The sequence below is a fragment of the Aliivibrio sp. A6 genome (assembly GCF_028765505.1).
GTDB classification, from domain to species: domain Bacteria; phylum Pseudomonadota; class Gammaproteobacteria; order Enterobacterales; family Vibrionaceae; genus Aliivibrio; species Aliivibrio finisterrensis_A.
The window spans coordinates 1-54,241 of record NZ_JARACR010000027.1; the positions used below are offsets into that span (position 1 = coordinate 1).

Consider the following 54,241-nt stretch of genomic DNA (forward strand, 5'->3'; position numbering starts at 1 on the left):
GCTGAAACGCCTGAACTTATGGAAATAATGGCTAATTTGCCGAACCAGATGAAATGAAAACCAAAAGGCAACAAAGAAGAAATTCACGCTTACTAAGCCGAAACTACGAAAGCCGCGATTCTTTTGATGAACCGTGCAAAAAATTTCGGACTCAGTACGCACAACATTTAATTATACCCATCACATTCGTAATCTCTACCGAATATATTCCACCACCACAATAACACTACATTCTACTTTAAAACCAACGACCTAACAGCTCAAATACCATAAAATTTAAAAACAATATACGATAATGGTTCATATATCCCACTTTTCAACCTTACCCCATGTAATTGATTAAAATAACAATTCCAACAAAATTCCATATATCTTACAAATATGCGAACCCACATTGCAGACCAAATTTCAGGAACTACAATTCAATCATCATCTATTCACCAATAAAGTTACAATCATGGACATCCCACTAGATCTTAAACCCGATTCACAACGATTTACCGATCAAATACGAATATTCATTCGTACACGATCAATGGCCTACAATACCGAAAAGCAATACATCTATTGGATAAGCTGTTTTATTCGACACAACAATTACGCATCAAAAGATGAAATTGATGCTTTTGATATTCCTGAATACCTTAATCATCTCGTTGTAAAACAAAATGTATCCCCCAATACACAAAAAACAGCATTAAATGCCCTGATATTTTTATGTCGTGAATTTTTGCAGCAATCAGTCGATAACTTGGATTTCAAGCGTTCCAAAAAAGCAACCAAACTACCTACCGTTTTCACTCATAGTGAAGCAATAGCTGTTATAAATGAACTCAAACATCCAACCAAGCTTATTGCACAACTTATGTATGGCAGTGGTTTACGAATTAATGAAGCTCTACGCTTAAGGGTTGATGACATTGACTTAATACATAAAACACTCACAGTACGAAGTGGAAAAGGCAATAAAGACAGAACAACTGTACTACCAGAAAGCATAATTAAAGAGCTTAAAACACAGTTAGCCTTTGTAAAACAGCAACACCAAATGGATGCGATTAATGGAGATGATGAAGTCTACCTTCCTTTTGCTATCGCCGAAAAGTACCCTCATCGAGCTAAAAGTTATGGTTGGCAATATGTATTTCCATCTAAACAAATCAGCAAAGATCCCCGTTCAGGTAAACGACGACGTCACCATATATTAGATAGAAGCGTACAAAAACAAGTGACAATAGCAATCAGAACAGTAGAAATAGACAAAAAAGCAAGTTGCCACACATTTAGACACAGCTTTGCTACAAGAATTTTAGAGCGTGGAGGAGACTTAAGAACAATACAAGAATTATTGGGTCATTCTGATATCAAAACGACCCAAATTTATACGCATGTCATTGGTTTACACTTTTCAGGAACAAAGAGTCCACTCGATTTTGAGTAAATAGTTCCTAAAAGCTACATTTCATATTGGCGATGCTTTAGTGAGTAAAAAATAGCTTTTACTGCTTTCGCCAAAAAAATAACTGCGATAATAACCAAAACTTTACTGATAATAAAGTCAGGGGCTAAATATGAAATAATGGCAAAAAAAGTACCTATCAGTGCCGATAACATCCACTCTTTTTGCATGTTTACATTACCAATCTAGCCATTTCAATGCCTGAACCTTTCACTGCATCGACTTTTTCAGTAATAGAACCATCGACAGAAAGGATATCCGCTTCAATTTGCTCAGAAAGCCAAACCGATTTTGCATCCATAGTAACAAGCTCATCCCAATGGCGATTGATTGCATTGGCTAAACGTACTGTTGCAGCTAAAGGTGAATAAATATTATCGATTTTTGGTTCATATTGCTCAGAAATAGCAAACACCAACTCGTCAGAAAAGGACCAACTCTCAGCCAACTTTGAACCAAGAATGGCACTATCCGTACCAATGGTTGAGCGTTGTGCTGACACTTTAGAACTGCCCGTTTCCATTTTTTCAAAAATAGTCGGAACTTGATCTGCCATCACCGTATAAATCATTAAGTCGCCGATGTTATGCAGCATACCTGCAGTAAAGGCAGCATTAGGGTTTACATCACAACTTTGAGCAATGGCCTTACTTAATATAGCGACTTCAAATGTCTCTTGCCAAAACTCTTCTAAATCTATCACTTCAACATAAGGAAATGCGCTGACTAATGACGATGCAATAATTAATGTTTTTAACGGCTCAAGACCTAAACGAACAACCGCTTGATCGACCGATGATACCCCTTTACCACGAGAAAAATGTGCAGAGTTCGCTAAACGAATAACACGAGCACTAACCACTTGTTCCATTGAAATTGTACGAGCTAATTCTTGAAGCTCTACTTCAGGGTCATTCACAAGTTCCATCATCTCACGGATCACTTTAGGGATCTTTGGTAGCTCATGAGCATGACTTAAAATTTCATTTTGTTCCATTTTCTTCTCCACAACAGCCGCTACTTTTTCTTTTTCATCACAGCAACCGTAAAGCGGCTGGTGCAAACTAAGCGTTCTCGTTGATCTTTAATTTCAATTAGCCAAACTTGAGTGGTTGCACCTAAATGCACCGGTTTTGCTTTAGCGTAAACAGTGCCTTCTCGGACTGCTCGAATATGATTGGCATTAATATCCAACCCTACACAATATTTTGTTTCGTCGACACACCAGTTAGCAGCAATAGATGCAACAGACTCAGCTAACGCAACAGAAGCTCCCCCATGTAGCATTCCTAACGGTTGATGCACCACGGAATTTACAGGCATTGATGCTGTAATTGAATCTGCATCGTAATGGCAATATTCGATATTTAATGCTTCCATTAATGTATTACGAGATGTGGCGTTTAATATAGCCAAATCCATCGGACGCTTCCAAATACTCATAACTTAGCCTCTAGTGCATGTGCTTATTGTGTCTTGTGCTATTTTACACTCAACAATCCAGATCAAAAACACATTTTCACTTGTTGTCAGCTTTTAGTAGCTGATAAACTTCACAAAATTTTCCTCTTCTATCTACATAGGCTTGATATGTTAAATAAAAGCATGATAACAAACTTGATGTCACTACTCTTGTTAGTTATTGGTTACTACATGCAACAAAATACATTGTACTATATTGGCTTATTTGCCTTCTCTGGTGCGCTTACTAACTGGCTTGCCATTCATATGTTGTTTGAGAAGGTTCCAGGATTATACGGCTCTGGTGTTATTCCTGCGCGATTCGAAGAATTTAAAGCCAGTATTAAACGTTTAATGATGGAGCAATTTTTCACTAAAACTAACGTAGATAAGTTTTTATCAAAAGAAATGGCATCGGCGACTAACATTAATCTAGAGCCTGTGATTGAAAAAATTGACTTATCGCCGGCGTTTGATTCTCTGGTCGAAGTCATTATGAACTCTCAATTTGGCGGCATGTTAGCAATGATGGGTGGCAGCGAAGCAATTCAACCGATGCGTGAACCTTTCATCGAAAAAATGAAGCTTTCAATTACAGAAATAAGTCAACAAGATCAATTTAAGCAGGCTTTAAAAGAAGAACTGGAAAGCCCAGCGATGATGGATGACATCCAAATTACGATTGAAGAGATCATTGATCAAAGATTAAATGAACTGACACCAAAATTAGTGAAAGAAATGGTGCAGGATATGATTAAGAAGCACCTAGGCTGGCTTGTGGTTTGGGGCGGCATCTTTGGTGGCGTCATTGGTTTACTCTCAACGCTTATCTAATCTTCCTTTCATCGAATACAAAAATGCCAGCACGAATGCTGGCATTTTATTAGGTATTGTATAAAAACAGAGTACTTCTGTTAATTAATGAAGCGGAGCTTGTGTTTCGTTAAACTTGCCAAAATGCGCTTCTAACGCTTCAGGAGTTAGTTCTCCTGCTTCCTCAAGACGCTTTAGCTCTGCAACAATCGCTTTTTGCTCTTCGATTGAAGGCAATGCCACTTCAGGTTTATCCGATTCTTGCTGAATCATATCTTGCAGTTCTTTTTCAAAATCACTCATGATTATTTTCTCAATTCATATAAAACAATTGACGTTATTCTACAAGAAATCGCATAAAAAGGTAAACCTAAGCGAGCGCTTATACTTTAAATGCACCAACTAATTGATCTAATCGTTGTGAAAGTGCATTTAATTGCTGACTTGAATCGGCAAGTTCTTGAGCTGTTGCCGTGGTTAACTCATTAATACCATTAATCTCTTCGATATTTTGATTAATCGTATACACCACGGTTGATTGCTCTTCTGTTGCAGTGGCAACTTGCGTATTCATATCTGAAATATCGGTAATACTTAACGCAATTCCTGCTAAAACATCCGTTGCAGTATCAGCTGATTGAACACCACGCGCTGTTACTGCATGGCTTGCTTCCATTGCTGTTACGGCATTTTGAGCTTCAGCTTGCAGCTGATCAATCATCTTTTGAATTTCATCGGTAGATTCTGAAGTGCGACTTGCTAGTTGACGGACTTCATCAGCAACCACGGCAAATCCACGTCCATGCTCACCAGCACGTGCGGCTTCAATGGCTGCATTCAATGCTAATAGATTGGTTTGATCTGAAATACCACGAATTACGTCTAGGATTGAACCAATGTCTTGTGTCGTTCCTGCAAGTTGTTCCACCACATGACTCACTTGAACCAAATCACCTTCAAGTTGCGTAATAGCATCACGAGATTCAATGACCGTTTGGCGGCCATCTTGGGTACTTGCTTCCGCTTTACTTGCTGACTGTGCAGCACTCGCGGCATTAGAAGCAATTTCGTTAATCGTGCTTCCCATTTGATTAATTGCTGTCACAACTTGCAAGGTTTGATCGCGCTGCATTTCGCTATTATCACGAGTTGACGTTGCTTTTAGTGCAACATTTTCAGCCGTTGTGTGTAATACATGCCCTGTTTCAACCACATCTGTCACTGTTGAATGGATCTTTTCTACAAAACTATTGAACCCTTTTGATAGCTCTGCTATTTCATCATTGCCTTTTACTTCGATACGATGAGTTAAATCGCCCTCACCTTCACCCAATTCACGGAAACGGTGTGCTAGCTCTTTAATCTTATTAGTAATTGAGCCTGCGCCCCAAATTGCCAACGTTACAAATACCGCAATGATGCCCACAATCCACATAAGAATGTCTTGAGTTGACGCATGAAGGCTTTCAAACACTTCATCAACGGGTACTTCTGCAACAATAAACCACTCCATTGATGGGATATAATGAGAGGCAATAAAGATCTCTTTTCCATTTTTTTTGATACGGCTTAAATTGAAGTTCTGCTTGGTAAGTAAAACTGAGGCTTCTTGAGAACCAACCACATCACTAATCGATTGTTTCCCCATAATGCTATTACTTTTATGGATCTTAATGTCACCATTACCATCCATTAAATAAACAAACCCGGTTTTTTCTATTGTGAACCCATTAAGCAGCGCTACCATGTCATCGAGTGATTTTGAAAAACCAGCCATAGAGACGCCATTCAATTGTTGAAAGTTAACAAAGAGTTTAACCTCACCATTCTGCTCTGTGAATACATTCAGCATTCGCTCTGGTCCACCTTGAGTGAAGCCAAAGAACCACCCATCTTGCTGTTGTGTAAGCTGGCGTAAAAAACCATCTTGGTTCCAATAATACGCATTATTACGGTTAGCAACCGAAGCATCATTCAATTGATATTGTTGCTTTAATTGATTTAATTGCTTAATAAGAATGGTTTGGTTTTCAGGAGAAGTTGTTGGATCTGAAATGGCATCAATAATGAAACTGTTATTGGCCATTTGCTCTGCCGCAGAAGAGATCACCGCGACTTCTTTATCCACTTCACCACCAATTTGTTCAAGAATGGTTGGCAGTTCAAGAGTAGTTAAACGCTCATCTAGTGTATCGAACGCTTTTTTTTGAGCGACAATGCCCACAAGAGAAGTCGAAGCAATGATAGCGATAATAATACCGGCGACGAGTTTCTGTTTTATTGTTAGATTAATCATAATTTTTCCACAGCTAAAATAGACCTTTTATATAACGACTACCAACCACATTTCTTTAATAAATAGTTACAATTTAATTCATTCGCTAAATAGTTGAATAATCATAATTAAACCTCATATTATTAGGAACTAATGTGATTTTCATCGGTCACAAAGAAATAATTACTACGTAATCCAGAAAATGGGTGATATATGCCAGCGTTAAAAATTCAACAATTACAAACTTATCTTGAATCTCAAGTCATTGGTCAGCCTGCATTAGTGAAGCAGTTATTAATAGCCCTTCTTGCTGACGGCCATATTTTAGTTGAAGGTCCTCCAGGCCTTGCTAAGACGCGTGCCGTGAAAATTTTGGCCGATTCTATTGAAGGGGATTTCCACCGTATTCAATTTACACCAGATCTCTTGCCTTCAGATTTAACGGGGACGGATATTTATCGCCAAGAGACCGGAGAGTTTACCTTCCAACCGGGTCCTATCTTTAATTCATTGGTGTTAGCCGATGAGATCAACCGTGCCCCTGCTAAAGTGCAAGCGGCAATGTTAGAAGCAATGGCTGAAAAACAAATCACTGCAGGTCGGAACACGTATCAATTACCAGAGCTTTTCTTGGTGATGGCGACACAGAACCCGATTGAACAAGAAGGGACATACCCTCTTCCAGAAGCGCAACTTGACCGTTTTTTAATGCATTTGGATGTTGATTATCCGGGTGCTGAAGACGAATTGGCTATTCTGCGTTTGAACCGTGGTGAAGCCCTAGGTGAACAAGCTGAGAAACCACAGCCTTTAGCGCAAAGTGAAATATTTAAAGCGCGTAAAGAAGTGCTGTCGATTTACATGGCGCCTGAGATCGAACAATACATTATTCGTATTACTATGGCGACGCGTAAGCCTGAACAATACTGCCAAGACTTAGCGAAGCAACTAGAAATGGGCGTGAGTCCTCGTGCGACGTTAGCGCTTGACCGCTGTGCGCGTGCGCATGCATGGTTAGCCGGTCGTGATTTTGTTAGCCCTGAAGATGTGCAAGCGATGGCTTACCCTGTTTTACGTCACCGTCTGTTATTGAGTTTCCAAGCGCAAGCAGAAGGCACAACGGCAAATAAAGTGGTTGAACGATTATTACAAATGGTTGCGGCTTCTTAGTCGTAAAATAAAGTTATGAATAAGACTACTCTATCGCTGCCACCACACAGTAATGGCGTTACCTTGTCACTTAATGAATTGGTTCACTACAAAAACCATTCATTACAGTGGCTACCGCCGTCTCAATCTGTGTGGTCAAAAATGAATGGCAGTCACCAAAGCCGACAAAAAGGCCGCGGCATGGATTTCTCAGAAGTACGTCAATACCAACCGGGCGATGATATTCGTTCTATTGATTGGCGTGTAACTGCGCGTACCGGTAAACCTCACACTAAACTCTACAATGAAGAGCGTGAGCAACCAACCATGCTGTTTATTGATGTCAGCGACACCATGCGTTTTGGCTCTCAACTGCTGTTTAAATCTGTGCAAGCTGCGCATTTTGCCAGTTTATTAAGCTGGATAACGCTCGCAGCAAAAGATCGCGTCGGTGGGATCATCTTTGATGGATTATCGACCTTGGATTGTAAGCCCTCTTCTCGTCAGAAAAGTGTGCTGCAATTTATGCAATCCATCATTGAACAGCATAATACCAACAGTGACTCAGAGCCTTTAGATACCGCGCAACAAACCAGTTCCTTTGCCAAGGGGTTAAGTCAGTTACAGCGTTTATGTCCTAAAGGCAGTGAGATTGTGATCATCAGTGATTTTTATGCACTGACCGATGAATGTAAGGCTATCTTCAGTCAATTAAGCAAACACAACCGTTTGCAGTTTGTGATGATTAGCGATCCGCTTGAGCAAGGCTCCACTCGCTTTAATGGCACAGAATATGTCTCTGATAACAAACGTTCTGCATGGTTAGATTTTTCGTCATCATCGACTAAAAAAGCATTAGAGCAACAAGCAAATCTTCATAAAGCGTATGTGCAAAACATGGCGATGCAATTAAGTATTCAGCTGCACTGTTTGTCATCAGGCTTGCCGTTATTATCGCAACTGACGTCTTCACAAGATCCATCACAACAAGATAAAGGAGCCAAATAATGTCTTTATCTTCAACCCAACAAGCACCAGCGAGCAATGTATTACCATTAGCGGATATTCATTTACCTGCCGCGCCATCGTGGGGGTTATCACTTACAGGTTATGGCGCCATCGTCTGTGTGTTATTACTGGTTATTGCCATCGTTTGGTTTATGCGTCGTCAACGTCAAAAAAGCGTATTAAAACGTATAGCATTACAGCAGTTATCACAATTAACACCACAGCAAACCAGTGACATTGCGCGTTTATTGAAACAAGCCGCATTAAGTCATTTCCCTCGTGAGCGCATTGCCTCACTTCATGGATTAGCGTGGTGGCATTTTATTGAGCAGCAACTCCCCGTGAAAAAACAGGCCAATGTTCATTTCTCATCTCGTGCAGAAATGTTAGAACTAGCTTTATACGGACAACAAGCATTATCAGAAACCAATCAACAACGTTTCTATGATGATGTGCGTTATTGGCTATCTCATGCTTTACCAGTAAAAAAAGTAATGGCAACAACATCAACAAAAGGACATCAACATGCTTGAATTCGTTTGGTGGTGGGCATGGTTTTTATTACCTATTCCCTTCCTGTTTTACTTTTTTGTGCCTGAAAAAGACGTAGGTACCGCTATTCACCTTCCTCGTCTTCCAGAACAAGGCGAATATAAGCAACCAAATAAACGCATCAACATTGGTTTATTGTCTGTCGCTTGGCTGTTATTGATTTCGGCCCTAGCCCGTCCGGTATGGTATGGCGATCCGGTTGATATTCAGCCTGAGCACCGTGACATGATGCTAGTGGTCGATTTATCTGGCTCAATGGCCGAAGAAGACATGAAAACCGAGAATGGGGATTTTGTGGATCGCTTAACCGCGGTTAAAAAAGTCGTGTCTGATTTCATAGATGAACGTAAAGGCGATCGTCTTGGGTTAGTACTTTTTGGCGATCACGCTTATCTACAAACCCCACTTACCTTTGATAGAAAAACGGTGGAAGAACAACTGGATCGCACCGTTCTTGGCTTAGTGGGACAAATGACCGCCATGGGTGAAGGCTTAGGGCTAGCGACTAAAACCTTTATCGAAAGTAATGCCCCGCAACGAACCATTATTTTATTAAGTGATGGTGGCAATACAGCCGGAGTACTCGAACCATTAGAAGCGGCGCAACTTGCCAAAGACAACAATGCCAAGATATATACGATTGGTATTGGTGCTGGTGAAATGCAAGTTCGTGGTTTCTTTGGTAATCAAACCGTTAATACCGCACGAGATTTGGATGAGAAAACCTTAACTGAAATCGCAACAATGACGGGCGGACAATATTTCCGTGCTCGTAATGCCGATGAATTAGCGCAGATCTACCAAACCATCGACCAACTAGAGCCCATTACTCAAGCAACACAAACGTGGCGACCGCATGAAGAGTGGTTCCGCTATCCGTTAATGGGGTATCTATTTTTCTTCTTTATTATTGTGGGAGTAAGAAAGCGTCATGGCTAATTTTACTTTTCTCTATCCGCTGTGGTTTTTAGCTCTTATCCCTCTTGGGTTATTGGTACTTATTCAGCGTAAAAACAAAAACACCACAGGGTTGATTGCACCGCACATTGCCAAACAATTGGGAATGACTCAAAAGACACAAGGCAATGGCTTTACGCTTGGACTGGTTTTAGCATGGATATGTGTGACTACCGCCCTCGCAGGCCCAAGCTTTGGTTATAAAGACTCACCAAGTTTTCAGCTCTCAGGTGCGCGAGTGCTTGTGATGGATATGTCTCGCTCAGTGTATGCGACCGACGTAAAACCAAATCGCTTAACTCAAGAGAAGTACAAAGCGAAAGATTTATTACCTTACTGGAAAGAAGGCATGACAGGGTTAGTCGCTTATGGTGCAGACAGTTACTTAGTGAGTCCATTAACTGAAGATAGCCAAACGCTCAATAACTTAATTACTAACCTATCGCCAGAGATCATGCCTTATAAAGGTAAAGGCAGTAACTTATTAGCGGCGGTTAATCAAAGTATTGAGATGATGACAAAATCAGGCCATCAACAAGGTGACATCATTGTTTTGACTGATGGGATCTCAAATCAACAGCTCGATAAAGTGATGAGCCGTGTTAAAGGTAGCAAATGGCGTATCAGTTTATTAGGTATAGGAACTAAAAATGGCGCGCCGATTGAATTGCCTTCTGGTCAGTTGCTCACCGATGCTTCAGGTAAAACGGTTGTCGCGACTTTGGATTCAGATCCACTGGTGACACTGGCACAAGCTACCAATGGTGTGGCACAGCTTATTCAATCAGATAACAGTGATATTGAAACCATTGCACGCTTAACTAAAACGCCTTTAGATCAAGTGACGCAAAACAGCGATAACCAAGTGAACAGTCGTGCTAATCATGGTTATTGGCTGCTTTTCCCATTGGTACTGTTCTCACTGCTTTGCTTTAGAAAAGGGATGTTCTTAGCATTATTTTTGGTGCTATTGCCTGTCGATAAATCCATGGCAAGTACTGAACTATCAAGCCGCTTACTTTCTGATGATTACAGCGCGTATCAACAATTTGAGCAAAAAGACTATCAAGCAGCAAGTGAACAGTTCAAATCCAAACAATGGAAAGGAGCCGCTCAATACAAAGCTGGAGATTATAAGGGTACGATTGAAAGTCTAACGGGTCTTGAAGATACTCAATCTCAATATAATCTTGCCAATGCCTTAGCACAAAATGGTCAATTGGAAGAGGCCAAAGAGAAGTACGAATCTTTGCTAAAAACCAATCCAGATATGAAAGATGCGAAGAAGAATCTTGATATCGTCAATAAAGCGCTAGAGCAGAAAAAAAATGATGAGAGTTATAAGAAAGATAAAGATGGGGATACATCATTAAAAGATGATCCTAATGGAGAGAAAAAACAACAGGAAGACAGCAAAGACGGCTCTGAGCAATCTTCAGATTCAAAAGACTCACCATCTCAAGATTCACAGCAAGATCAACAAGATCAGCAGAAAAATGAATCTCAATCTGATGATAAATCACAGTCTGATAAACAAGATAAGTCAGAGGCTTCTTCTCAAGAGCAGCAACAAAAAGATCAAGCTAAAAAGGAACAAGAGAAGAAAGACAAAGAGCAAGCCGCACAAGCTCGTGATAAAGAAGATAAACAACCTAAATCGGACGAAGAAAAAGAGCGACAAGCTCAAATGCAATCACAACAAGCAAAAGCCGACAGTGACGCCATTAAAACCGATCCTCGTCTACAAAAATTAGAGCAATCTGGCGCAAAAGAAGATGAACTGTTGCGCGCCCTATTGTATCTGCAAGCAAAACAACAAGAAGCACCACAAGCTTCTGAAAATGAATGGTAATAAAAATGAGTATAAGACAAACCAGTCCCTACTCTACTGTAAAGAGTTCGACAATGAAGGCTTCTATGAAAAAGACAGCGCTAATCAAAAAAGTAATCTTATTTGCAGCGTTATGCGTTAGTGGCATCTCTGCAAGTTACGCTCAGGCCATTGCAACGGTCAGTAAAAACCAAATCACTGAAAACGAAGTGATTCAATTAATGGTGTCTGTCGATAAAAGCGCAGATCAAAGTAAATTTGACCCTAGCCAACTCGCACCTGATTTTCGCAGTGGCCAAGTCAGCTTTGGTACCTCACGCTCACTAGTGAATGGCGACTATAGCGTACAAAGCCAGTGGACAGTTTCTATTGCCCCAACAAAAATGGGCACGCTAACCATTCCGAGCATGAATGTCGCTGGTGAGCAAACTAACCCAATAACGATTCGTGTGACTAAAGATGCTACCGCTCCAAAAAGCAGTGATGTAATCAAAGTCAGTGGTGAACTAACAAAAGATGAATTGTATGAAGGTGAAACCGCTCAATTTAATGCCAAGATTGCTATCTTTGCGGATATTCGTCGCTTAAAAGATCCAAACATCATCACACCACAAGGTGCTGGTATTGAGTTCTCTCCTATTGGTGAAAGCAAACAATATCAAACCGTAATTGATGGACTTCAAGCAACCGTGGTTGAACAAGCGTTTAGTGTCAGTGCAAACCAAGCTGGTCAATTAAGCTTTGATGGCTTAGCCTTTACTGGTGGGTTAGTGCAAACCGATCGTTATGGTCGTAGCACCAAATTAATCCCACTAAACATTACCCCTAAACAGTATCAATTAACCGTATTAGCAAAACCCGCAGATTTCACAGGGACTTGGTTACCGACTACGGATTTAAAACTAGGGCAGCAATGGCTAGTTGATGGGAAGCCACTAACAAGTACCACAGTAGAAGCCGGAACTGCCATTACACGTCAAATCACGCTAATGATGGCAGATGTCCCACCAGAGAAATTACCAAAACTGGATATTGATTATCCTAAATCGGTTCGCATGTATGATGAGAAACCCGTAATAGGTAAAGACAGCCAAGGCAATAGTGTGATGACCATTAAGCAAGTAATCATCCCTCATACAGGTGGCACGGTTAAATTACCCGCGGTTTCGATTCAGTGGTGGAACAGCACTACACGAAAATCTGAGACAGCAAAACTCGATTCACTGATGTTAACAGTAACACCAAGCACTCAAGTTAATGAGCAAAAGATCGAGAGTCAAACAAATGCTCAACCGAAAACCACAATAAAGCGTGAAGTTGATCATGGTTTTTGGCCATATACTACACTCGCTTTTGCTCTTTTATGGATATTAACGGCAATTGGTTGGGCAATAAGCCGAACAAAAGTAAAGGCAACAAACACAACTGCCAATCAAAAAACTATAGTGATAGGTAATGGCAGTAAAGCACTTATCTCTGCTTTAAAACAAAATAATACAATTCTTGCTCATCAGATCCTTGCAGACCACAATGATCAGTGGGCTAAGCAAGGCATTGACGTTACTGATGTTAAAGAACTCATCACACAATTAAGCCAACAACAATATGCAAGAGATACGAGCAATAGCTCTACAAAACAAATAATTAGCGATATCGAAAAGAAATTATCATCGACAAGTCAGTCATCAAAGCCAATATCTGAACTTGAAAGATTATAACGAATTTTAATTTCATTATTTTTAATTCATTTAAGGCGGAACAGCATTTAATTGTCCGCCTTTTTTTCACCTTCGATTCTGACGCTTTATATCCCCTTAATCTTTCTGCACCCCTTATCTGCTCTCACTTCTTTATTTATAGTGCAAATTAATCTACTACCAGAGGCTTTGCTTCTTTGCGCAAACGATCTCCCTCAAATATTCACATAAAAATCTATGTATTCTCACACTATCTTTCATTTGCCATTGACATCTGAGTCAGAAAACACAATTATCAACCTATCAAATGTTCACTACCATCGCATTTGCTCATAGAGATTATCGTGATGGCAGCGAGACGGACTTTCAAAGAAGATGCTAAATAGCATGTGATCAGTAAGGGTAAGTAGTATGACAACTAAATTAGAACAACTTCGTAAACTAACAACCGTAGTAGCAGACACAGGTGATATTGAAGCAATCGCAAAATACACGCCAGAAGATGCAACCACTAACCCTTCTCTAATTCTTAAAGCAGCTCAAATCGCAGAATACGCACCACTGATTGATGCTTCAATCGCTTACGCAAAAGAGCAAAGCAACGACAAAGCACAACAAGTACAAGATACGTGTGACATGCTTGCTGTTAGCATAGGTAAAGAAATCCTTAAAGTTGTACCTGGTCGTATCTCTACTGAAGTAGACGCTTGCCTTTCTTACGACACAGAAGGCAGTGTGGCAAAAGCACGCCAACTGATCAAAATGTACAACGATGCTGGTATCACTAATGATCGCATTCTTATTAAACTGGCTTCAACGTGGGAAGGTATCCGTGCTGCTGAGATCCTAGAAAAAGAAGGCATCAACTGTAACCTAACGCTTCTATTCTCTTTCGCTCAAGCACGCGCATGTGCTGAAGCTGGGGTGTTCTTAATCTCTCCTTTTGTTGGTCGCATCATGGACTGGTACAAAGCCAAAGAAGGTCGTGATTTTGAAGCTTCTGAAGATCCAGGCGTTATCTCTGTTGCTGGTATCTACAACTACTACAAAGAACACGGCTACAATACAGTAGTAATGGGCGCAAGCTTCCGTAACATTGGTGAAATCCTTGAGCTTGCGGGTTGTGACCGTCTAACTATCAGCCCTGACTTACTTCAACAACTTGAAGAAGCAACTGGCGAAGTGGTTGAGAAACTGATTGATACTAACGGCAATAAAGAGCGTCCAGCTGCAATGACTCACGCTGAGTTCTTATGGGATCACAACCAAGATGCAATGGCTGTTGAGAAACTGGCTGAAGGCATCCGTAACTTTGCGGTTGACCAAGGTAAGCTAGAAGACATGATCGCAGCTAAACTATAATTTTTAGGTTTCAGATCGGTCGGCAAGCTCCCTTGCAGAATTCAGGGGAGTTTGTGTTTATACCAATGCAAGTAATTAGATGACCTATTTATTACGCAGGAAAATCACTTAAGAGTAAGGCGAAAATTCTTATAAATAGTTATTCTACAATACTAATTTTTAACACAACTATTAAGTAATTTAACCAGTAATAATGATCAGATAATTAATGTAATTGGTATTAGTTCAGAAGCCACCACAAATACCTCTGAACCCTTTAAGCGAAGCGATCTGAACCCTGCACTATTCTTTTCAAATATTCGAGTTAATCATTATGAACCGTAAACATTTAGCTAATGCTATTCGTGCTCTAAGCATGGACGGCGTACAACAAGCAAACTCTGGTCACCCTGGCGCACCAATGGGCATGGCTGACATCGCTGAAGTTCTTTGGCGTTCACACCTAAACCATAACCCTGCAAACCCTGAGTGGGCTGATCGCGACCGTTTTATTCTTTCTAACGGCCACGGCTCTATGTTGATTTATTCTCTGCTTCACCTAGCAGGTTATGAATTACCAATTGAAGAGCTTAAAAACTTCCGTCAACTGCATTCTAAAACACCAGGTCACCCTGAGTACGGTTATGCACCGGGTATTGAAACAACAACAGGCCCTCTAGGTCAAGGCATTACCAATGCGGTTGGTATGGCAATGGCTGAAAAAGCATTAGCGGCACAATTCAATAAAGAAGGCCACGACATCGTTGACCACTTCACTTATGCATTCATGGGTGATGGCTGTCTGATGGAAGGTATCTCTCACGAAGCATGTTCTCTAGCTGGTACCTTAGGTCTTGGTAAACTGGTTGCTTTCTGGGATGACAACGGTATCTCTATTGATGGTGAAGTTGAAGGTTGGTTCTCTGATGACACACCTAAGCGTTTTGAAGCATACGGCTGGCACGTAATTCCTGCTGTCGATGGTCACGATGCTGACGCAATCAATGCAGCAATTATCGCAGCTAAAGCAGATCCTCGCCCTACTCTGATTTGTACTAAAACTATCATCGGTTTTGGTTCTCCAAACAAGCAAGGTACACACGACTGTCACGGTGCTCCACTAGGCGCTGAAGAAATTAAAGCAGCGAAAGCACAATTAGGTTGGGAGCACGGCGCATTTGAAATTCCGCAAGAAGTTTACGCAGAATGGGACGCGAAAGAAGCAGGCGCAGCTAAGGAAGCGTCGTGGAACGAGAAATTTGCAGCTTATGAAGCAGCATACCCAGAGCTTGCAGCCGAGTTTACTCGCCGCGTAAACGGTGATTTACCAAAAGAGTGGGAAGAGAAAGCATCGGCAATCATTGCTGATCTTCAAGCTAATCCTGCAAACATTGCGTCACGTAAAGCGTCTCAAAATGCACTAGAAGCGTTTGGTGCTATGTTACCTGAATTCATGGGTGGCTCTGCTGACCTTGCACCATCTAACCTAACTATGTGGTCTGGTTCTAAGTCTCTAACTGCTGAAGATTTCTCTGGTAACTACATTCACTATGGTGTTCGTGAATTCGGTATGACAGCTATCATGAACGGCATCGCTCTGCACGGTGGTTTCGTACCATACGGCGCAACGTTCCTAATGTTCATGGAATACGCTCGTAATGCTATGCGTATGGCTGCACTGATGAAAGTGCAAAACATCCAAGTATACACACATGACTCTATTGGTCTTGGCGAAGATGGTCCTACTCACCAACCGGTTGAGCAGATCGCTTCTCTACGTCTAACACCAAACATGAGCACATGGCGCCCATGTGACCAAGTTGAATCTGCAGTGGCTTGGAAGCTAGCGATTGAACGTCGCGATGGCCCATCAGCACTTATCTTCTCTCGTCAAAACCTTGCACAGCAAGAGCGTGATGCAGAGCAAGTGGCTAACATTGCTAAAGGTGGCTACATTCTTAAAGATTGTGAAGGCCAACCTGAGTTAATCTTTATCGCTACAGGCTCTGAAGTTCAGCTTGCGGTTGAAGCAGCAGCTCAACTAACTGCTGAAGGCAAAGCAGTACGTGTTGTATCAATGCCAGCAACTGATGCATTTGATAAGCAAGATGAAGCTTACCGTGAATCAGTACTTCCATCAGCAGTAACAAAACGTGTTGCTATTGAAGCGGGTATTGCTGACTTCTGGTACAAGTACGTTGGTTTAAACGGCAAGATCATCGGCATGACAACGTTTGGTGAATCAGCACCTGCTGAACAATTATTTGAAATGTTTGGTTTCACTACTGAAAATGCAGTGAAAACAGCAAAAGAGTTGTTAGCTTAACCCAATAAAAAGGATTTAATCATATTAAAGGATTAAGCCCTTAAGAATAAAAGCCCCATTATCTTATATGGATAATGGGGCTTTTTATATGAACTCTTTTATTAATTATTTATCTTTTTAACCTTCATTAAATAGTGATATTCGTCGAATATTTTTAACTATTTTTCACTGCTATCATTTATAGTTTCATACAATTCTTTTAATAGTCCAGAATCTATATTAACTAGCCCATTAGAAAGATAAATATAATTACCTTCTGTTACACTTAGTAATATATTTCTTCTTATCATTTCACTGTCTTTTGATTCTTTATTTTGAAAATGAAAGTGTTGTATTTTTTCGTAAACCATTTCAGATATTTGATCTATCTGCTCTTGTGTTAAGCAAACACGCGACATTCCAACTTCAGGCCTTGATTCTTTTGATAACACTTCTAATCTTAATTTTTCAGTGAACAGTTTATCAAGCTTAGAGCCTTCAAAAAAGGTGTAATATGGGGGCGTAAGAAAGGCTGGCTCCCCGTCAGAACGAAGCTCTACCAACCCCATAATCTCTAATGATCTTAAATAGATATAAACACTTTGCTCTGTTAAACCATTTTCTTTCGCAACATCATCAACCGGACGTCCTTTAACATGAATTTCATAAAAAAAGTCGTAAATATATGGGTGATTAAAGAACACTTCATCTAAGACTTCGGTTCTCGTCCCTTCTTCTCGATTATGGATATCTCGAGCTATTTGAGATAACTCTTCAATATTAGTATTTAATACGGTTGCATATTCCATCAATTTATCAATACCAATAGAGTTACTATGAAAATGACGCTTTAATGTTGAAATCGGGACATTAACCTTTAATGACAGTTCATTATAAGTAAGATCATTTTCTTTTAACTTAACCCGTAATGCATTAAGTAATAAGCTTGCACAAAACCCCATAACTACTTCCTTGATGTTATTTAACTATTAAAATTAACGTTACTTTATATTGTTTAAAAATACCAGTTCAGTTTCAGTTTTTGACCTCTCTAAACTCAAAAATTAAACCATATACCTTATAAAACTATTAATTATTGCCGACCCACTCATTTAAAGGTTACAAATATGTTACACCGTCAAGTTTATGACGGGATTATTATAAAACGTCAGTTCTTGCTTATATAAGCACTTTTTATACACGGAAGTCATTTATGCAGACAAATAGTACAAGGATGTCAATGCTATCTCGCTTCATTGGTTGTACTCTTATACTAGCTCAGCCAGTATTTGCAGAAAAAACAGAAGAGCCTATAGCAGAAGCATCAGAAGAAAAAACAACAGGCAACTCAACAAACGCATGGGGGGGATCTCTGTCTCTAGGTTATGACAGTAATTTCTTTCAAGCCACTGATTATCGTTCGAGCAGAGCCTTGTCATTCCACGGATCGTTATATTTTAGTTTTTGGGAGAGTTACTCGCTTTATACCAACAGTGGTGGTTATCGAACCCTGCAAGGCGCAGAAGGTTTTTACTCAACAGATACTGTTGTTGGGCTATCAAAATCATCATTATTAACGTTTGGAGAAAGCGGTAATGTATCTATTAGCGGCCAGTTCTCGATACCAACCTCTCAATCTTCACAAGATAACTTTTTAAATACGGCTTTTCGAGTTCAAACGCCGATTTCATTCAAACTTGCTGATATCGGCATAACCGTAGCGCCAAGAATACGGAAAAATTTTCATCAATATACAACGTCACCCAATGGAAATGTCAATATTTCATGGGCTTTAGGTCTATTACTTGTCGCAAATTATACCTATGGAGATGCTTTCTTCTCTGCATCTGCACTGGGTGGTACCTCAATTAACTATAACGGACGTTGGGCTGATGGCTACAGTTACGGGGGCAGCCTAACTACAGGTTATAACTTACGTGATGATTTATCTCTGTCTCTCACACTCGCCTCTTCTGGTGTATATACGGACGCCGCACAAGGAACACTAGGCAGCTTTGATATTTTTGATGAAGCCAAAGCAACCTACTCTTTAGGACTGACTTACTCCTTTTAAGGAAGAAAAAAAATAACAACAGGATGTGAACATTATGATATTTAGAAAACTTTCATTAGCCGCGGCCATTACCGCAACTCTGACTGGTTGTGCACCAGAAGAGCAAGAATATGATGCATTAGAAAAAGACGTAACCGAAGTTCAGGTTCAAGATCTTCGTCTTGATGGACGCTGGTTTTATGCGCCAACTACGGGTGCTGCACCTCGCTTTGCCGTAACTCAATTTCCTTTCTTACAAGGTATGGGCCGTTATGTTGAACTTTGTTTTTCTGACGAAGGTTTAGAAGTTCGTGGGTACGACAATAACAACCCAGACCTTTTATTACCTAAAGATAAGAATGGCTACTGTTTACCACAAGATCAAAATAACATTGGTTCAGACGACCAAGTTAACTTCCCTCACGTTATGACCATCCCTGGTAGCTATGCAAAGTATCAATGTCGAGAAGACAGTTATGGTGATTGTACTAACACCGAAGAGAAAGACTCCGATCCAAACCTTAGCAACACCACCTTTAGAAACAATACCCACTTTACGCCAAGCCCAGAATCGACACTAGTTAGTGACTTAAACTGGGATGAGTTATATGGAACCAAAGACGGCTTAACACCTCAAGGTTCACCAGAAGTGATCTCGTGGGAATTTGATCCAAAGAAAGGAGTATTAAACTTCGAGCTTGAGCAAACATTTAAGATCAATTTTGACAAACTATCTCGCTATATGGATTGGTCAGCAATGGAAGAAGAGATGGCAAAAGGCTCATTCAAATCTCGCTTTTATTACTCTCTTGTTCATGAAAGTCACTTAGCATCTGAAGATTACACTCCTATTGTTTACCCTGGCGGAGATGATGATGATTTTGGTTTCTTTACAACAACAACATTAAAACTCGATTCTATTACGAATAAATACAACGATATAACCTATCTAAATCGCTTTAATCCATCAAAAGGCAGCATCGACTATTATCTTTCTGACAATTTCTTTGAAGATAAAAATAAGATTTACCTTGATGCAACCATTGAAACTATCAATAAAATGAACTTAACACTGAATGTACTTGAGCCTAACAGTGGGAAGCCACAAATTAAGATTGTTAATAAAACAGAAGGCATGGGTATTCATGCGGGAGATTTGCGTTATAACGTGATCAATCTTGTTGATGAGCCTCTTGATAATGGCTTATTAGGTTATGGTCCATCCATTGCTAATCCAAGAACCGGTGAAATTATTAAAGCGCATGTAAACCAATACTCGGGCGTAGCTCGTACTGGATCGTCATACTACTGGAATAATTTAGTCCGCTTATACAACAACAAACAATTAGCAAATGTGGATTACTTTGTGCCTGCAGAAAAAACCGTCGTTCCTGATGAAGCACCTGCAGAAGAAGGAGCCGTTGAAAATCAGCAAGTTCAACAAGCAATGAATAATCAAGTTGTTAGGCAACTTGAAGCAGATCGAATTGTAAATGAAGATCCTTATGGCTCTCAACTAGCTCAATACATTGAACCAATTCAGGACAATTATTCTCTTCCTCCAATTCAACTTAATCACCTTAATCCGGTTCATGATCACTCTAGTTTTGAGGATGTAGCTAAAGCGGACATGCAACGACTTCAACTTTGGTCAGAAAATAGCGTATACCCTGTTGAAGCAATGTGGATCTCAGCCACACAAAAAACCATGCTCGAAAATCTGAATTTATCAGACGCTTATTTCACAGAAGTTTATGATGGTGATCATCTACAAGCCAAAGTATTGAAAAAATGGAAGCAACTGTCTCCTGAGCTACAAAGAAAAGCGGCAGATATGCTTACTATCACCACTTACACGAATACCTTAGTGCATGAAATAGGACATAACCTTGGGTTACGTCATAACTTCAAGGGATCTAACGATTCAAATAACTACCTATCGCCAGCGCAAGCTGAAGCATTAGGCATCAATGGTATTCCGGCATATAGCTCAACAATGGATTACGCACCAAGTATGTTTGATGAGATCCCTACGTGGGGACTTTATGATGTCGCTGCATTTAAATTTGCTTACGGCCGTAAAGTAGATGTAATCGACTTTTCACCATCACCGCAAGTAGATAAACCAGAAGATCTTATTGAGCAAGCACCTGAGTTCATTGCCCCTGATGATCGTGAATTAACAGAAGAAGAACAAACGCAATTAAATGCATGGGAAAAAACTCAAGCCATCCTTGATCAATACGGAACGTGGAATAATTATTTATACGCTCACAACGAACAAACAGAACAGTATAATAGCTATCAAAACTTTGCCTCTAGTGGCATTGTGGCTCACTTAAGTACAGATAATCCATACATCACATGTACAAAAGTTGAACCGCTTGGAGATATCAATAGTGATGGCTCTGATATGTCTAAATATACTTGTGATTTAAATAAGTTTGACCAACTGGCATTACAAGAGCATCAAACGGATGCCGTTAAATATGGTGTTATGCATTATTTTAAGCAAGTTGAAAACCAAAATGTTAGTAGCAAATTTGAACGTGTTGATTTTGACTTCTGTACCGATGGAAATGTCAGCCTGAATAGTGACTGTAACCGTTTTGATGAAGGTACCAACTTAGAAGAAATCGTTCTTTATAAATGGCAGCGTTATCTTGATAACTATGAAAATACAAACGCTGGGATCTTAAGTGACTCAGGATTAACAACAGGAAATTATATTCGATACATTCAGAGTCGTTTTTCATTCATGAACGAAATTCGAGAAGTAATCGAAGATACTGAACTTCAGGATAACTTTTTTTCTAAGCTAGGCTATACAAGACCAACAGATAAACCCCTTGATTTTTTTGGTTTCATTACTGAATCAAATTGTCGAATTGGTAAGACAAACGACTTATGGTATTGTGAATACGGAAATGCAACAAAACAAGCCGCAAGCTTCTTTTTGAGTGTATTAAAAACACCTGAGCATCAATGTATTATCGAAACAAAACAAAGCACATCTCCTGAAGCCGCAGTTATCGACACTCAACTTGTTTCATTTGGTGAATATCTATCATTAAAACTAAGACGCCACATTCCTGAAGATTATGATATTTCTTCTGCCTCTTGTTTTGATGATGTCATTCAAGAAGCAATCGCAATAGTAAGCAATGATATAGATACTAAGAACTTCACCCAAGCAACACTGGAGACCAAAGGTGGCAAATTTTTGAACTCGGTAAGTAGCTTTTCTCCAGATAATAACTACTCTAACTCAGTATCAACATTAGGTATTTGGCCAGATAAAGCTTTATCTTCATACTTCTTAGCTCGTCGTAATACTTTACGTTACACTGATGAACCAAGCTTTGCTGCACTAATGGATTGGCCCGGTGTTAAGCAAGAGTTTGATAATATAATGGAGCACTTAGTAGCAGGTACCCCACTTGCTTCCCCGGTTGAAATGATTAACAGCAAAGGTGAAACAATCATTCCTGAAATACCAGTAAGCCTTCACTTTACTGATAAATTAGAAGCTTTACCTCCTATGCCATGTGGTATTACTGATTTTTTAAATATATCGTGTACTGCTCGTGCAGACATACCTTCGATGCTGATCGCAATGGCAGCAAAAAACATTCATTCTACCGATTACGATGTTCGTGAACGTTCACTCAACCAATTTAACAGTTGGGTAAAAGAGACAGACAGCTATTATCTACCAGATGAGAATATAACCTTCATATTAAACAATAAAAAATACGCTGCGACTGAAGAAAATACGCTTGCTTGGAAATACGCTCATCAATTAGACGCACTTTCACCAAGTGAGTTAACGACAACTTTTGCTGCGTACACAAGAGCTGAGTTACAAACGGTTCTTAATACGTGGGATAAATTCCTAAATATGACAACTGTACCTGTATATCAAACTGTTATTGCGTTTAAAAATCATGAGTTAATTCGTTCAATGTCAAACGAAGTAAAACCTGTTGTAGATCAATTACATGCTTGGGGTTTCGAAACATTAACAAATGACGCGCTAAACTATGGTATTAATACCGTACTTGGTAACTTAATCGAAAGTGGCGTTCTAACTCAGTTAGATAATGGGGATTTCAAAGAAGAAGCAACAGGCAAGGAATATCCTATTAATGACATTATTAATATAACTGTTTACCTTCAACTTATTTACCATAGAGACCTTGAAAATTTTGATTTGATTCAAACCGTTGCCCAAAATTATCAAGAGCAAATAGAGTCAGCGATAGAACCTCGAGAAGTGACTTTATGGGAACAAGATCCTTTGTTAATAAAGGCCTACTTAGATAATGATTTCCGCGTAATTGACAGTAATTATCAAAAAATCAAACAGACTCTAAATAGACTTCCTACCGTAGTGATACGCCACTAGGAACTTTTCACACAAACAAAAGCCAGCATAATCGCTGGCTTTCTTCATCTCAAATAATAGAAATATACCTAAAAGTTAATCAGCCATTGTTACTTTATTCCTACCATTTTCTTTAGATAAATATAACGCTGAATCTGCAAGCTTATACGCTTCAGAAAATGAAATATCAGACTCAGCAATAGCACCTATAGATATGGTAACAGGCAGCTTTTTAATAAGCTCAGAATCGATAGCAACTCTTATTTGTTCCGCTTTCGCTTCTAATTGCTGATAACTGTACGACTTGAATGTAATCAGAAATTCTTCACCACCCCATCGTACTGCTACGTCTTTTCGTCGGATAGTATGTAAAATACGTTCAGCAACTTCTTGAATAACCTCATCGCCTTTTTTATGCCCGTAAGTATCATTAATACGCTTAAAGTGATCAATGTCGATAATTAACAAAGCATGAGTTCTCATTCTTTTTAAACGTTTTTCATAAAAATCACGACGATAAAACCCTGTCATACGATCATATTGCAATAAATACTTACGTCGATTGTAATTCATCCGCAAAAAGAAAATCGTGAGTGAAAATAACAAAGATGGTAAAAACAGCCTTTGTGTCATATCAATGATAGAAGTTTATAAAGTGAGATCTTATCTCAATTTATAGAATTAAAACCATTATAAGCAACAATATAATTCAATAAGTGAATACATCCAGTCATCACAATGATTATATGAATGAGCCTCTGTTAAAACAAGTAACACTTTAAATCATTGATAAATAATTAATTATTTATCAATCGTTATTTTTATGAGAGATAAGTTTACCTTCTGTTAAAGAAACATGTTATGGTTTAGGAGAATGAAGTTGAAAGGAGAAGGATTACCATGAAACCTGAATTTATATATAAAGTACCCGCTGAGCTAGGAACAAAAGGCCAAGCAACTGCAGAAAGAGAAGCAGAAACACTTTACTCTGAACTATTAGGTAAAGGTGCGCGAAACATGACCGAAATTAAGGTAGAGCTAAGAGACTCTAACGTTGTTTCAAGCTGGGTAATTGATGGCGAAAGATACTATAATAATTGATTTTTCTATACCTATTTAAAATAAAAAGGGCCACTTATTTGTGGCCCTTTTTCAATTAAATGCTTTCAATAAACCTTGCTATCACTCTTTACCGAAAACGTTGTTCTCTTGCTCTTGTACTCGGATGAAAGTAGTACGCTTAGTTAGCTCTTTAAGCTGCGCCGCGCCTACGTATGTACAAGTTGAACGTACACCGCCAAGGATGTCAGAAATCGTTGTATGAACTGAACCACGGAATGGTAATAGTACGGTTTTACCTTCAGCTGCACGGTACTTAGCAACACCACCTGAGTGCTTGTCCATCGCGCTTTGTGAAGACATTCCATAGAATTTCATGAACTGCTTACCGTCTTGCTCGATAACTTCACCACCTGACTCTTCGTGACCAGCTAGCATACCGCCTAGCATTACGAAATCAGCACCGCCACCGAACGCTTTAGACACGTCACCAGCACATGAACAGCCGCCGTCACCAATGATACGACCACCAAGGCCGTGCGCTGCGTCAGCACATTCAATGATTGCAGAAAGTTGTGGGTAACCAACACCTGTTTTAACGCGTGTAGTACATACAGAACCTGGGCCAATACCTACTTTAACGATATCAGCACCAGCTAGGATAAGTTCTTCAACCATATCACCAGTAACAACATTACCAGCAGAAATCACTTTGTCTGGGAATTCAGCACGTACTTTCTCTACATATTGAACTAAATGCTCAGAGTAACCGTTTGCGATATCGATACAAATAAAGATTAAGTCATCTGTTAATGCCATGATATCTTTTGTCTTTTGGAAATCTGCTTCAGATGTACCCGTAGAAACCATTGAATTTTTAAGAACAGATGCATCGTTCTCTTTTACAAAACCAGCCCAATCTTCAACAGTGTAGTGTTTATGTATCGCCGTCATTACACCGTGCTCAGAAAGCGCTTTAGCCATAGCGAAACTACCAACAGAATCCATATTAGCTGCAATTACTGGTGTACCAGACCATTGACGTCCACTGTGTTTGAATGTAAACTCGCGGGTTAATTCGACTTGAGAGCGACTTTTCAGTGTTGAACGCTTAGGACGAAACAGTACATCTTTGAAGCCTAACTTTAATTCTTGTTCGATACGCATGATAAATTCCTCGTATTATCGATAGTGGCTCTACTATCTCTTGTTGCCTTTGGCAGAAGGCAGTTAACAATCCAAGATAGCAGGCACAAAAAAACCGGGGCGCTGGCAGGCGCTCCGGTTTTCAGTATTATAGGGCCGGAAACTTATTCTGCAAGCCTGATAATTCAATTTTTTTTATGATACTATTGATAAATCTGCAAACAAAAGCCAACAAACAGAACACTTCACCTAAAACAGCAGAATAAGCAAAATATAACTCTAACAGACTGCACTAAAACAGCAGGATATATAAACCATCATTCTGATAAGATTTTAAGATATTTTTACAAAGTAAACGTTTGCGGTAATCGATTAAAAATCACGAGTGATCTATATCTCATTTTTTTAATCGATTGATGAACGTTAATGAAAAAACTTGTGATATAATCTTGGAAAATTCACTTATTAACTGATCTTTAATTCATGAAGTTTCCTGGCCAACGTAAGTCTAAACACTATTTTCCTGTTCACACTCGCGATCCATTAGTGAATCAAATCAAACAAACGCCTAAACTTGAACGCACCCACCTTATTGGTGTTGGTCAAACCATTGTCGACATTGAAGCTAAGGTCGATGATGATTTCTTAGCGCGTCACCAGTTAAGTAAAGGTCATTCACTGGTTCTTGAAGAATCAAAAGCAGAAGCTTTATATAAAGAACTGTTTGAAAGAAACTTGATCAGTCATGAGTATCCTGGTGATACCATTGGTAATACCCTTCATAACTACTCAGTGTTAGCAGACAGCAAATCTATCCTGCTTGGCGTTATGAGTGAAAACATCAAAATCGGCTCTTACGCTTATCGTTACTTATGTAATACAACAAGCCGTATGGACTTAGATCACCTACAACCAGTTCAAGGCCCTATCGGTCGTTGTTACACCTTGATTTCTGAAGATGGCGAACGCACGTTTGCAATCAATGAAGGTGACATGAACCAACTGTGCCCTGCTCACGTTCCTGAGCATATCTTTGAAAAAGCCTCTGCTTTAGTGATTTCTTCTTATCTAGTTCGTGGTAAAGAAGGCGATCCTATGATGGATGCAGTTCAAAAAGCGATTGATTGTGCAAAATCTCATAACGTTCCTGTAGTTCTAACTCTAGGCACTAAGTACGTTATCGAAGGCAAAGCAGAATGGTGGCAAGCTTTCTTAAAAGAAAATGTAACGGTTGTTGCAATGAACGAAGAAGAAGCTGAAGCCCTTACTGGTGAGAAAGATCCCCTACTAGCAGCAGATAAAGCATTAGAGTGGGTTGACTTAGTACTTTGTACTGCGGGTCCTGTTGGTTTATACATGGCTGGCTTTACAGAAGAAAGCATTAAACGCGAAACGGACAAGCCACTTCTTCCTGGTAACATCCCTGAATTCAACCGTTTTGAATACAGCCGCCCAATGATGAAAGCACAATGTACCAAACCAATTAAAGTGTCTTCTCACATTGCCCCTTACATGGGTGGCCCAATGGAGATTAAAAACACTAATGGTGCAGGCGATGCAGCATTATCTGCTTTACTTCATGACATGGCTGCAAATTACTACCATAAAGAGAATGTGCCAAACTCAAGTAAGCACGATGCAGAATATTTAACTTACTCTTCTTTCTCTCAAATTTGTAAGTATTCAAACCGTGCAAGCTACGAAGTATTAACTCAACACTCACCACGTTTATCTAAATCAATGCCTGAACGTGAAGATTGTTTAGAAGAAGCATACTGGGAGCGTTAAGCTAAAACCTTATTGTTCCTTCATAAAAAAATCCGACGCCAAACGTCGGATTTTTTGTATCTGTAATACGACTTTTAACTGGCTATTTAAGTACGGTAAAGCACCTTCACTACATGCCAACCAAATTTAGTTTTTACTAGGTGCGGGACAAGAGTTTCACCACTAAAGCACACTTTATCAAACTGCGGTACCATTTGGCCTTTCTTAAATTCACCTAAATCACCGCCTTTTTTACCAGAAGGGCAGCTCGAGTATTTCTTTGCTAATACGTGAAATTTAGCGCCTTTTTTAAGCTGCTGAATAATGTCTTCTGCTTGTTCTTTATGTTTAACAAGAATGTGTAGCGCAGCTGCAGTGCTAGCCATGAATACCTCAAAATGATTCTAGATAAATTAGTGTTAATTATATCGTTTATTCGCTATCAATTGATAGTCTCACCTTTAAAAACCGTCTCAAAAAAACTACAATTAGATTCATAAAAATAATCATTTTCAGAAGGCCATTACTTATGAAAAGCAAAGCGAATCAATCGCAAGGTATGCTGCTTTTTAAACTCACGCTAACTCAACGTTTTGCTATTGGTACGTTGAAAGTTCGTGAGATCGTACCTTTTCAAGCGTTGACTTCCATTCCCTACTCGCACCACCACGTATTAGGGACCGCAACCATTCGTGATATGGCAATTCCAATCATTGATATGTCTGCTGCAGTTGGCTTTAGAGCACTTCATCAAGACGAATTTAAAGATTGCTATATTATCATCACCGACTGTATGCGCACTGTAGTTGGCTTTGCAGTAAGAGCAATAGATAAAATTATTGAGTGTGACTGGAAAGCAATTGAATCCTCACCAAAAACGGCGGGGTCTAATGTATTTGTAACAGGCATAACTCGTGTTGAAGATAACATAGTACAGCTGCTTGATGTTGAGCTTCTATTATCAAAAATCTACCCAGAAGATACCTCAAATTTATACCCAATTTTATCTGATGTAGAAAGAGAAAAGCTAAAGCCATTAAATATCTTATTAGTTGATGACTCTTTTGTTGCTCGTAAACAACTGTCGACAGCATTAGATAGCATTAATATCCCTTACCAAGTCGCAATAAACGGATTAGATGCTTATGAAATGCTAAAGAAAGCTTCTGATGAAGGGAATCCATATAATATCGTGGTAAGCGATATTGAAATGCCGGGATTAGATGGCTATGAATTAGCATTTGAAATCCAAAATGACGCTCGATTGAAAGACGCTTATGTGATCCTTCATACTTCCCTATCAAGTGAGATCTGTGTTGAGCAGGCACATCAAGTTGGGGCTCATGAAGCGTTAACGAAATTTGAAGCTACGGAATTAGTTCAAGCCATGCTACGCGGTGCAAATCATAACAATCGACAAGTTGCCTAGTTATACCAATGCCAGTAGTGAACAAAAATTACAGATACAAAAAAACGCGTTACCTTAGCTAGGTTAACGCGTTTTTATTTTCTACTATAAGCAGTTTTTAAAACAAGCTAATCAAAAAACTTAAAAGTATAAACGTATTACAGAAACAGCAACACAACCTGGACGGCGACATTTTTCGATTTCGACTTTCACTTCAGTTTCAATTTCTAAGCCACGCTTGATCGGCGTTACCGACATTAGCGTACTTCTTGCACGAATTCGCTTACCCGCTTTTACAGGATATGGAAAACGTACCTTGTTTAAACCGTAGTTTACGGTCATTTTAGCCGTAGGGAACAGTAAATTATCACTACCTACGTTATCCGTCAGTTTTGACAACATAGACAAAGTTAAAAATCCATGTGCAATCGGTGTTTTAAATGGTGATTCTGCTGATGCTCTTTCTGGATCAGTATGGATCCATTGCATATCCTCAGTGACTGCACCAAAACTATTAATGCGTTCTTGATCCATCATTGACCAATCGCCAATATGGATTTCTTCGCCCAAACGAGCGGTTAACTCTTCAAATACAGCTTGAGTATCTAAGTTCATTTCAATTGGCTCAGGTTGAACAGCCGCACTTTGCTGCTCATTAACAGCGCGCTTATGCTCTTTAACCCACGAAATAATGTGAATGTTGTTGGCTTTATTTAAAAATTCAATCCAGTAATCTTTTATGGTTGGTGACATCCAATCTTTTAATTCAAAGGGATGTTTCGCCAGATATTCACGCTTATGCTTTAGAAAATCGACAACCTTCATAGAGAAACCTTATTTGATATCTAATCGTAAAAACAATGTTTAAGTGCCATGTATATAATTGTGTTACAGGTCACGTTTTTTTGCAAACATTTTCCGAGCATACAAGCGTTCGCTGAGTTGCGATAAAGATTTGAAATTCATATAGATAGACCAATATGCACAGTGTACAATTAATTTCAAAAATCAGACATATCTTCTACTTTATAAAGAGAAATCCGTGCTTGTACTTTTTTCACAGACAAAAAAAAGAGCATAGCTATATACTCTTTTTGCTCTATTCATTCATTTCTATTAGCGTGATTAGGAGCCTCTAGCTCTAATAAACTAACCTCTATAGTAGCGTTGCGGTACAAACGGCATTTTCTCTACCGTCATTGCTAATTTTTTACCACGAACCTCTGCGAACACTTCTGTACCAATAATGGCTAGATCTGCTCTTACATACCCCATAGAAACCGGCTTTCCTGCTGTTGGACCTGCGGTACCTGAGGTCACAATGCCAATCTCATTATCAGCCGCATCAAATAACTTGCAGCCTTCACGCACTGGCGCTTTACTTTGCCCCACTAAACCAACACGTTTACGATTCACATCTTTCGTTTCGATTTGCTTTAAGATGATATCTGCACCAGGGAACCCACCTGCACGCTCACCGTCCGCACGACGATTTTTACTGATACCCCATAGTAAACTTGCTTCTACTGGCGTCGTAGTTGTATCTAAATCATGACCGTATAAACATAAACCACACTCAAGACGCAGAGAATCTCGCGCACCAAGACCAATCCACTCCACCTCTTCAAAAGACGTTAATGCCTCTGCAAGCTCTACCGCTTTATCATTTGGCACGGAGATTTCATAACCATCCTCACCTGTATACCCAGAGCGGCTGATATAGCACTCAATGCCATTAATCTCAATAACTGCTGTATCCATAAACAACATAGAAGCAACCGATGGTTGAAGTCGTGATAATACATCAGCCGCTTGAGGACCTTGTAATGCCAATAAAGCACGATCGTCAATCACTTCAAGCTCAACACCTTCAGGAAGATTTGCTTGTAGATGCGCAATGTCTTGTTCTTTACATGCCGCATTCACAACAACAAACAGGTGATCGCCAAAATTAGCCACCATCAAGTCATCCATAATACCGCCCGCATCATTAGTGAAAAATGCATAACGTTGTTTCTGAGAAGGAAGATCAATAATATCAACAGGTACTAGTGCTTCTAGTGCAGCAGCTGCCCCTTCACCTTTTAAGCGAAGCTGCCCCATATGCGATACATCAAACAGGCCAACGGCATCACGAGTATGAAGATGTTCTTTTTTTACGCCTAGGGGATACTGAACAGGCATTTCATATCCTGCAAAAGGGACCATTTTTGCGCCAGCAGCGACGTGCATATCAAAAAGTGCCGTTTTATTTAGTTGTTCTGACATTCTTCTTTCTCCATTTGCCTGATATTGGCTAAGTGTGTCGGTTATTCTTGGGATCTAGGTTTCTAATAAATAGTGGATTGTGATTCATCGATTGCAGGTTACTTAGCGGTAACCCAGAGGATATGAGCGTCTTCCTCACTGATGGATACCAATACGTGTCCCATACTGGCATCGTAATAAACACTGTCCCCTACCGCTAAATTGACTGGCTCGTAAAATTCGCTGTAAAAACAAACCTCACCTTCTAAAACCAATAAAAATTCTTCTCCGTCATGGCGGACCCATTCGGCATAAGCATCAAAGTCTCTTGCACGAATACGACTTTTAAATGGCATCATCCTTTTATTAGATAATTGTGTTGCCAATAATTCATGCTCATAGGTCGCCGTTGGGTGAGGCTTACCTTGCTGCGAAAGCGTTATATCTCGACGCCCTACCGCCCCTTTTTGTTTTGGCGGCTCAAATATTTGAGGTATGGCGATATCCAACCCACTTGCGAGTTTTTGTAATGCTTGAAATGTGGGTGAAATCTGTTCGTTTTCAATTTTTGATAACGTAGAGCGAGCAAGTCCAGTTCGTTTACTCGCCTCTTCTAATGTTAATCCAAGTTGAATTCGGATATCTTTTAATCGCTTACCAAGATCAAGCGGTGCAATCGATTGCTCTTCGTTATTTTTCTCAATTTTAACGATTTTTGCTTCTGCCATAACATTCTGAGGATTACTCAAACGGCGCTCCTTGCTCATTAAGTATTCAATCTACCTTTGTAATACTCATCTTATCAGGAGAAAATTGCGAGATAAAAAGCAACAAGAATGCTGAAAAAGTGCGCTAGGTAGCAAAATGGGAAACAAAGTTTCTTATTGGAAACTTGACGGTTGAATGTTGCATTTCACACTTGTATGTTTACCAGATGTAATCTAATGGTCGTTATTAATACAGATAACACCTTGTTGAGTTCCACTTAATATAATTCGCTTAAGACAATTCACACTGGAGAAGTATCATGGAAAAAGATCTTAAATTTACAGCAAGCCACGAATGGGTTCGTGATAATGGTGATGGTACAGTAACCGTTGGTATCTCAAACCACGCTCAAGGACTACTTGGTGATGTTGTATTTGTTGACCTACCTGATGTAGATGACGAAGTAACGGCAGAAGAAAACTTCTCTTTAGTTGAATCAGTAAAAGCAGCGTCTGATATCTATGCACCTGTTTCTGGTGTGATTGTTGAAATCAATGAAGAGCTAGAAGACAGTCCAGAACTTGTTAATGAAGAACCGTATGAAGGTGGTTGGATTGCTAAAATTAAACTGTCTGATGAAGGTCAATTAGAAAGCCTAATTCCGGGCGATCAATACCTTGAAAGCATCGAAGAAGAATAAAAATAATTTAAAGGATTAAGATCATGAGTCAGCTTCTTCAACAATTAGGCACGGATAACGAGTTTATTCGCCGCCACAATGGTCCCGCTTCTTCACAGCATCAACATATGCTCAATACGGTTGGCGCTGAAACACTAGAAAAATTAATCGAAGAAACCGTACCAAGCTCAATTCGTTTACCTCAGCCAATGCAGTTACCTCACGGCCTTTCTGAAAATGCCATGCTTGCTGAGTTAAAACAGATCGCTCAACAAAATACGCTCAATACAAGCTACATCGGCCAAGGCTATTACAACACGCACACACCGAATGTGATTTTGCGTAATGTATTAGAAAACCCAGGTTGGTATACCGCGTATACACCTTACCAACCAGAGATATCTCAAGGTCGTTTAGAAGCGCTATTAAATTACCAACAAATGGTGATGGATTTAACTGGTCTTGATATTGCCAATGCCTCTTTACTTGATGAAGCAACGGCGGCGGCAGAAGCAATGACGCTATGTAAACGCGGTGGAAAGAGCAAGAGTAATACCTTCTTTGTGGCAGATGATGTTCACCCACAAACACTAGCGGTGATTAAAACCCGTGCGAAATTCATCGGTTTTGACGTTGTTGTTGATACTGACTCAAACTTAGATTCACATGATGTGTTTGGTGCCCTACTTCAATACCCTGGCACAACGGGTGAAGTAAAAGACTTATCAACACTGATTGAACAAGCTCAAGCGAAAAAAACCTTAGTTGTTGTAGCTACGGACCTTCTTGCTTCTGTGCTTCTTAAACCAGTGGGTGAAATGGGTGCAGATATTGCGATTGGTAGTGCACAGCGCTTTGGCGTACCAATGGGATACGGCGGCCCACACGCAGCATTCATGGCAACACGTGAAAAATTAAAACGTTCAATGCCAGGTCGAATTATTGGTGTATCGGTTGATTCAAAAGGCAACCAAGCACTGCGTATGGCAATGCAAACACGTGAACAGCATATTCGTCGTGAGAAAGCGACATCAAACATTTGTACTGCACAAGCGCTGCTTGCAAACATGGCTTCTTTCTACGCGGTTTACCACGGTCCTGAAGGTTTAAAAACCATTGCTCGTCGTGTACACCACTTCACGGCTATCGTTGCAAAAGCACTTCAATCAGCAGGATTTGAGTTAGCACATCAAAGCTTCTTTGATACGTTAACGGTTAAAACTGAGCAACAAACAGACATTCTTTACACTAAAGCATTAGCAGCAAGCATCAACCTACGTAAGTTTGATACTCAGCTTGGTATCAGCTTTGATGAAACCACCACGGTTTCTGATTTAGTTGCACTACTGGCAGTATTTGGTGTTGATAATGCAGAGTGTGATACGCTTTCTAATGAAGTCGGTGCAGATGAGTTTGCTGCTATCCCTGAAGCGTGCCGTCGTACTTCTTCATTTTTAACCCACCCAGTGTTCAACACGCACCACAGCGAAACACAAATGTTGCGTTACTTGAAAAAACTGGAAAACAAAGATTTTTCACTAACTCACGGTATGATCCCGCTTGGATCTTGTACGATGAAGTTAAACGCTGTGGCTGAAATGCTTCCGGTAACATGGCCTGAATTTGGTGGTATTCACCCATTCGCACCATTAAACCAAGCTGCTGGCTACACAACGTTAGCAACATCACTAAAATCAATGCTGTGTGAAATTACAGGCTACGATGAGTTTTCTCTACAACCTAACTCTGGAGCTTCTGGTGAATACGCAGGTCTAATTGCCATTCAGCGTTATCATCAAAGCCGTGGTGAAGCTCATCGAAATGTCTGCTTAATCCCAAGCTCTGCACACGGAACTAACCCTGCAACGGCTTCAATGGTATCAATGAAAGTGGTGGTGGTGAAATGTGATGATAACGGCAATATCGATATGATCGATTTAGCTGAAAAAATCGCTAAACACCAAGAAAACTTATCAAGTATCATGATCACCTATCCTTCTACACATGGCGTATACGAAGAGCAAGTACGCGAAGTATGCGATATGGTTCATGAAGCTGGCGGTCAAGTGTATCTTGATGGTGCCAACATGAATGCACAAGTTGGCTTAACAAGCCCAGGCTTTATTGGTTCTGATGTATCTCATCTAAACTTACATAAAACCTTCTGTATTCCACACGGCGGTGGCGGCCCGGGTATGGGGCCTATTGGTGTTAAATCTCACCTAGCGCCTTTCCTACCGGGTCACTCTGAAAACGGCGCTCAAGGGTCAGATTACGCGGTTTCTGCAGCGGATCTAGGCAGTGCCTCTATTCTTCCTATCTCATGGGCATACATTGCTATGATGGGTGAAGTCGGCCTAACTGAAGCGACTAAAGTGGCGATATTAAATGCCAACTACGTAATGGAGCATCTACGTCCGCACTACCCTGTTCTGTACCGTGGTACCAATGGCCGTATCGCGCACGAATGTATTATTGATATCCGTCCGCTTAAAGAAGCAACAGGTATTAGTGAAGAAGACATTGCAAAACGTTTGATGGACTTTGGTTTCCATGCGCCAACCATGTCATTCCCAGTGGCGGGTACGTTAATGATTGAGCCAACAGAATCTGAAGACTTAGCAGAGCTTGATCGTTTCTGTGAGGCAATGATTGCGATTCGTGAAGAGATGAATAAAGTTCAACAAGGCGAATGGCCGCTAGACAATAACCCACTTGTTAATGCACCGCATACTCAAGTGGATCTAATGTCTGATGAGTGGGGTCACCCATACACTCGTGAAGTGGCGTGTTTCCCATCAACTCAAGCAAAAGCCTCTAAATACTGGCCAACAGTTAACCGTGTGGATAATGTATTTGGTGATCGAAACTTGATTTGTTCTTGTCCAAGCATTGATAATTATGCAGAATAATATTCTGTAGTTATAAGAAAAACCAGTACAAACAAACGGCGGGCCACTTGGTTCGCCTTTTTTTATATCTAAAAAAGTTATTAATCAAATGGTTAGAATGAAAAATAGATTAAAATATTTATTAAAAAAATGACTAAGAGCACAAACAAAAGCTAGTAACCTGATAATCTCTGTGTAAGAATTTGCCGCTTTTAAAAAAGCACATATAATTAAAATTAAGCGTTTCTCTCTTTTATTGGCTACTGATGGCACAGCATGACTCACCGACTAAATTCGAGCTTGTAAAACCATCACCTATGGGAATAGTTTCATTTGAAAACAAACCTGAACTCAAAACTGTTTAGTTCCGCATTCTTAGCGTTTATCAGATCATCACATCAAAAATTTAAAGCTAGCCACTTAGCTTCTCATTCTTATATTTATGATCTTTCTGCTATTGCACTATTATTACTTCCCTTAACACTCTCTAATGCAATCGCCGTACTTTTGGGCCACACTTTTAATCAGCTCGACTATGCTGCCGCTTCAAATTTATTTTTTCATTTGTCTAACCTATTGATCAATATTTATCCGCTCTCATTTTGTGTTATTGCAGGGTATTATTTATCTCATAAGACAACCTTTAGTAGCGCATCATTTATTATTTATTCCGTTACTCTTTTTTATCTACTCTCAATAGAAAGTGGTAGCTTATCGGCGTCTTTTAACTTTCCGAATAATCCATTACTGGCATTACTAAGCGCCTCGATTACCTATTTATATTGCTATCGTTTCAATTTACAGCAGCTTGAACCACAATCTCTCGATTTTTCATCCCGTTTATTCAAGCATGTTTTCCATTTCTTTCTCTTTACTAGTTCAGCCTTATTTTTGTCTAAAATAATGGCTAAATTAGTCACTTATTTTACTGCATTGATTGGCAGTATGAATGCCGATCCTTTAACTTTCTCTGGCGGGATCGTATATCAAACGATACTCGGACTACTGGGGGCAATTGGTATTAATGGTCATAATATGCTGTTTACGATTAAACAGACTATTTATGCCGATACACAACAAAACATGGCGGACTGGGCTGCAGGTGAAGCTTCCCTTAATATTATTAACCAGGGCTTTTACGATGCTTTTTTATCGATGGGAGGATCGGGGAATACAATAAGCTTACTATTATGTATCTTGCTATTTTCTAAAGAGAAAAACCATATCATGCTTGCCCTAACCGCCTTGCCTTTGGTTATGTTCAATATCAATGAAGTTCTTTTATTTGGCTTACCTATTATCTTTAATCCATTGCTAATTGTGCCATTCGTCGCTCTGCCTATAATCAGTTTTTTAATGACTTATTTAGCGATCTTCTCAGGTATCATCTCACCAGTCACCAATATCGTTGACTGGATGACACCTCCATTATTTAGTGGCTATATTGCTATGGGAGATAATATTGAAGGCACCCTACTACAGCTTGTCATTATTATTACTGGTATATTTGTTTACCGCCCATTCTACCTTGCGTTTGCGGGTAAATATGCGCTGCATAATAAATCTTCGATTACAAATGCCTCAGTAGAGAAATCAATATTTCAGCACTTATTAACCAATGTAAGAACGTCTGCAGCAAGCAGCTTAGTGCACTCATCTGCTCAAAAACGTTTATCTCAAATGCTTCATAAAGATGGCTTTGTAATGTACTACCAATTATTACAACCGATTGTGAAAAAAGACGCCATTTCATTTGAAGCCTTATTACGTTATCAAGACAGTGCTGGAAATATCTGTCCTCCAACCTTTATTAGTGATTTTCAACTACTAAAAATGATGCCTACACTAGACAAGTTAGTTATTGATAAAGTCTTGGCAGATATGCAAAAAATGCCCCTTTCTCAAAATCAACGTATTGCCATCAATATTTCGGTTGCTTCAATAGAAGAAGAGGGATTTGCAGAGCATTTGATTAGCAGATTAGAGTACTTCTCTATCCCGCCACAATGGTTAGAAATTGAAATCACCGAAGAGGCTATTTTAAATAACAGTGATAATCTACTGAATACTCTAGAAATTTTAAGATCGTACGGAATAAAGATTGCTATGGATGACTTTGGAACGGGTTACGCCTCGTTTCCTCATCTATTAAAATACCCATTTGATAAAATCAAATTAGATCGCTCTTTATTACTAGACGCAACTACACCAAAAGGAAAGCAGCTTTATCAATTAATTACCAAGATGGGACATATTGCTGAGTGTGACGTTGTTGCTGAAGGTATTGAAACAGAAGAAGAGTTTAAGTTTGTTGTCGATTGCGGGGTTGATAAAATCCAGGGCTTCCTTATTTCAAGGCCTATGCCCCTATCTGATGTTCAGAAATTATTAAAACTACAAGACCGAATTCAGTCATAGAGCTGATAAAGGGGATAAGGACAGTCCCCTTTACCACATCACCAACACTGCCGCGATAGCAAATAAAAGCAACGCCAGCATATCTTTACGCTTAATCCCCTCTTTTAACCAAAAGAAAGAAATCAACATAGTAAAGAATACTTCCACTTGGCCCAGTGTCTTCACTAAGGGAACGGTTTGCAGTGACATAGCGCTAAACCAACCAAGAGAGCCAATAAAGCTTGCGATGCTAGTCATTACCACCAATTTAGGTTTGGTAAACATCGTTATTAATGTCTTACGATCTTTAGCTAACATGTAACCCACAAGTAATATTGTTTGTAAACAAATCACCAGCAACAACACCCAAGCTGCGCGATGTGGAAACGGTAAATCGATGGTAAGACTTGCTTCTCTTACCCAAAGGGATGTTAAAGCAAAAGAAGTACTGCACGCGAGTCCGATTAATGCGGTTTTTAGAGAAATACTTTTAATACCATTTGGACAACTCAACATAAAGACCGCAATGGCTCCAACAGCCACACCGGCCCAGCCTAATAGTGATAATGAGGTACCAAAGAAGAGTACTCCTAAAAATGCAGCAACAGGCGCTTCACTTTTTGCAAGACCAGCACCAATCGCAAAGTTTTTCTGTTTAAACAACACCACCATTAGCCCCGTCGCGACTATTTGCATGATGGATGCCCCAATAATGTAGAGATAAGAATAAGCAGTAAACGTCGGAATAGAGACAGGGTCATAATAATACAGAGCAAACAAATAGAGCACCGCTAACGGACCTGCCCACAAGAAACGTGACAAGGTAACGCCAGTCACGTTCATTTCTTTGCTTAATCGACTTTGAAACGCATTGCGCCATGATTGGCTAAATGCTGCCAATAACGTAAATAATATCCAGCTCACAATAATCCTTTATAAACCATCCTTGTGACTACATAGTACCTTAGCTTTCGTTAATGTTCTTATGTTTCAAGTATTGATTATTTATTGCGCGTATTACCCATAATTAAATACACAAAATCCAATCCACTGATAAACTAAAGGAGCGTCTCCTCATCACAGATGAAAACCACCTCAGCAGAGATTTGATACGTCGCCCCTGATTTTACCCCATCAGAATGCACCTTTATTTTCTCAAATAAATCAGGTATTAGCTTATCTTTTAATGATTTATGTAACCCCGTCAGTGATTGACGGACAAAATCTTTCGTTAACGTAGCTAACTCTGCATGATCTTTTTGTCGCCATTGCCCTTCATCTTCCAACCCCATGGTTTTATATAAACGAACATCGGCTTTCATTTTATCGAGCACAGTTAAATAATCTATCGTTTGTGTTTTATCGTCTTCAAAGTAACGACCCAACACGGCTTTACGGTTATCTTTAAGTAAAAAGAACAGGTAAATAGCCAACAGCTTGCCCGTTAATTGAATTTTCACCCCTGCGACTTCAACCGTTTTTTCTGTTGTTGAAATACTCACTCTAACTTGAGTGTTATTGGCACTATTTAACGCCGACACGGTTTTAGAAAATGAATGCGTTTCCATTTGATTAATAATACGCTCATCCACCTGACGACGCATGCGTACAAATGGAATTTCAGCTAACGTTACCGTCGCCTCTTTGGCATTAATGGCTTTACCCTGCTTGCCTTGTATAAAGCAATCAACAGGCGTTGGGTAATAAAAATCGCTAACAAACTCAAACTCGTCATCCACAAAAACATGGCTTAATACATCTTGCTCTCGGCCATACAAAGACATGGCATAACCCATATAAAATGCCATGGTTTTGCGACCGCCCGCAATAGAGGCGTGAATCGCTACCTCATTGTCTTGAGTTAACAATGCCACTTTACGAGTAATAAAATCCGCCATAATGGATTGGTCATCTACGCCTTTTGCATCCACAAGCGCATTGCCATTATCATCGGTAATCACCCAGATATGATCAGTGTTAAAAGTAATGGGTGGCAAGTGATAATCAGCCATTAACTTATCCCAATAGCCTTGTACAAACAGCCCTTCTTCTAGCGTCTGTTTTGAATCTTCAGTGGTAATAACATACACCGCTTCAGGCATGGGTTTACCTTGCGTATGCAGGGCATAAATCGTCTCTGTTAATACTTGGGGACTGGCGCCAGTAACGGCGATAAGGATATTTTTCATGGGGCCTTTAAATGTAAAAAGGGTAACAATTATTATTACCCTTTATTGGTCAGTTACTTATTCATTTCTTTAAATTGGGCTTCAATGATTTCGCCTTCTTGTCGCCAAAGATTAAATTTATCTCTACGAACTTCTTGCATTTCAATACAATCTTGCAATTCACACATTGATTGCATTAATTCTGCTTTTTTAGGAAAAAATGTAACCATAAAATTATCACTATCGATAATACTTAACAATTCTTTACGTTGATTTTCAAAATCACCAACCATGTTATCTATTGATTTTATAAACTCTTGTTGTTTTTTGTGCTCACTCCATGAACTCCACATTTCAAGCGCAACACCAACAAAAAGTAATGCTCCATTAATACCTTTAGCTAAATTAACAGCTCCCCAAGGTTTAAATTTAAGCATTTTAGCAAGGTCTACTCCCACCAATTTACCAGCACTAACTAAACCATCACGAGCTAATAAGATATTTTTATTATTAATAAAGTTACCTTTTAGTACAAAATTCACCCCCTGCTTACCCATCAAGGTGACGGTTTCATTATAACTCTTCACTTCGTTAGATATATTAGTTTGTAATTGCTGTATCTCACCAGAAAGCGTACTTATTTGGGCATCAAACTCATTTTGAATTCGAGTATTCAATACCACTCCCTCATTACCGATTTCACGCTCAAAAAAACTAGCAAAGGTATTAATGTCACATCCTTTAACTTGCAAAATTAGATTAGAAAAAATTTTCGAAACAAATTCTCTTAAACCACAGCGAACTTCAACAATTCGAGTGTCGATAAGGTGCATTTGTTTATCTAATCTGATGTTAATAGTACGAAGTCTTTCTAACTCCTCGCCTATCTTTTCATCATTCTGAATTGCTATTGGTAACTGGCGGATAAGCACATCTCGAATCACACTATTCTGAGCTTCAAGTGCAATAGCCATTTGCCCACCATTAGATTTGATTTTTTCTAATGTCGCTGTTTGTAATTTTTCGATATGAGAAAGCTCCTTAAATTTCTGACTGTTATCTAGCCAATATTCTGTTCCCATATCAAAAGGATTTGCAGCCACTGCAACAATTGATAAATTATTTTGCTCTTCTTTATTTAGATGCAAAATATCATTTAATCTTTCTGCTACATTTTGATGTTTGATATTAAAATTCTGGCGATAGTCCCATTCATCCTCTACATCCGCGACTTCATCAAATCGACTTAACACAAATACTGTTCTTGATAACAGATTTAAATCACGAAATAACCAATTTAAGTCATCAGAATGACTCGCTTTAATCGGATTAGTTGAATTCATGACATATAAAATTAAATGAGCCTCACTCACATATTGCTTTGTAATATCTTTATATTGCTCTATTTGTGCAGAGCTTGTATTCAACTTCTCTTTAAAGCCAAATAAACCTGGAGTGTCAATTAATTCACAATTTCCATCAACATTATAAATTTTTACGGCATCAGAAGATTCTTGATGACTAATATTCATTGTTTCAGTATCAAGTTTTTCCATCCAGGCAGCGGCAATTGATGTTTTACCTTCAGAAAAGCCTCCAACCAAAGCTATCTTCAACTTTCCAGAATTAATCGTATTTAGTGCATGGTTTAATTTTTCATGCAAGTTTTCATCAATTCCGGCACCTGCATCTTTGCCTAAATCCAAAAAATTAGTTAATTTATTTAAAATTATTTGAGCCTTTATCTTATTTGCTTCAAATTCTTGAATTGTATTATTCATAATTATGACTCCAACTGCTTACAAATAGAATGTAACTCTTCTCGAGCTAGATTTAACTTTTTATTTACACTTTCAACATGTGCTATAGAAGTCTCCATTGTCGAATTAATCGACTCAATATTTGCTTCTACATCCTTCATCATTTGACTTAAATTTGACTCCACATTCATTTCTATGTCATAAGCAACATTTTCGATATTCTCATCCGTAGACTGTCGTTGTTGTGATTGTTTATAAGAACTACTAAAAAAAGAACGAACTGCTTTATAAAACTGAAATACTAATGTAGCAACTGATACAGCAATAACACCCCAACCCACCGGAGTAAAAAACAACAATGCTCCACCACCCACGGCTCCTAATACACCCCAAACATTTACACCATTATTAAACTTAAAATTTAGTGATAAATCATCTTGGTCCATATTGTTAAATGTCGTCATCACCTCACTTGTCTGAGCCTCAAAACGTGCAACAACATCTTTAATTTGTTCTTCAAACTTAGTGAGCTCTAGTTTTATTTTATTTGGTATTTCTTCAATTAATTCATTTTGATATGTCTCGATATTTTGCTTTAAATAGTCTTGAAACTCATCGTTACTAATATCTCGATTTATATCTTTATATGTTTTTTCACGTACCTTAGAACTAAAATCATAAATAAGTTCTTTAGTTTTGTTTCGTAACCTTGAACGCAATAGCTCTACATGTGAATTAAGCTCAGCACTTGTATCGGATAACTCTGAGCGCAATAAACCCAATAAAGGGCCAAATTTTTCCTTCTGTAAACAAGTCACATCCATAAGCGCCATATCAACAACTTGTTTGGCTTTATTTTGATTTGAACGAACAATCTTATTTTTGAAATCATTAACTACGGATTCATTAAACATTTTTGTTAATGCGGTTATATTTGATTTATATAAAATATCTTGTTTATCATATTTAGATAAGAACTTATCTTGTGCGCTTGCATCTCTAGAGCCTGGAAGAAGGCAAGAAGAAGCAGCTAAAAATGCAGGATAGGCACTTAACCCTATATGTTTTTGATAACTATCACCCAAATAATCAATCATTTTAGAATCAAGATCGTCCAGACTTTCTTGCTCACCTTGAGAAATGATCGGTCCCATACCTAATTGAATCGGGTTTTGAATACGCTTATTATATATAGTCCAAACTTCTGATTGAGCACCTAAATGTTGTTTTATTTTTTCTAACGTTCCTGGATTTTTTCCATCCCCTTTTTGAGGCGCTGATGCTTTACCTGTAACATAAAAAACAGCATGAGCCTTATGTACTGCCTGCCAAATAGCATCGCTCACTTTACTCTCTTTTCCTTCTATACCAGGAACATCAAGTAAATTAAATCTCGTACCACCAACGTCAAAATAATAGTTTTGTGTTTCTAACGTAAAATCTGAACGACCATTACCAATGATTGCCCCATCAGCAAAAGATTCTGCTGCTTTTGTTTTTTCTTCAATTTCTTTGTTTCTTAATTCAAGACGTTGCAATGCATTACTTAATGTCGACTTTTCATCTATATAGCTTTTAGATTGAGTATTTAGATCATTCTCCGCTTCTTTTGTTAATTTATATGAAGTTTGATATTCTTTAAATTCTGGTATTTTCTTAAATAACCAAATCAACCTTTCAAATAACGTCGCAGACTCTTTTGCTAATTTAACTCTATCCTGTGCTTGTTGAGTTTCAAGCTTTCTATGATTTATAGCTTGAAGTAAAGCACGTTCTTTTTCACGCCAAGCCATATCAAACTCATCAATACGGTTTTCTCCTTCAAGAATTTCAAGGCGCGTTTTTTCAATACATTCTTTAGTAATTCCTGACTTTAATTGCCATTTTAAAAATTTGGCTTGCTGCTCTTTTTTCAGTTCTTCTTTTAATAAAATACGCAACGTTTCAATAATGGTCGATTTACCTGCATTTGTTTCTCCATAAAATGCAATAGTAAAAGTATCCCACTCTGCATTTTCCTCTAAACAATAAAGCTGCTCAGTTACTTGAGTATGCAGTTTATCTAGAATCTCTCGACCCGCTTCATTAGCATCTCTGATTGAAGTATCTTTTGTTGTGCTATTTAGTCTTAGTATCAACTCATCAATGATATTCTGTATCTGTTGATACACCTTTTCAGGTTTATAGCTATTACCCATCATTCTTTATTTTCTCATTTTATTAGATTAAATCTTGTCTTTAGCCTAGCCATTTCACAAAGCGAGCCACTATACAACACGATAGATTAGTGATAATTATGTTATTAACCTCAACTAAGACAGCGGTCACGCTTTACAAACCTGACCGAGTAAACAATCACCTATTCAGTAAATAAATAATAAGATAATCATCGGAATTTTTAGGTTTATAAGCTTACAAAATGCCCACTCGGGGTGATTGGGCTTTGTTTTAAGGGACGGAGAAAAGATCAAACAAACCGAAAAGCTAGATGTTCAATTAACGCAACTTAGTCTGGTTGAGGTTTATTGATATAAATCAAATTAATTACTTATTTGTTTCTAACTAAAAATCTTATTTCAATCTCAGAAAAAATATAACCACTTGAATTTTATAGCTTAAATAATTATTGGCATTTGACTTTATTTTTATTAAAGCAATCTCAGTCACTGTCAATAATAAAATTATTTAACAAAAAATTGACACTAGATTCTTCAATCATGAATTTAATAAACTGATGCTATCAATTTTATTTCTTTAATTATTTTTAAACTTATTTAATAGTAAAATAAAAAAACCATTAACAAAAAAGTATAAATTAGAGTTTTAATACTAAAATAAGATCGTACCCCATAATAATTTAAAATACTCATGAACAGCATTTATTTTTTTTGTTTTACTGCATTTGTTTTTTAGTTGATATTTACATCAGGAATAAAGAGATTTAAATAAACCTCTTTTTGTTGAACTAGACATACAAACTATAAATAAAGTGTATTTATGAAAATTAACTTATCTTTTAATGTGGATGTAGCTGCAAGAAAACGTATAAATACTATTTTGGATGGATTCAAACACTTCTATGTTTCATTTTCTGGAGGAAAAGATTCTGGTGTACTTTTAAGTTTGATTATTGATGAATCCAGAAAGAGAAATCGCTTACCTGTCGATGTATTGATCATAGATTTAGAAGCTCAGTATAAAAATACTATTGAATATATAGAGGAAATGGTCTCAAAAAAGGAAATAAATGCGTTTTGGATTTGTCTTCCTCTTAGTTTAAGAAATTCAGTTTCACAATTTCAGCCTAAATGGATCTGTTGGGACCCATGTTTTCAATATAAATGGTTACGAGAATTTCCAAAAAATAATTCGGTAATAAAAGATATGACTTATTTTCCTTTTTATAAATTTGGTATGGAGTTTGAAGAATTCGTTTTTGAATTTTCTAAATGGTATTCCTTAATGAAAAACTCACAATGTGCCTGTTTTATTGCCATACGTGCTGATGAATCATTAAATAGATATAGAACAATTAAAAATAAACATAAGAGTAAATATCTTAATTTCAAATGGACAACCAAGGTTACTGAAAGTGTTTATCATGCTTATCCAATATACGATTGGAAAGTGACTGATATTTGGATAGCTAATGGAAAATATCAATATTTGTATAATAAAATTTATGACTTGATGCATATGGCTGGTGTTTCATTAGCACAGCAACGCTTATGTCAACCTTTTGGAGACGACCAAAGGAAAAGCTTATGGTTATACCAAATACTAGAGTTTGATACATGGCAAAAACTTGTAGAACGTGTCGAAGGATGCAATTTCGGTGCTAGGTATAGTAAAAGCCAAGGTAGAATTTTAGGCTATTATAAATTTGATTTGCCTGATGGATATACTTACAAATCTTATAGTAAATACTTGTTAAAAACTATGCCACCAGATTTAGAAAAACATTATAGATCAAGGATATTTCAATTTTTATATTGGTGGAGAAAAAATAAAATCAAGACAGGTATTTATTCAATCCCTGATTTTGGTGATAAGAAATTAGAATCTGCTAAAAAAATACCAAGCTGGCGAAGAATATGTAAAGTTTTAATAAAAAATGATTATTGGTGTTATGGCTTATCGTTTGGTCAGAATAAAAGATTAACAAACTTATATATAGAAACTTATGAAGATTATATTACTGGGAGAGGTTATGTATGAATGAACTTGAAGAGTTATTGGTTATTATAAATCAAATTGAAAGTATAAAAACATCACATTTAAACATTAAATTTCGGGTTGATTTATTTAATCAGCTATCAGACATAGCCTACAGAATTATTGATATTGCACACCCAATTTTAAATGTTAAATTAATAAGTTCAAGTTCAATTAAAAATAATGATTACAATCCTAATGTTATGGCACCACCTGAGTATAAGTTATTAAAACAATCAATTAAAAAAGATGGTTTAACTATGCCAATAGTCGTATCTAAAAATGATAATGAACTATATAACATAATTGATGGTTCACACAGAGTTAAAATGATAAAGAATAATCTTGATATTAAAAACTCATTTCACAGCTATATTCCCACTGTTATTTTAACAAAAAGTAATAACGATAGTATGGCATCATCAGTTAGACATAATATTGCAAGAGGAGTACATCAAGTTGAATTAACTTCAAACTTAATAATTAAATTAAAACAGTCATCATGGACTAATGAGAAAATATGTCAGGAACTAGGAATGGAACCTGATGAAGTATTAAGAATGCAACAAATTACAGGGTTAGCTCATGCGTATAAAGATGAAGATTTTTCTTTTGCATGGCGATAATAAATATGGAGCTTCATATGATTAAGACAGTATTAATATCTAGCATTTTAATAGCGCTATTACCTAAATACGCCATAGCAGCTGATATACCAATAATAAACAAACCGTATAATAATAGTGATTCTGGTTTACTGGCAACTAGAGGTTCTCTTAACAATGTAGTAGATCGAGTTAATGAAAATTTTAACGTGGTAAGCGATAATTTAGCAGCCGCAGGTAATGCTATCCAAACAAACCATGAGGCAATAGTCGCAGCTCAAGCGAGTAATGCTGCTACCTCTGCAAGCTTGGATAATGTGAATCAACTTAGCAAACTGGCAACGTTTGGTACTGTGGTTAATGCTCAAAATACAATAGCAACAAATAATGCAGTTCAAGCGGTAAGCGGTAATTTAGCAGCCGCAGGTAATGCTATCCAAACAAACCATGAGGCAATAGTCGCAGCTCAAGCGAGTAATGCTGCTACCTCTGCAAGCTTGGATAATGTGAATCAACTTAGCAAACTGGCAACGTTTGGTACTGTGGTTAATGCTCAAAATACAATAGCAACAAATAATGCAGTTCAAGCGGTAAGCGGTAATTTAACAACCGCAGGTAGGGCTATCCAAACAAACCATGAGGCAATAGTCGCAGCTCAAGCGAGTAATGCTGCTACCTCTGCAAGCTTAGAGCATGATATTAATGCAGTAAAAGATGATTTAAACAAAGTTGGAGAAGCGATTCAAGCAAACCACGATGCATTAGCGAATAGTTCAGGTTCGATGGATAGCTCATATACTAATGACTGGAATAATATGTTTAAAGATTCTATCAACAATCTTCAATCTCAAATTGATAAAAATAGAAAATTATCATCAAGAGGTATTGCCGGAGTTGCTGCAATGACAAATATCCCGACATTAACCGATGGCTCATTTTCAATTGGCATGGGTTATGGCTATTTTGATGGTCAAGATGCGTATGCTTTGGGTATTTCAAAGTCTTTTGAATCAGGGATTGCAGTAAAAACATCATTAGCAACTGCAGGCTCAAAAGATACGACATTTGGTGTAGGTGCAAGCTACAGCTTTAGATAATAATACTTATTTTATTCCAACCTAAAAAAGCATGCTGATCGGCGTGCTTTTTTATGAGTAAAAAATGTATCCGCCCCATAATACTACCAAGACTAAAAAGCGAGCGTTTCTGGTTTATGCCATTTGCTTTTCTCTGTATTGATCTCAAATGGCGTGATCCATAATTTATGGCCGTCATCTAAATCAAAAAAAGTCGGCAACGGTTGAGTAAAGTTGGCTTGCATTGGATAAATGAGCACCACATCGTTGCCGTGTTGCTCGTCAGCGTTTCTTTTAAGGTATTTCTTCGCATAGGCAAACATTTGATAAACGTCAGATTGAGACAAATTGGCGTTGCTTATTTTACTATCAAGCAGCTTCCATTTGGTGTCTAACACTGCCACGTTTCTCTTATCGTGTTTGATTAATAAATCAGGCCGAAGGCTGAACTTCCCTTTCTGTTGATACCTTGCCAAATGCTCCCCTGTAGCTTGCGTTTCTAATTGAAGTGTTGGATACGATTGCGCCAACTCTGCCTTGATGATCTTAGCGACGTAATCTTCAAACACCTTCTCCATTGGGAACAAGAGTGAAATCGCGTGATGATCCCCCTTCATGGTTTGTGGTGAGTAGCCATTTAAGATCAACTGACACCATTGCAATGGCACATCATAATGATTCATGCCTCGGCCTGATTTCACCTTCGAAAAATCCGATTTATGATCATGGCTTTTTGGCACTTCATGAAACACAAACGCCAACTCTTGCACTAGTTTTTGGTTGGCAGCACTGCGAGCCAGTGATTTCACATTAAGTAACGCAGAGTGAATCAAACGGTTTGCAGGTCTATCAAGCAAGAACTCATCATATTCACAGTAAAATTTGTGTTTGTTGATGAAATTATGACGAAGTTGCTTGCCGACATTCAGCTTACCTTTTAAATACGCGAGATTGTCTTCACGGCGTACATAATCACTGCGTAATCCTCGTTTTACCAAGGCGTTTACCGAGTGTAAAAATTGCCCTATAAACACCTCAAGCAATGGCATTTTTTGATGAGTAATGTTGGCACTGGCGGTTTGAATGTGGGAAAACCCTTTTAACGCTCTAAGCATGGTTAAGAGTGACACCCGCGCTTGCTCTTCTCCCTCTTCCTCTTCCTCATTTGTGCTTTTGCCTATTTTTGGCAGCACTTCAATTTGGGTTTTATCAGGTGTGAAAATAACCCCTGCGTAGTTTTGTACTTGAAGCACTTCCATGCCATCAAGACTGCGCAGCTTTAGTAACTTTCGGTCACTCTCATCCCCTAAGCACATACGCTTTAGGTAATCGTAACTGCTTGCTGATATTTTTTGCACACGAGAATGCGCCTCGGCTCTGTCGTCTTTTGCGACAAAGCCAAACTCAAACAAGGTGATTTCTTTTTTCGCTTTCATTATGCGTTACTTAATTGATGTGTAAACAGCAATATAGGCTTGTGGATTATCCCAAACCGAATTTTTGCCATCAAACGCCATTAAGGTGTAGCGTGTTTTGCTCTCTTCATAGGTTTCTAAACCGTGGTTAGAGCCAAACAATGAATCATAAGATTCGTTATGCTTTTTAACAAAGCGGATCTCGTCTGATTTTTGATTATCCCCTAATACAAGGCGGATCTTGTTCCAATCGTCATAGAAATACTCTTCTAGCAATGGGATGATTTTATTTTTAAACGCCGCTTTTAGCAGTTCGAAAGCTTTATCTTCGTCTTGCTCATTGTAAGCAGGGAATAAGAAGGCGTGACCTAGTGTATGCTCACGATCATATAAGGCTTCTATGCGTTTATTTAGGGCGTTAAGTAACCGAGTAAGATCGATACCTTTAATCTGTTTGTGATTAAATAATTCAGGCTTTGGCATCATTTCGATAAAGTCAAAACGACGACGCAGCGCAGTATCCATCATAGCGAGAGAACGGTCAGCCGTGTTCATGGTGCCGATGATGTGCAAGTTATCGGGTACTGAGAACGTATCGCCAGAGTACGGTAACACAAGCTCTATTTCTTCTTCTGCCCCTTTACGCTTTGAGGGCTCAATAAGCGTGATCAACTCACCGAAGATCTTAGAGATGTTTCCTCGGTTAATTTCATCGATGATGAAGACGAAGTTTTGTTTCGTTGCGGTTACTGCTGTTTCATTATAATCAGCAGTATTGTACTTCTCCTTTAAATGCATAAGAATAGCTCGAACATAAGATCGATTATAAATATCCGACTCATCACCAGTGATATAGAACGATCGCAAATGAGCAATACTCGCAGGATAACCATTACCTAAATTGTCATGCTTTGTTGCTTCTGGATACACTCTGAATGTGGCATTTCCATTATAAGTAAATTCAAATGATTTCCCTGTTGAGGTTTTTAACGAAATCATTTGCCCATCGGCATCGTGTTTTAGAGATTCTAACGCCTCATCAAATTTTTGAATACTGTCTACATCTTTAATGCTTGCATCGGTACAGATGCGTTTAAATACACCATCCTTGACTGCATATTTGATCGCTTCATTTTCGGTTGTCGCACTTAATCCTTCAACAAATTCTTCATAGCCGTAACTTTGATGAAAGGTAACAAAGCGAATGCGTTTATCAGCAACCAAACGGACATATTCGTTTTTTAATTCATCACGGTTAGCCCATGTAAACGTTGGTTCTGCGGCTTTTACTGCAGCTTCAATGGTGTGATAGGTTTTGCCTGTACCCGGAGGGCCGTAAAGAATTTGGTTTAGAGAGGTAGACGTCAACACCTTATTTTCACTAGCCGCTTCATATTCCGCTCCTTCTGCTGGAATTAAGCCATAGGGTTCAAACTTTTCCAACAAAGATATAACGTTATGTCTACTCCACTGGTTCGATACAACAATTGTTACATCATCACTTGTGGTTAAACGATCGCTTAAACTTTCAAAAAACCTTGGTTTTGTATCGCTTCCTCTTTCCTTATAATCAGTAAAAAGAGCTTCTGTCGTATAAATCACGCCTCTCACAGCATTAGACTTTCTTTCAAAAATTTTATCTAACTCGGCTAATGTTAATTGGTTTTCACTTAATAACGCTTTCATCAAAGCGAGTACTAAGTTTCTAAGGTTATATTTCTCATTTCGAAAGTTAAACATATGTTACCTACAATACTCACAAAAAAGCACGCCGGAGCGTGCTTATAAATTTATCAATTAGCCTTTAGCGGTGGCTTTTTCTGTTTTCTTTCTTGCTGTCTCAGCTTTCTTCGCTGCCTTAGCTAACGTTTCTGCCTCAATACGAGCCTGTGCAATGCGCTCTAGTAGCTTATCCGCCGGTTCATCGTTTGGATCTTGCGGCACCAATTCACCACGAAACGCTTTAGCTAAAATACTTTGGGTTAAATTATTCACCCTCGCCTGCGCTTTTTTCACTTGCGCTTCAATGGTGTCAGCGAAAGCGAAGTATTGGCCGACTAGACGAACAATTTCTTTTTGTTCTTCTAGTGGAGGTAACGGTACTTTTGATTCTCTACATTGAGTTAAGGAAATATTAATTTGTCCAACAGAACCTTTTGTTTCAGGCATAACATCACGAACCAATGCACCTTCACATAGTACGAAGTACAAATACTTGTTTATTAATAGCTCATTGTTAGCTCTGAAAAGAGTTATCGCTTGGTTCAGGTTCCATTCTGGATATTGATCCGTAAGTATTGCTACTTTACCTAGAGGCGGACCGACAATGTTCATCAACACATCACCAGGAAAGGCAATAGATCTTTTCAGTTTATCTTGATGTGTATCAGTCGTAACAAATTGAGGTTTATAGTCAAAATCAACTTTTTGATTAACTATATTGTAAACCTTTAAAAATGGAACCGTTCCACCTTGATTGAACGGATCATTTCTTGGAGTAGAGCCACTTTGTACTTTAATACAAACCTCGTTAGCCGCCTTAATCTGCCAACTTTGAGGTAAATTACTAACTTCATCTAGAATTCGCTTCTCTTCCCCACGCCACTCTTCCGTCAACTTTCCCGATACCGCAGAAGCGAGTACCGATTGGCGAAAGCGTTTTAGCAAACTAGGAATACCATCTAAACGCGCTTTAATGGTGTCGACCTGTGCCAATACCTCATCGAGTTTTTCAACAATGCGTTTTTGTTCGGCTAGTGGGGGGAGCTTCACTTGAATTGGATAAACTTTCTGTCCTGAAATAACAGGCTGTGCTGATGAACTATCATTTTGTCTAAGGTCAGTAAATTTTAATAACCAGTAGAGAAATTCCCTATCAATATGAGCTTCTGAAAAAGACGTTATAAAAGCATTATCGGTAATCCAAGCATTTTCTGGTGTTATGTATACCGAACCACAATAAAATCCAACTCTTCCTATGACAATAGTCGGCTTAAACACATTACCTTCGTTATGCCACCCAGTAATACCATTACCACCAAATACTGGTGTAGTACCTTCAATCATTTTCTTCTGTGTAAGATTTTTCCCTGATGTTATTGATATAAGCTGTTTCAACTCACATTCAACCCACCCTTTCGGCAATTCACTCATTACTCCGCCTCCAGCTTTTCTGCCAAGCCAAAGGCTTCTGCTACTAGCTGTTTTTGCCCTTCGGCGACATCATCCGCCCCTAGCGCTTGCATCAGCTGATAAATCTCTGCCATCGCCTCAGTCAACTCTGCCATAGCTTCACCTGCTAATACTTCTGGCTCTGGCAAGTTCTCTGCACTGGTGGCTTCTAAATCTTTTAACCACGAAATATCTAACGAGTCGCCTTTTTGATCACGAATGTAATCACGGCTAAATTTGCGGAAACGGGCGTTCTCTAAAGTGTGTTCAACAGAGTCTTCTCCTTCAGCAAAGATGTTACCAAGCGTCTCGTAAACCCCCTCTTCACGAGCAGATAAACCGTTTGCATCGCTGCCATACGCGTTCACAAACACATCAAAGTGCTTTTCAGTTAATGGGCGGCGCTTACCAAAAGTGTTCATGTTGGTACGTAGGTCAAATACCCATGTCTCTTTGGTGCAGTCTTTGTCTTGGCTCGGGTTCTCTGGCGTGCCTTTTTGGAAGAAGAGTACGTTGGTTTTTACCCCTGCGGCGTAGAAGATACCTGTAGGCAAACGCAAAATGGTATGTAGATTACACTTATCCATTAAATCACGGCGAATGTCTGTGCCCTTACCACCTTCAAATAAGACGTTATCTGGGATCACTACGGCAGCACGACCGCCCGGCTCTAGCGCATCATAAATATGCTGCATAAAACACAGTTGTTTGTTACCTGTTGGGTGAACAAAGGTACGGGTGATATTGGTGCTTGATGCACTACCAAATGGCGGGTTGGTTAAAATCACGTTGGCTTTAGGTAGGTTTTCACCTGCGCTGCCTAGGGTGTTGCCTAAACGGATTGCGCCTTCGTTCTCATCACCTTCAATGTCGTGCAATAAGCAGTTCATTAACGCCAAACGACGCGTTTCAGGCACTAGCTCTAAACCGACAAAGGCTTTTTTCATTTGGAACTCTTGATCTTCATCTGGGAGTGCAAATAAGTTGTCGGTGTTTGATTTAATGTATTTGTCCGCTTCAATTAAGAAGCCTGCCGTCCCTGCTGCCGGATCTTGGATGATCTCGCGCGGTTGTGGTTGTATAACGTTCACAATGGTGCTGATTAATGCGCGTGGCGTAAAGTATTGGCCTGCGCCTGATTTGGTTTCATTGGCGTTCTTTTGCAGTAAGCCTTCGTACATATCACCAAAGTCATCACGGCTTTTGCCTTCGTCGCCATCTTCATCACTGTACCAATCAAGGCTGTCCATGTTCGACACTAGCTCAGTTAACTGTGCTGGTTGAGTAATGGTGGTGTTTACGTTTTGGAAAATAGCACGAACAATGGCGTGATCATCTGCACCCAGTTGTACCAACATATTGCGGTAAAACTGGTGTTGCTCTTGACCAATTTTTGCTTTTAGATCGGCCCAGCGAAACCCCTCTGGCAATAAATCGTCTTCTTGCCCTGTTTCTTCACACATTTTAAGAAACAGCAGCGAGGCCAATTCATTGACGTAGTTTTGGTAAGACACTCCGCCATCACGCAGGTTGTCACACAATTTCCACAGTTTGGCGACCAGATCATTATTGTTCATGTTATTTCTCTATTAATTTGTGCGTAAATTTAGCCATTATTATTGTCAGATTGTGGCAATTTATATCAAGCAAGAAGCTCTATATTCAAGGAGAAAGCGCGGAGTTTATAAGTATAAATGAGCGCTTTCGACACAGAAGATAGAGCTTATGCGATGATATTGATTGTACCCGCCTAGGCAGGTTCATCCCACATATATTCATTAAATTGAAGCAGTATGCCGTCTAATTCATCATTAAAGACGCTCATTAGCTTACGTTTGCCACCACTGCGTTTGTAATTACCCGTTTTGAAGGTGTCGTCATCCAACACCACTTTCTCTTTTATTGAGTTGGCGATGCGATCAAGCCATTGCAGTTGAACGGGTTGCCACTCTTTGCTTGATTTTATTCTGTCTAACGCTATTTCGACTCGCTGCTCAAACGGCAATAACGCATCCCCAATGGCGGCACGACGAATGTGGCCAATTAATCGCGCGGCGATGTCTTGGTTTTTGCTCTCTTTCCATGCGGTTTTTAGCGTCGGTTCATTGAAGTTTTGGGCATCAAACCACTCTTGCAGCTCTAATAAGCCTTTTCGTGTTAAATCTCGTGGACGGTTGATGATGATGTCTAACGCGTCTTGTTGATTGGCTGAGCGTGTGACTAAAGCATCGAAGGCGTCTA

The 54,241-nt window shown here is 38.9% G+C and carries 42 protein-coding genes; 21 read left to right on the plus strand and 21 right to left on the minus strand.

All coding sequences use genetic code 11. The annotated features are described in order from the left end of the window. Positions 1 to 457 precede the first annotated feature (457 nt). Positions 458 to 1,441: an integron integrase gene (locus tag PVK70_RS14655; protein ID WP_130048799.1), complete on the plus strand. Its 984-nt coding sequence runs from the start codon at positions 458 to 460 to the stop codon at positions 1,439 to 1,441. 14 nt (positions 1,442 to 1,455) lie between these two features. Here PVK70_RS14655 and PVK70_RS14660 read toward each other — a convergent pair whose 3' ends face one another. From PVK70_RS14660 to PVK70_RS14670, 3 genes are read right to left on the minus strand one after another with little or no spacing between them, the layout of a single operon-like run. Continuing rightward, positions 1,456 to 1,629, minus strand: a complete 174-nt coding sequence (locus tag PVK70_RS14660; protein ID WP_130048801.1) for a hypothetical protein — start codon at positions 1,627 to 1,629, stop codon at positions 1,456 to 1,458. Between the two features lie 2 nt (positions 1,630 to 1,631). Continuing rightward, positions 1,632 to 2,456, minus strand: coding sequence for an HDOD domain-containing protein (locus tag PVK70_RS14665; RefSeq protein WP_130048803.1), 825 nt, complete (start codon positions 2,454 to 2,456; stop codon positions 1,632 to 1,634). Between the two features lie 20 nt (positions 2,457 to 2,476). Then, entirely contained in the window at positions 2,477 to 2,902 is a 426-nt protein-coding gene (locus PVK70_RS14670) for a hotdog fold thioesterase (RefSeq protein WP_130048805.1), read from the minus strand. 147 nt (positions 2,903 to 3,049) lie between these two features. Here PVK70_RS14670 and PVK70_RS14675 point away from each other — a divergent pair, with 147 nt between their 5' ends. Further along, positions 3,050 to 3,754, plus strand: a complete 705-nt coding sequence (locus PVK70_RS14675) for a DUF445 family protein (RefSeq protein WP_130048806.1) — start codon at positions 3,050 to 3,052, stop codon at positions 3,752 to 3,754. Between the two features lie 84 nt (positions 3,755 to 3,838). On the opposite strand, the gene PVK70_RS14680 is transcribed toward PVK70_RS14675, so the two are convergent. Continuing rightward, entirely contained in the window at positions 3,839 to 4,036 is a 198-nt protein-coding gene (locus PVK70_RS14680; RefSeq protein WP_130043760.1) for a restriction endonuclease subunit S, read from the minus strand. Positions 4,037 to 4,115: 79 nt separating this feature from the next. After that, positions 4,116 to 6,029 carry a methyl-accepting chemotaxis protein gene (locus PVK70_RS14685; protein ID WP_130048807.1) on the minus strand — a complete coding sequence of 638 codons (1,914 nt, stop codon included), beginning with the start codon at positions 6,027 to 6,029 and terminating at the stop codon, positions 4,116 to 4,118. A gap of 192 nt (positions 6,030 to 6,221) precedes the next feature. Here PVK70_RS14685 and PVK70_RS14690 point away from each other — a divergent pair, with 192 nt between their 5' ends. The 8 genes from PVK70_RS14690 to tkt all read left to right on the plus strand — a co-directional run bounded on the left by PVK70_RS14690 (position 6,222) and on the right by tkt (position 16,869). Then, positions 6,222 to 7,178, plus strand: a complete 957-nt coding sequence (locus PVK70_RS14690; RefSeq protein ID WP_065593597.1) for an AAA family ATPase — start codon at positions 6,222 to 6,224, stop codon at positions 7,176 to 7,178. Between the two features lie 15 nt (positions 7,179 to 7,193). After that, on the plus strand, positions 7,194 to 8,165 hold the full coding sequence (locus tag PVK70_RS14695) for a DUF58 domain-containing protein (protein ID WP_130048808.1): 972 nt from the start codon (positions 7,194 to 7,196) through the stop codon (positions 8,163 to 8,165). Then, the gene (locus PVK70_RS14700) at positions 8,165 to 8,698 is read left to right on the plus strand and encodes a DUF4381 domain-containing protein (protein ID WP_130048809.1); all 534 of its coding nucleotides are present in this window, start codon (positions 8,165 to 8,167) and stop codon (positions 8,696 to 8,698) included. Before PVK70_RS14695 ends, PVK70_RS14700 begins: the two co-directional genes overlap by 1 nt. Then, on the plus strand, positions 8,691 to 9,656 hold the full coding sequence (locus PVK70_RS14705) for a vWA domain-containing protein (protein WP_130048810.1): 966 nt from the start codon (positions 8,691 to 8,693) through the stop codon (positions 9,654 to 9,656). The genes PVK70_RS14700 and PVK70_RS14705 overlap by 8 nt, the downstream gene beginning before the upstream one ends. Further along, a complete protein-coding gene (locus PVK70_RS14710; protein ID WP_130048811.1) occupies positions 9,649 to 11,526 on the plus strand; it encodes a vWA domain-containing protein in 1,878 nt (625 codons plus the stop codon). Before PVK70_RS14705 ends, PVK70_RS14710 begins: the two co-directional genes overlap by 8 nt. A gap of 65 nt (positions 11,527 to 11,591) precedes the next feature. Next, positions 11,592 to 13,223, plus strand: coding sequence for a BatD family protein (locus PVK70_RS14715; protein WP_242504807.1), 1,632 nt, complete (start codon positions 11,592 to 11,594; stop codon positions 13,221 to 13,223). 390 nt (positions 13,224 to 13,613) lie between these two features. Then, complete coding sequence (gene tal / locus PVK70_RS14720) at positions 13,614 to 14,564, plus strand: transaldolase (RefSeq protein ID WP_130048813.1); 951 nt, start codon at positions 13,614 to 13,616, stop codon at positions 14,562 to 14,564. A 313-nt stretch (positions 14,565 to 14,877) separates the two neighbouring features. Further along, complete coding sequence (gene tkt / locus PVK70_RS14725; protein WP_130048814.1) at positions 14,878 to 16,869, plus strand: transketolase; 1,992 nt, start codon at positions 14,878 to 14,880, stop codon at positions 16,867 to 16,869. A 158-nt stretch (positions 16,870 to 17,027) separates the two neighbouring features. Here tkt and PVK70_RS14730 read toward each other — a convergent pair whose 3' ends face one another. After that, a complete protein-coding gene (locus tag PVK70_RS14730) occupies positions 17,028 to 17,810 on the minus strand; it encodes a transcriptional regulator (protein WP_130048815.1) in 783 nt (260 codons plus the stop codon). A 251-nt stretch (positions 17,811 to 18,061) separates the two neighbouring features. Here PVK70_RS14730 and PVK70_RS14735 point away from each other — a divergent pair, with 251 nt between their 5' ends. Together PVK70_RS14735 and PVK70_RS14740 are read left to right on the plus strand one after the other, a co-directional pair. Next, positions 18,062 to 18,922: a hypothetical protein gene (locus PVK70_RS14735; protein WP_130048816.1), complete on the plus strand. Its 861-nt coding sequence runs from the start codon at positions 18,062 to 18,064 to the stop codon at positions 18,920 to 18,922. 34 nt (positions 18,923 to 18,956) lie between these two features. Beyond that, complete coding sequence (locus PVK70_RS14740) at positions 18,957 to 23,309, plus strand: zinc-dependent metalloprotease (protein ID WP_130048817.1); 4,353 nt, start codon at positions 18,957 to 18,959, stop codon at positions 23,307 to 23,309. Between the two features lie 75 nt (positions 23,310 to 23,384). Here PVK70_RS14740 and PVK70_RS14745 read toward each other — a convergent pair whose 3' ends face one another. Then, positions 23,385 to 23,861, minus strand: coding sequence for a GGDEF domain-containing protein (locus PVK70_RS14745; RefSeq protein ID WP_165367217.1), 477 nt, complete (start codon positions 23,859 to 23,861; stop codon positions 23,385 to 23,387). A 327-nt stretch (positions 23,862 to 24,188) separates the two neighbouring features. Here PVK70_RS14745 and PVK70_RS14750 point away from each other — a divergent pair, with 327 nt between their 5' ends. Continuing rightward, entirely contained in the window at positions 24,189 to 24,389 is a 201-nt protein-coding gene (locus PVK70_RS14750; RefSeq protein WP_130048819.1) for a hypothetical protein, read from the plus strand. An 81-nt stretch (positions 24,390 to 24,470) separates the two neighbouring features. Here the strand turns inward: PVK70_RS14750 and PVK70_RS14755 are convergent, their stop codons facing one another. Continuing rightward, positions 24,471 to 25,514 (minus strand): GMP reductase, encoded by a 1,044-nt coding sequence (locus tag PVK70_RS14755; protein WP_130048820.1) that lies wholly within the window; start codon positions 25,512 to 25,514, stop codon positions 24,471 to 24,473. 462 nt (positions 25,515 to 25,976) lie between these two features. Here PVK70_RS14755 and PVK70_RS14760 point away from each other — a divergent pair, with 462 nt between their 5' ends. Further along, positions 25,977 to 27,281, plus strand: a complete 1,305-nt coding sequence (locus tag PVK70_RS14760; protein WP_130048821.1) for an inosine/guanosine kinase — start codon at positions 25,977 to 25,979, stop codon at positions 27,279 to 27,281. Positions 27,282 to 27,367: 86 nt separating this feature from the next. Here PVK70_RS14760 and PVK70_RS14765 read toward each other — a convergent pair whose 3' ends face one another. After that, positions 27,368 to 27,646: a peptidylprolyl isomerase gene (locus PVK70_RS14765; protein WP_045103769.1), complete on the minus strand. Its 279-nt coding sequence runs from the start codon at positions 27,644 to 27,646 to the stop codon at positions 27,368 to 27,370. 143 nt (positions 27,647 to 27,789) lie between these two features. Here PVK70_RS14765 and PVK70_RS14770 point away from each other — a divergent pair, with 143 nt between their 5' ends. Beyond that, positions 27,790 to 28,689 carry a chemotaxis protein gene (locus PVK70_RS14770; RefSeq protein ID WP_130048822.1) on the plus strand — a complete coding sequence of 300 codons (900 nt, stop codon included), beginning with the start codon at positions 27,790 to 27,792 and terminating at the stop codon, positions 28,687 to 28,689. A gap of 120 nt (positions 28,690 to 28,809) precedes the next feature. On the opposite strand, the gene PVK70_RS14775 is transcribed toward PVK70_RS14770, so the two are convergent. From PVK70_RS14775 to PVK70_RS14785, 3 genes are all read right to left on the minus strand, one after another. Further along, the gene (locus tag PVK70_RS14775; RefSeq protein WP_130043743.1) at positions 28,810 to 29,493 is read right to left on the minus strand and encodes a MaoC family dehydratase; all 684 of its coding nucleotides are present in this window, start codon (positions 29,491 to 29,493) and stop codon (positions 28,810 to 28,812) included. Between the two features lie 324 nt (positions 29,494 to 29,817). Continuing rightward, complete coding sequence (gene gcvT / locus PVK70_RS14780) at positions 29,818 to 30,936, minus strand: glycine cleavage system aminomethyltransferase GcvT (protein WP_130048823.1); 1,119 nt, start codon at positions 30,934 to 30,936, stop codon at positions 29,818 to 29,820. A 98-nt stretch (positions 30,937 to 31,034) separates the two neighbouring features. After that, on the minus strand, positions 31,035 to 31,643 hold the full coding sequence (locus PVK70_RS14785; RefSeq protein ID WP_165367219.1) for a helix-turn-helix domain-containing protein: 609 nt from the start codon (positions 31,641 to 31,643) through the stop codon (positions 31,035 to 31,037). Between the two features lie 299 nt (positions 31,644 to 31,942). On the opposite strand from PVK70_RS14785, the gene gcvH reads away from it, so the two are divergent. The 3 genes from gcvH (at position 31,943) to PVK70_RS14800 (ending at position 37,611) form a co-directional block, all read left to right on the plus strand. Continuing rightward, complete coding sequence (gene gcvH, locus PVK70_RS14790) at positions 31,943 to 32,323, plus strand: glycine cleavage system protein GcvH (RefSeq protein ID WP_130043741.1); 381 nt, start codon at positions 31,943 to 31,945, stop codon at positions 32,321 to 32,323. Positions 32,324 to 32,346: 23 nt separating this feature from the next. Further along, positions 32,347 to 35,214, plus strand: a complete 2,868-nt coding sequence (gene gcvP / locus PVK70_RS14795) for an aminomethyl-transferring glycine dehydrogenase (protein ID WP_130048825.1) — start codon at positions 32,347 to 32,349, stop codon at positions 35,212 to 35,214. Between the two features lie 312 nt (positions 35,215 to 35,526). Continuing rightward, positions 35,527 to 37,611 (plus strand): EAL domain-containing protein, encoded by a 2,085-nt coding sequence (locus tag PVK70_RS14800; RefSeq protein WP_422836545.1) that lies wholly within the window; start codon positions 35,527 to 35,529, stop codon positions 37,609 to 37,611. 30 nt (positions 37,612 to 37,641) lie between these two features. On the opposite strand, the gene PVK70_RS14805 is transcribed toward PVK70_RS14800, so the two are convergent. The 4 genes from PVK70_RS14805 to PVK70_RS14820 all read right to left on the minus strand — a co-directional run bounded on the left by PVK70_RS14805 (position 37,642) and on the right by PVK70_RS14820 (position 43,719). Then, positions 37,642 to 38,514: a DMT family transporter gene (locus tag PVK70_RS14805; RefSeq protein ID WP_130048826.1), complete on the minus strand. Its 873-nt coding sequence runs from the start codon at positions 38,512 to 38,514 to the stop codon at positions 37,642 to 37,644. Between the two features lie 134 nt (positions 38,515 to 38,648). After that, complete coding sequence (csm6, locus tag PVK70_RS14810; RefSeq protein ID WP_130048827.1) at positions 38,649 to 39,779, minus strand: CRISPR-associated ring nuclease Csm6; 1,131 nt, start codon at positions 39,777 to 39,779, stop codon at positions 38,649 to 38,651. A gap of 53 nt (positions 39,780 to 39,832) precedes the next feature. Continuing rightward, the gene (locus PVK70_RS14815; protein WP_130048828.1) at positions 39,833 to 41,539 is read right to left on the minus strand and encodes a LeoA/HP0731 family dynamin-like GTPase; all 1,707 of its coding nucleotides are present in this window, start codon (positions 41,537 to 41,539) and stop codon (positions 39,833 to 39,835) included. Between the two features lie 2 nt (positions 41,540 to 41,541). Continuing rightward, complete coding sequence (locus PVK70_RS14820; protein ID WP_130048829.1) at positions 41,542 to 43,719, minus strand: hypothetical protein; 2,178 nt, start codon at positions 43,717 to 43,719, stop codon at positions 41,542 to 41,544. A gap of 796 nt (positions 43,720 to 44,515) precedes the next feature. On the opposite strand from PVK70_RS14820, the gene PVK70_RS14825 reads away from it, so the two are divergent. From PVK70_RS14825 to PVK70_RS14835, 3 genes are read left to right on the plus strand one after another with little or no spacing between them, the layout of a single operon-like run. Beyond that, the gene (locus PVK70_RS14825; RefSeq protein WP_130060013.1) at positions 44,516 to 45,736 is read left to right on the plus strand and encodes a DUF3440 domain-containing protein; all 1,221 of its coding nucleotides are present in this window, start codon (positions 44,516 to 44,518) and stop codon (positions 45,734 to 45,736) included. Then, positions 45,733 to 46,359, plus strand: coding sequence for a ParB N-terminal domain-containing protein (locus PVK70_RS14830; protein ID WP_130048831.1), 627 nt, complete (start codon positions 45,733 to 45,735; stop codon positions 46,357 to 46,359). Before PVK70_RS14825 ends, PVK70_RS14830 begins: the two co-directional genes overlap by 4 nt. A gap of 17 nt (positions 46,360 to 46,376) precedes the next feature. Beyond that, entirely contained in the window at positions 46,377 to 47,435 is a 1,059-nt protein-coding gene (locus PVK70_RS14835; protein ID WP_165367218.1) for a YadA-like family protein, read from the plus strand. 92 nt (positions 47,436 to 47,527) lie between these two features. Here PVK70_RS14835 and PVK70_RS14840 read toward each other — a convergent pair whose 3' ends face one another. From PVK70_RS14840 to PVK70_RS14860, 5 genes are all read right to left on the minus strand, one after another. Then, positions 47,528 to 48,850, minus strand: a complete 1,323-nt coding sequence (locus PVK70_RS14840; protein WP_130048833.1) for an McrC family protein — start codon at positions 48,848 to 48,850, stop codon at positions 47,528 to 47,530. A gap of 6 nt (positions 48,851 to 48,856) precedes the next feature. Continuing rightward, complete coding sequence (locus tag PVK70_RS14845) at positions 48,857 to 50,569, minus strand: McrB family protein (protein ID WP_130048834.1); 1,713 nt, start codon at positions 50,567 to 50,569, stop codon at positions 48,857 to 48,859. A 57-nt stretch (positions 50,570 to 50,626) separates the two neighbouring features. After that, positions 50,627 to 51,982, minus strand: a complete 1,356-nt coding sequence (locus PVK70_RS14850; protein WP_130048835.1) for a restriction endonuclease subunit S — start codon at positions 51,980 to 51,982, stop codon at positions 50,627 to 50,629. Then, a complete protein-coding gene (locus PVK70_RS14855) occupies positions 51,982 to 53,577 on the minus strand; it encodes an N-6 DNA methylase (RefSeq protein WP_130048836.1) in 1,596 nt (531 codons plus the stop codon). Before PVK70_RS14855 ends, PVK70_RS14850 begins: the two co-directional genes overlap by 1 nt. Positions 53,578 to 53,750: 173 nt before the next feature. Continuing rightward, the coding region (locus PVK70_RS14860) for a type I restriction-modification enzyme R subunit C-terminal domain-containing protein (protein WP_274441613.1) at positions 53,751 to 54,241 on the minus strand (491 nt) is incomplete at its 5' end.

Excerpts from the sequence above, each read along its gene's own strand:
- PVK70_RS14655 (WP_130048799.1), top strand. The coding sequence starts at position 458 with ATGGACATCCCACTAGATCTTAAACCCGATTCACAACGATTTACCGAT.
- PVK70_RS14660 (WP_130048801.1), bottom strand. The coding sequence starts at position 1,629 with ATGCAAAAAGAGTGGATGTTATCGGCACTGATAGGTACTTTTTTTGCC.
- PVK70_RS14665 (WP_130048803.1), bottom strand. The coding sequence starts at position 2,456 with ATGGAACAAAATGAAATTTTAAGTCATGCTCATGAGCTACCAAAGATC.
- PVK70_RS14670 (WP_130048805.1), bottom strand. The coding sequence starts at position 2,902 with ATGAGTATTTGGAAGCGTCCGATGGATTTGGCTATATTAAACGCCACA.
- PVK70_RS14675 (WP_130048806.1), top strand. The coding sequence starts at position 3,050 with ATGTTAAATAAAAGCATGATAACAAACTTGATGTCACTACTCTTGTTA.
- PVK70_RS14680 (WP_130043760.1), bottom strand. The coding sequence starts at position 4,036 with ATGAGTGATTTTGAAAAAGAACTGCAAGATATGATTCAGCAAGAATCG.
- PVK70_RS14685 (WP_130048807.1), bottom strand. The coding sequence starts at position 6,029 with ATGATTAATCTAACAATAAAACAGAAACTCGTCGCCGGTATTATTATC.
- PVK70_RS14690 (WP_065593597.1), top strand. The coding sequence starts at position 6,222 with ATGCCAGCGTTAAAAATTCAACAATTACAAACTTATCTTGAATCTCAA.
- PVK70_RS14695 (WP_130048808.1), top strand. The coding sequence starts at position 7,194 with ATGAATAAGACTACTCTATCGCTGCCACCACACAGTAATGGCGTTACC.
- PVK70_RS14700 (WP_130048809.1), top strand. The coding sequence starts at position 8,165 with ATGTCTTTATCTTCAACCCAACAAGCACCAGCGAGCAATGTATTACCA.
- PVK70_RS14705 (WP_130048810.1), top strand. The coding sequence starts at position 8,691 with ATGCTTGAATTCGTTTGGTGGTGGGCATGGTTTTTATTACCTATTCCC.
- PVK70_RS14710 (WP_130048811.1), top strand. The coding sequence starts at position 9,649 with ATGGCTAATTTTACTTTTCTCTATCCGCTGTGGTTTTTAGCTCTTATC.
- PVK70_RS14715 (WP_242504807.1), top strand. The coding sequence starts at position 11,592 with ATGAAAAAGACAGCGCTAATCAAAAAAGTAATCTTATTTGCAGCGTTA.
- tal (WP_130048813.1), top strand. The coding sequence starts at position 13,614 with ATGACAACTAAATTAGAACAACTTCGTAAACTAACAACCGTAGTAGCA.
- tkt (WP_130048814.1), top strand. The coding sequence starts at position 14,878 with ATGAACCGTAAACATTTAGCTAATGCTATTCGTGCTCTAAGCATGGAC.
- PVK70_RS14730 (WP_130048815.1), bottom strand. The coding sequence starts at position 17,810 with ATGGGGTTTTGTGCAAGCTTATTACTTAATGCATTACGGGTTAAGTTA.
- PVK70_RS14735 (WP_130048816.1), top strand. The coding sequence starts at position 18,062 with ATGCAGACAAATAGTACAAGGATGTCAATGCTATCTCGCTTCATTGGT.
- PVK70_RS14740 (WP_130048817.1), top strand. The coding sequence starts at position 18,957 with ATGATATTTAGAAAACTTTCATTAGCCGCGGCCATTACCGCAACTCTG.
- PVK70_RS14745 (WP_165367217.1), bottom strand. The coding sequence starts at position 23,861 with ATGAATTACAATCGACGTAAGTATTTATTGCAATATGATCGTATGACA.
- PVK70_RS14750 (WP_130048819.1), top strand. The coding sequence starts at position 24,189 with ATGAAACCTGAATTTATATATAAAGTACCCGCTGAGCTAGGAACAAAA.
- PVK70_RS14755 (WP_130048820.1), bottom strand. The coding sequence starts at position 25,514 with ATGCGTATCGAACAAGAATTAAAGTTAGGCTTCAAAGATGTACTGTTT.
- PVK70_RS14760 (WP_130048821.1), top strand. The coding sequence starts at position 25,977 with ATGAAGTTTCCTGGCCAACGTAAGTCTAAACACTATTTTCCTGTTCAC.
- PVK70_RS14765 (WP_045103769.1), bottom strand. The coding sequence starts at position 27,646 with ATGGCTAGCACTGCAGCTGCGCTACACATTCTTGTTAAACATAAAGAA.
- PVK70_RS14770 (WP_130048822.1), top strand. The coding sequence starts at position 27,790 with ATGAAAAGCAAAGCGAATCAATCGCAAGGTATGCTGCTTTTTAAACTC.
- PVK70_RS14775 (WP_130043743.1), bottom strand. The coding sequence starts at position 29,493 with ATGAAGGTTGTCGATTTTCTAAAGCATAAGCGTGAATATCTGGCGAAA.
- gcvT (WP_130048823.1), bottom strand. The coding sequence starts at position 30,936 with ATGTCAGAACAACTAAATAAAACGGCACTTTTTGATATGCACGTCGCT.
- PVK70_RS14785 (WP_165367219.1), bottom strand. The coding sequence starts at position 31,643 with ATGGCAGAAGCAAAAATCGTTAAAATTGAGAAAAATAACGAAGAGCAA.
- gcvH (WP_130043741.1), top strand. The coding sequence starts at position 31,943 with ATGGAAAAAGATCTTAAATTTACAGCAAGCCACGAATGGGTTCGTGAT.
- gcvP (WP_130048825.1), top strand. The coding sequence starts at position 32,347 with ATGAGTCAGCTTCTTCAACAATTAGGCACGGATAACGAGTTTATTCGC.
- csm6 (WP_130048827.1), bottom strand. The coding sequence starts at position 39,779 with ATGAAAAATATCCTTATCGCCGTTACTGGCGCCAGTCCCCAAGTATTA.
- PVK70_RS14815 (WP_130048828.1), bottom strand. The coding sequence starts at position 41,539 with ATGAATAATACAATTCAAGAATTTGAAGCAAATAAGATAAAGGCTCAA.
- PVK70_RS14820 (WP_130048829.1), bottom strand. The coding sequence starts at position 43,719 with ATGATGGGTAATAGCTATAAACCTGAAAAGGTGTATCAACAGATACAG.
- PVK70_RS14825 (WP_130060013.1), top strand. The coding sequence starts at position 44,516 with ATGAAAATTAACTTATCTTTTAATGTGGATGTAGCTGCAAGAAAACGT.
- PVK70_RS14830 (WP_130048831.1), top strand. The coding sequence starts at position 45,733 with ATGAATGAACTTGAAGAGTTATTGGTTATTATAAATCAAATTGAAAGT.
- PVK70_RS14835 (WP_165367218.1), top strand. The coding sequence starts at position 46,377 with ATGATTAAGACAGTATTAATATCTAGCATTTTAATAGCGCTATTACCT.
- PVK70_RS14840 (WP_130048833.1), bottom strand. The coding sequence starts at position 48,850 with ATGAAAGCGAAAAAAGAAATCACCTTGTTTGAGTTTGGCTTTGTCGCA.
- PVK70_RS14845 (WP_130048834.1), bottom strand. The coding sequence starts at position 50,569 with ATGTTTAACTTTCGAAATGAGAAATATAACCTTAGAAACTTAGTACTC.
- PVK70_RS14850 (WP_130048835.1), bottom strand. The coding sequence starts at position 51,982 with ATGAGTGAATTGCCGAAAGGGTGGGTTGAATGTGAGTTGAAACAGCTT.
- PVK70_RS14855 (WP_130048836.1), bottom strand. The coding sequence starts at position 53,577 with ATGAACAATAATGATCTGGTCGCCAAACTGTGGAAATTGTGTGACAAC.